At 59.6% G+C, this 57,671-nt stretch carries 48 protein-coding genes and 1 tRNA gene (2 of these 49 cut by a window edge); 26 read left to right on the forward strand and 23 right to left on the reverse strand.

Going from position 1 to position 57,671, the window contains the following annotated elements; translation table 11 throughout:
* From B5E60_RS02700 to B5E60_RS02730, 7 genes are all read left to right on the forward strand, one after another.
* Positions 1 to 1,406: the 3' portion of a polysaccharide lyase 6 family protein gene (locus B5E60_RS02700; RefSeq protein WP_162611586.1), read on the forward strand. The gene continues 4 nt to the left of window position 1, outside the view; 1,406 of the gene's 1,410 nt are visible here — the last part of the coding sequence; the start codon falls outside the window, past its left edge; it ends in the stop codon at positions 1,404 to 1,406.
* A gap of 17 nt (positions 1,407 to 1,423) precedes the next feature.
* Positions 1,424 to 3,682 carry a chondroitinase-B domain-containing protein gene (locus B5E60_RS02705; RefSeq protein ID WP_239403185.1) on the forward strand — a complete coding sequence of 753 codons (2,259 nt, stop codon included), beginning with the start codon at positions 1,424 to 1,426 and terminating at the stop codon, positions 3,680 to 3,682.
* 4 nt (positions 3,683 to 3,686) lie between these two features.
* A complete protein-coding gene (locus tag B5E60_RS02710) occupies positions 3,687 to 5,894 on the forward strand; it encodes a heparinase II/III domain-containing protein (RefSeq protein WP_087309357.1) in 2,208 nt (735 codons plus the stop codon).
* A 36-nt stretch (positions 5,895 to 5,930) separates the two neighbouring features.
* The gene (locus B5E60_RS02715) at positions 5,931 to 6,275 is read left to right on the forward strand and encodes a cupin domain-containing protein (protein WP_087309358.1); all 345 of its coding nucleotides are present in this window, start codon (positions 5,931 to 5,933) and stop codon (positions 6,273 to 6,275) included.
* 19 nt (positions 6,276 to 6,294) lie between these two features.
* The gene (locus B5E60_RS02720; protein ID WP_087309359.1) at positions 6,295 to 7,746 is read left to right on the forward strand and encodes an MFS transporter; all 1,452 of its coding nucleotides are present in this window, start codon (positions 6,295 to 6,297) and stop codon (positions 7,744 to 7,746) included.
* Positions 7,747 to 7,847: 101 nt separating this feature from the next.
* Entirely contained in the window at positions 7,848 to 8,600 is a 753-nt protein-coding gene (locus B5E60_RS02725; protein WP_087309360.1) for an SDR family NAD(P)-dependent oxidoreductase, read from the forward strand.
* 80 nt (positions 8,601 to 8,680) lie between these two features.
* On the forward strand, positions 8,681 to 9,859 hold the full coding sequence (locus B5E60_RS02730) for an alginate lyase family protein (protein WP_204246434.1): 1,179 nt from the start codon (positions 8,681 to 8,683) through the stop codon (positions 9,857 to 9,859).
* Positions 9,860 to 9,935: 76 nt separating this feature from the next.
* Here B5E60_RS02730 and B5E60_RS02735 read toward each other — a convergent pair whose 3' ends face one another.
* Together B5E60_RS02735 and B5E60_RS02740 are read right to left on the reverse strand one after the other, a co-directional pair.
* Positions 9,936 to 11,357 (reverse strand): sialate O-acetylesterase, encoded by a 1,422-nt coding sequence (locus B5E60_RS02735; RefSeq protein ID WP_087309362.1) that lies wholly within the window; start codon positions 11,355 to 11,357, stop codon positions 9,936 to 9,938.
* A 5-nt stretch (positions 11,358 to 11,362) separates the two neighbouring features.
* Positions 11,363 to 12,355 carry an alpha/beta hydrolase gene (locus B5E60_RS02740; protein WP_087309363.1) on the reverse strand — a complete coding sequence of 331 codons (993 nt, stop codon included), beginning with the start codon at positions 12,353 to 12,355 and terminating at the stop codon, positions 11,363 to 11,365.
* A 110-nt stretch (positions 12,356 to 12,465) separates the two neighbouring features.
* On the opposite strand from B5E60_RS02740, the gene B5E60_RS02745 reads away from it, so the two are divergent.
* Entirely contained in the window at positions 12,466 to 13,398 is a 933-nt protein-coding gene (locus B5E60_RS02745) for a hypothetical protein (protein WP_087309364.1), read from the forward strand.
* A 58-nt stretch (positions 13,399 to 13,456) separates the two neighbouring features.
* Positions 13,457 to 14,191 (forward strand): FadR/GntR family transcriptional regulator, encoded by a 735-nt coding sequence (locus B5E60_RS02750; protein WP_087309365.1) that lies wholly within the window; start codon positions 13,457 to 13,459, stop codon positions 14,189 to 14,191.
* Positions 14,192 to 14,413: 222 nt separating this feature from the next.
* Here B5E60_RS02750 and B5E60_RS02755 read toward each other — a convergent pair whose 3' ends face one another.
* The 6 genes from B5E60_RS02755 to B5E60_RS02780 all read right to left on the reverse strand — a co-directional run bounded on the left by B5E60_RS02755 (position 14,414) and on the right by B5E60_RS02780 (position 21,128).
* The gene (locus B5E60_RS02755; protein WP_087309366.1) at positions 14,414 to 14,770 is read right to left on the reverse strand and encodes a MarR family winged helix-turn-helix transcriptional regulator; all 357 of its coding nucleotides are present in this window, start codon (positions 14,768 to 14,770) and stop codon (positions 14,414 to 14,416) included.
* The gene (locus B5E60_RS02760; RefSeq protein WP_087309367.1) at positions 14,763 to 14,957 is read right to left on the reverse strand and encodes a 4Fe-4S binding protein; all 195 of its coding nucleotides are present in this window, start codon (positions 14,955 to 14,957) and stop codon (positions 14,763 to 14,765) included. The genes B5E60_RS02755 and B5E60_RS02760 overlap by 8 nt, the downstream gene beginning before the upstream one ends.
* 5 nt (positions 14,958 to 14,962) lie before the next feature.
* Positions 14,963 to 15,433, reverse strand: a complete 471-nt coding sequence (gene trxA, locus B5E60_RS02765; protein WP_087309368.1) for a thioredoxin — start codon at positions 15,431 to 15,433, stop codon at positions 14,963 to 14,965.
* A 203-nt stretch (positions 15,434 to 15,636) separates the two neighbouring features.
* On the reverse strand, positions 15,637 to 17,001 hold the full coding sequence (locus B5E60_RS02770; protein WP_087309369.1) for a TolC family protein: 1,365 nt from the start codon (positions 16,999 to 17,001) through the stop codon (positions 15,637 to 15,639).
* Positions 16,998 to 20,039 carry an efflux RND transporter permease subunit gene (locus B5E60_RS02775; protein ID WP_087309370.1) on the reverse strand — a complete coding sequence of 1,014 codons (3,042 nt, stop codon included), beginning with the start codon at positions 20,037 to 20,039 and terminating at the stop codon, positions 16,998 to 17,000. The genes B5E60_RS02770 and B5E60_RS02775 overlap by 4 nt, the downstream gene beginning before the upstream one ends.
* A gap of 12 nt (positions 20,040 to 20,051) precedes the next feature.
* Entirely contained in the window at positions 20,052 to 21,128 is a 1,077-nt protein-coding gene (locus B5E60_RS02780; protein ID WP_087309371.1) for an efflux RND transporter periplasmic adaptor subunit, read from the reverse strand.
* Between the two features lie 250 nt (positions 21,129 to 21,378).
* Here B5E60_RS02780 and B5E60_RS02785 point away from each other — a divergent pair, with 250 nt between their 5' ends.
* Positions 21,379 to 24,477, forward strand: a complete 3,099-nt coding sequence (locus B5E60_RS02785; RefSeq protein ID WP_087309508.1) for a glycoside hydrolase family 2 TIM barrel-domain containing protein — start codon at positions 21,379 to 21,381, stop codon at positions 24,475 to 24,477.
* Between the two features lie 69 nt (positions 24,478 to 24,546).
* Positions 24,547 to 24,714, forward strand: a complete 168-nt coding sequence (locus B5E60_RS14010) for a hypothetical protein (RefSeq protein WP_164496856.1) — start codon at positions 24,547 to 24,549, stop codon at positions 24,712 to 24,714.
* A 158-nt stretch (positions 24,715 to 24,872) separates the two neighbouring features.
* Here the strand turns inward: B5E60_RS14010 and B5E60_RS02790 are convergent, their stop codons facing one another.
* Entirely contained in the window at positions 24,873 to 26,876 is a 2,004-nt protein-coding gene (locus B5E60_RS02790; protein WP_087309372.1) for a protein-disulfide reductase DsbD family protein, read from the reverse strand.
* A gap of 65 nt (positions 26,877 to 26,941) precedes the next feature.
* Here B5E60_RS02790 and B5E60_RS02795 point away from each other — a divergent pair, with 65 nt between their 5' ends.
* Entirely contained in the window at positions 26,942 to 27,838 is an 897-nt protein-coding gene (locus B5E60_RS02795) for a glycosyltransferase family 2 protein (protein WP_087309373.1), read from the forward strand.
* Here the strand turns inward: B5E60_RS02795 and B5E60_RS02800 are convergent.
* From B5E60_RS02800 to B5E60_RS02835, 8 genes are all read right to left on the reverse strand, one after another.
* Positions 27,835 to 28,809 carry a hypothetical protein gene (locus tag B5E60_RS02800; protein ID WP_143260633.1) on the reverse strand — a complete coding sequence of 325 codons (975 nt, stop codon included), beginning with the start codon at positions 28,807 to 28,809 and terminating at the stop codon, positions 27,835 to 27,837. The two genes, B5E60_RS02795 and B5E60_RS02800, sit on opposite strands and share 4 nt — an antisense overlap.
* A gap of 387 nt (positions 28,810 to 29,196) precedes the next feature.
* The gene (locus B5E60_RS02805) at positions 29,197 to 30,198 is read right to left on the reverse strand and encodes an adenosine kinase (protein ID WP_087309509.1); all 1,002 of its coding nucleotides are present in this window, start codon (positions 30,196 to 30,198) and stop codon (positions 29,197 to 29,199) included.
* Between the two features lie 67 nt (positions 30,199 to 30,265).
* Positions 30,266 to 31,246, reverse strand: a complete 981-nt coding sequence (gene pfkA / locus B5E60_RS02810) for a 6-phosphofructokinase (protein WP_087309375.1) — start codon at positions 31,244 to 31,246, stop codon at positions 30,266 to 30,268.
* Positions 31,247 to 31,386: 140 nt separating this feature from the next.
* Entirely contained in the window at positions 31,387 to 32,709 is a 1,323-nt protein-coding gene (locus B5E60_RS02815) for a PspC domain-containing protein (RefSeq protein WP_087309376.1), read from the reverse strand.
* 57 nt (positions 32,710 to 32,766) lie between these two features.
* Entirely contained in the window at positions 32,767 to 33,630 is an 864-nt protein-coding gene (locus B5E60_RS02820; RefSeq protein WP_087309377.1) for a GIN domain-containing protein, read from the reverse strand.
* A 24-nt stretch (positions 33,631 to 33,654) separates the two neighbouring features.
* Entirely contained in the window at positions 33,655 to 33,996 is a 342-nt protein-coding gene (locus B5E60_RS02825) for a PadR family transcriptional regulator (RefSeq protein ID WP_087309378.1), read from the reverse strand.
* A gap of 3 nt (positions 33,997 to 33,999) precedes the next feature.
* Positions 34,000 to 34,212: a PspC domain-containing protein gene (locus B5E60_RS02830; RefSeq protein ID WP_087309510.1), complete on the reverse strand. Its 213-nt coding sequence runs from the start codon at positions 34,210 to 34,212 to the stop codon at positions 34,000 to 34,002.
* A gap of 23 nt (positions 34,213 to 34,235) precedes the next feature.
* Positions 34,236 to 34,715: a PspC domain-containing protein gene (locus tag B5E60_RS02835; RefSeq protein ID WP_087309379.1), complete on the reverse strand. Its 480-nt coding sequence runs from the start codon at positions 34,713 to 34,715 to the stop codon at positions 34,236 to 34,238.
* Positions 34,716 to 34,926: 211 nt separating this feature from the next.
* Here B5E60_RS02835 and B5E60_RS02840 point away from each other — a divergent pair, with 211 nt between their 5' ends.
* The 4 genes from B5E60_RS02840 to B5E60_RS02855 are packed head-to-tail and all read left to right on the forward strand — an operon-like array spanning position 34,927 to position 37,408.
* Positions 34,927 to 35,445, forward strand: a complete 519-nt coding sequence (locus B5E60_RS02840; protein ID WP_087309380.1) for an RNA polymerase sigma factor — start codon at positions 34,927 to 34,929, stop codon at positions 35,443 to 35,445.
* Positions 35,420 to 35,863: a hypothetical protein gene (locus B5E60_RS02845; RefSeq protein ID WP_087309381.1), complete on the forward strand. Its 444-nt coding sequence runs from the start codon at positions 35,420 to 35,422 to the stop codon at positions 35,861 to 35,863. The genes B5E60_RS02840 and B5E60_RS02845 overlap by 26 nt, the downstream gene beginning before the upstream one ends.
* A 21-nt stretch (positions 35,864 to 35,884) precedes the next feature.
* Complete coding sequence (locus tag B5E60_RS02850; protein WP_143260635.1) at positions 35,885 to 36,889, forward strand: hypothetical protein; 1,005 nt, start codon at positions 35,885 to 35,887, stop codon at positions 36,887 to 36,889.
* A 12-nt stretch (positions 36,890 to 36,901) separates the two neighbouring features.
* On the forward strand, positions 36,902 to 37,408 hold the full coding sequence (locus B5E60_RS02855) for a DUF4252 domain-containing protein (protein ID WP_087309383.1): 507 nt from the start codon (positions 36,902 to 36,904) through the stop codon (positions 37,406 to 37,408).
* 169 nt (positions 37,409 to 37,577) lie between these two features.
* Here B5E60_RS02855 and B5E60_RS02860 read toward each other — a convergent pair whose 3' ends face one another.
* The 3 genes from B5E60_RS02860 to B5E60_RS02870 are packed head-to-tail and all read right to left on the reverse strand — an operon-like array spanning position 37,578 to position 41,039.
* Positions 37,578 to 38,321 (reverse strand): succinate dehydrogenase/fumarate reductase iron-sulfur subunit, encoded by a 744-nt coding sequence (locus B5E60_RS02860; RefSeq protein ID WP_087309384.1) that lies wholly within the window; start codon positions 38,319 to 38,321, stop codon positions 37,578 to 37,580.
* 36 nt (positions 38,322 to 38,357) lie between these two features.
* The gene (locus B5E60_RS02865) at positions 38,358 to 40,304 is read right to left on the reverse strand and encodes a fumarate reductase/succinate dehydrogenase flavoprotein subunit (RefSeq protein ID WP_087309385.1); all 1,947 of its coding nucleotides are present in this window, start codon (positions 40,302 to 40,304) and stop codon (positions 38,358 to 38,360) included.
* Positions 40,305 to 40,343: 39 nt separating this feature from the next.
* Positions 40,344 to 41,039, reverse strand: coding sequence for a succinate dehydrogenase cytochrome b subunit (locus B5E60_RS02870; RefSeq protein WP_087309386.1), 696 nt, complete (start codon positions 41,037 to 41,039; stop codon positions 40,344 to 40,346).
* 270 nt (positions 41,040 to 41,309) lie between these two features.
* On the opposite strand from B5E60_RS02870, the gene B5E60_RS02875 reads away from it, so the two are divergent.
* Positions 41,310 to 41,846, forward strand: coding sequence for a 5-formyltetrahydrofolate cyclo-ligase (locus tag B5E60_RS02875; RefSeq protein WP_087309387.1), 537 nt, complete (start codon positions 41,310 to 41,312; stop codon positions 41,844 to 41,846).
* Between the two features lie 97 nt (positions 41,847 to 41,943).
* Positions 41,944 to 42,738, forward strand: a complete 795-nt coding sequence (locus B5E60_RS02880) for a patatin-like phospholipase family protein (RefSeq protein ID WP_087309388.1) — start codon at positions 41,944 to 41,946, stop codon at positions 42,736 to 42,738.
* Between the two features lie 40 nt (positions 42,739 to 42,778).
* On the opposite strand, the gene B5E60_RS02885 is transcribed toward B5E60_RS02880, so the two are convergent.
* Together B5E60_RS02885 and B5E60_RS02890 are read right to left on the reverse strand one after the other, a co-directional pair.
* Positions 42,779 to 44,152, reverse strand: a complete 1,374-nt coding sequence (locus tag B5E60_RS02885) for a DUF5723 family protein (protein ID WP_087309389.1) — start codon at positions 44,150 to 44,152, stop codon at positions 42,779 to 42,781.
* A 13-nt stretch (positions 44,153 to 44,165) separates the two neighbouring features.
* Positions 44,166 to 45,119, reverse strand: coding sequence for a hypothetical protein (locus B5E60_RS02890; protein WP_143260636.1), 954 nt, complete (start codon positions 45,117 to 45,119; stop codon positions 44,166 to 44,168).
* A gap of 121 nt (positions 45,120 to 45,240) precedes the next feature.
* Here B5E60_RS02890 and uvrC point away from each other — a divergent pair, with 121 nt between their 5' ends.
* Both uvrC and B5E60_RS02900 read left to right on the forward strand, forming a co-directional pair.
* The gene (gene uvrC / locus B5E60_RS02895; protein WP_087309391.1) at positions 45,241 to 47,070 is read left to right on the forward strand and encodes an excinuclease ABC subunit UvrC; all 1,830 of its coding nucleotides are present in this window, start codon (positions 45,241 to 45,243) and stop codon (positions 47,068 to 47,070) included.
* 144 nt (positions 47,071 to 47,214) lie between these two features.
* Positions 47,215 to 47,301 (forward strand) — tRNA-Leu (locus B5E60_RS02900).
* Positions 47,302 to 47,575: 274 nt separating this feature from the next.
* Here B5E60_RS02900 and B5E60_RS02905 read toward each other — a convergent pair.
* Positions 47,576 to 48,142, reverse strand: coding sequence for an RNA polymerase sigma-70 factor (locus B5E60_RS02905; RefSeq protein ID WP_087309392.1), 567 nt, complete (start codon positions 48,140 to 48,142; stop codon positions 47,576 to 47,578).
* A gap of 179 nt (positions 48,143 to 48,321) precedes the next feature.
* Between B5E60_RS02905 and B5E60_RS02910 the strand changes: the two genes are divergently transcribed.
* From B5E60_RS02910 to B5E60_RS02935, 6 genes are all read left to right on the forward strand, one after another.
* A complete protein-coding gene (locus B5E60_RS02910; RefSeq protein ID WP_143260638.1) occupies positions 48,322 to 49,266 on the forward strand; it encodes a FecR family protein in 945 nt (314 codons plus the stop codon).
* 165 nt (positions 49,267 to 49,431) lie between these two features.
* On the forward strand, positions 49,432 to 52,809 hold the full coding sequence (locus B5E60_RS02915) for a TonB-dependent receptor (protein WP_087309394.1): 3,378 nt from the start codon (positions 49,432 to 49,434) through the stop codon (positions 52,807 to 52,809).
* Between the two features lie 12 nt (positions 52,810 to 52,821).
* A complete protein-coding gene (locus B5E60_RS02920; RefSeq protein ID WP_087309395.1) occupies positions 52,822 to 54,420 on the forward strand; it encodes a RagB/SusD family nutrient uptake outer membrane protein in 1,599 nt (532 codons plus the stop codon).
* A gap of 19 nt (positions 54,421 to 54,439) precedes the next feature.
* Positions 54,440 to 55,567: a glycoside hydrolase family 18 gene (locus B5E60_RS02925; RefSeq protein ID WP_087309396.1), complete on the forward strand. Its 1,128-nt coding sequence runs from the start codon at positions 54,440 to 54,442 to the stop codon at positions 55,565 to 55,567.
* Between the two features lie 5 nt (positions 55,568 to 55,572).
* Positions 55,573 to 56,757, forward strand: a complete 1,185-nt coding sequence (locus tag B5E60_RS02930) for a DUF1735 and LamG domain-containing protein (protein WP_087309397.1) — start codon at positions 55,573 to 55,575, stop codon at positions 56,755 to 56,757.
* 56 nt (positions 56,758 to 56,813) lie between these two features.
* Positions 56,814 to 57,671 carry the 5' portion of a BT_3987 domain-containing protein gene (locus tag B5E60_RS02935; RefSeq protein WP_239403205.1) on the forward strand. The gene runs 546 nt beyond the window's last position, so 858 of the gene's 1,404 nt are visible here — the first part of the coding sequence; it begins with the start codon at positions 56,814 to 56,816; the stop codon falls past the right edge of the window.

The following is a 57,671-nucleotide window of genomic DNA, read 5'->3' on the forward strand; positions in this document are numbered from 1 at the left end:
GTAAAACCATATTGTTGATGCTGCTGGCCATTCAGACGCTGGCCTGCTCGGGGGGCGAGGCCTCCGCGGTGGAGCCGTCGGCGGGCAGCGGAAACACCTCCCAGGGCAGCGGCTCCGACCAGGGGCAGAATTCCGATCCGACCCCGGACCCCGAGACGACGCTCTACGTCTCGTCGGCTGACGAACTGAAGGCCCTCGGGACGCTGAAGCCCGGTACGGTCGTTGTCTGGCGCAACGGCCTCTACAGCGACCAGATCGCCGAGTTGAAGAGTGCCGGTACGGCCGAACAGCCCGTCATCCTGCGGGCCGAGAAGGCCGGGGCGGTCTGCTTCACGGGTACGTCGCGGATCTCGGTCTCGGGAACCTGCGCCGAAGTGGAGGGCTTCTGGTGGCGCAACCCCGAACCCGTCTCAGGCAAGTCGGTCGTAACGCTGGCCAAGGGCTCCTCGCACTGCACGGTGCATGACTGCGCCATTACGGGCGACAATACGCGGGAGGATGCCGAAACCGACACGAAGTGGGTTTCGCTCTACGGCACGGACCACCGCGTTGAGGGATGCACCTTCCGCGACAAACGCAACATCGGCACGCTGATGGTTGTCTGGCTCGAGGAGGGCGTAACGCCCCGCCATGCGATCGTCGCGAACCACTTCGAGCGTCCCGTGACGCTCCGTGACGACAACGGCAAGGCGATCAACGGTCAGGAGACCATCCGCATCGGCACGAGCACCTTCTCGATGCAGGAGGCCGCCTGCACGGTCGAGGACAACTACTTCTACCGCTGCCACGGCGAGCAGGCCGAGATCGTCTCGAACAAGTCGTGCGGGAACACCTACCGCCGCAACCTCTTCGTCGAGTGCCAGGGTACGCTGACCATGCGCCACGGCAACAACTGCACGGTGACGGGCAACTACTTCGTCGGAAACGGCATGTCGGGTACGGGCGGTATCCGTCTGATCGGCGAGGGACACACCGTCGAGCGCAACTACCTCGAGGGGTTGGCCGGTACGGGCTACCGGTCGGCCATCTGTCTGGTGCGCGGGCAGGAGAATCCGGCTTTGAGCGGCTACTGGCAGGTCAAGAATGCCAGGGTGCGCTATAACATGGTCTACGCCTGCAAGTACGGACTGAATGTCAACTATGCGAGCAGTTCGAGCGATCAGGTGGTGCCCGTTGTCTCGACGGTGATCGAGGGCAACACCGTTTCGGCGACCTCGTCGGGCTACGCCGTGGATTGCGCCACGGAGCCCGCGGCCCCCGAGATCGAATGGAACGATAACAAACTCTACGGTCGTCAGCGTGGTGTTTCGCTGCCCTCGCTGACCTCGGCTCCGGCCAAACCCAACGTACAGCCCGCCATGGATGCCATCCGTGAGGCGGCCGGGTGCTCGTGGAAAACCGAATAACGGTAAGAAAGAAGATGATGAAATCGCTGAAATATCTGTTGCTGACGGTGGCCGTGCTGGCAGCCGCGACGCTCCCGGCGCGTGAATACCGCGTGGCTGCAGGCGATGTGGCCGCGACGCTGCGCGAGGCGAAGCCCGGCGACCGCATTGTGATCGAAGATGGCATATACAACGATCTGACGCTGAAATGGCTCGGCCGCGGCACCGAGAAAAAGCCTCTGTGCATCGAGGCTCAGACGCCCGGCGGGGTGGTCTTCACGGGCACCTCGACGTTGCGTCTGGCGGGAGAATGGGTCGAGGTGAGCGGCCTCTGCTTCCGGGACGGACACGCGCCGTCGGGTTCGGTCATCGAGTTCCGCAACGGCCGCGAGGTGGCCAACCACTGCCGCCTGACGGAGTGTGTCGTCGACGGCTACAACCCCGTGCGCCGCGACATGGCCTACAGTTATATCCTGCTCTACGGACGTCACAACCGCGTCGACCACTGCACGCTGACCGGCAAGCTCAACCTGGGTGTCACGCTGATCGTCATGCTCAACGAGGAGCGCAGCCAGCAGAACTTCCACCGCATCGACCACAACTGGTTCGGTCCGCGTCCGGTCTACGGTTCGAACGGCGCCGAGACGATCCGTGTCGGCACCTCGCAGCAGGCCTACTCGTCGTCCAATACGCTCATTGAGGAGAACCTCTTCGACCGCTGCAACGGCGAGGTCGAGGTGGTTTCGATCAAGTCGAGCGACAATACGATCCGCCGCAACGTCTTCTTCGAGTCGGAAGGGGTGCTGGCCCTGCGCCACGGCGACCGCAATACGGTCGAGGAGAACCTCTTCGTGGGCCACGGCAAACGCAATACGGGCGGTATCCGCGTGATCAACGCCGGCCACAAGGTGCGCCGCAATACGCTGGTGGGCATCGCCGGCGAGCGCTTCTTCTCGGCGCTGGCCCTGATGGACGCCGTGCCCAACTCGCTGCCCAACCGCTACTGTCAGGTCGAGGATGTCGAACTGACGGACAACACCTTCATCGACTGCTCGAACATCGAGTTCGGCACGGGCAAGGACCTTGAGCGGACGCTGGCCCCCGAGCGGGTGTTGTTCGCCCGCAATACGATCGTCAACCCGAAGGCCGACGCTCCGTTCATCGCCGTCGACCGCACCGACGGCTTCACCTTCCGCGACAACCGCGTCGCGCTGGCCCGTCCGTGTGAGATCAAGGGTTTCGAGAACGTTCAGCCGCAGCTTCCCGTACTGCCTGCGGAGACGGAGATGCGTGCCGGCAAGGGGGCCTCGTGGTACCGTCCCGAGGTGCAGGCACAGTCGCGCTCGGAGCGCGTCTATACGGTGCATGCCGGTGAGGACCTTCCGGCCGTGGTCGAGCAGGCCGAGGCGGGTTCGGTGGTCGAACTGGCCGATGCCGGCGGTGACTACGCCATCCAGCGTGCCATGGTGGTGCGCGTACCGCTGACGATCCGCGGCGTGAAGGGGAGCGAGCGTCCCGTCGTGCGCTTCAACGGAACGCGCGGTGACAACATGGTGACCATCGCCGATGGCGGTGAACTGCATATTGAGGGGATCGCCTTCTCGGGCCGCCTCGAGGAGGGCAAGGCGCTGGCCAAGGCCGGTATCTCGACGGCCCGCGACATGATCCGCCCCTACAACCTCCGGGTGGACGACTGCGCCTTCTACGACTTCGGCGAGAGCGGCTTCTTTGCCGTCAAGGGAACGCAGGCCACCTTTGCCGGACGGGTCGAGATCCGCAACTCGATCTTCCGCGACCTCTCGGGCGACGCCATCAACTACGCCGCCGAACGCGACGACAAGGGACGCTACAACGCCGACGACATGGTGATCGAGAACTGCTCGTTCTACCGCATCCTCGGGCTGCCGATCAACATCTACCGCGGCGGCAGCGACGAGTCGACGGCCGGTCCCTATGTGACGATCCGCCGCTGCAACTTCGAGGACTGCTGCAACAAGGAGCGCGGTTCGGTGATGCGGCTCGTCGGTCCGCAGGTGCTCGACATCGAGGGGTGCAACTTCTCGAACAGCGGCCGGGGCGGACGTTCGATCCGTCTGGACGAGGCCACCTGGGAGAAGGTCTCCATCTCGGCGTGCAATTTCTGGAATGCCGGCGCCATCCTCTCGATGACGGGCAAGGCCGTCAAGGGAGAGCTCTATGAACTGGAACCTGTCTATGTCGATGCCGCGCATTACGACTTTGCGCAGCGCGAGGATTCGTCGCTGGCACGGCTGGGCATAGGTGTTAAAAACGAATAACCGAATGAAGAGACTGCTTTTTATGACCTTCGGAGCGCTGCTGACGCTCGGTGCATGGGCCGGAGAACACCCCTCGCTGATGCTGACGGCACAAGGTGTGGCCGAGATGCGCGACGATCGCGGCAAGGTGCCTGCCTTCGACGCCTCGATGGCGCGTACGCTGGCCGGGGCGGATGCTGCCGTGGCCTCGCCGATCGAGGTGCCCCAACCGCGCGACGGCGGTGGCGGCTACACCCACGAACGCCACAAACTGAACTATTACGAGATGGTCGACTGCGGCATCGCCTGGCAGGTGACCGGCGAGGAGAAGTATGCCCGCCGCGTGGCCGACATGCTGAAGGCCTACGCCGACCTCTATCCGACGCTCGGATTCCACCCCGTCAAGCTCTCGAAGACGCCGGGCCGCCTCTTCTGGCAGACGCTCAACGAGAGCGTCTGGCTGGTCCACACCTCGATGGCCTACGACTGTGTCTACGATTACATGTCGGCCGACGCGCGGGCCTATGTTGAGCAGAACCTCTTCCGCCCGATGGCCGACTTCCTGATGAACGGCATGGAGGGCAACCGCGCCAACAACAAGGTCTTCAACAAGATGCACAACCACGCCACGTGGGCTACGTCGGCCGTCGGCATGATCGGCATGGCGATGGGTGACGAGGATCTGGTGCGCAAGGCCCTCTACGGTACGGATGAGACGGGCAGGCACGGCGGCTTTATCCAGCAGCTGGACTACCTCTTCTCGCCCGACGGCTACTTCACCGAGGGCGCCTACTACCAGCGTTACGCCATCTGGCCCTTCATGGTCTTCGCGCAGTGCATCGAGCACAACCGCCCCGATCTGAAGATCTTCCAGTATCGCGACGGCATTCTGCTCAAGGCCGTTTCGACGCTGTTGCAGCTGGCCTACGACGGCCGCTTCATGCGCTTCAACGACGCGCTGCTGAAGGGCTACGACGCCCAGGAGCTGGTCTATGCCGTCAACATCGCCTACAACGCCGACCCTTCGAACAAGACGCTGCTCGACGTGGCGGCGCGCTATCAGGACTGGGTGCTGCCGACCGATGCCGGATTCGCCGTGGCGCGTGACATCGCCCGGGGCGAGGCCCGGCCGCTGACCTTCCACAGCGCCCTCTTCCGCGACGGACGCAACGGCGACGAGGGGGGCATTGCGGTGATCCGCTCGACCGACCCCGCGCTCAACAGCGCCCTGACGCTCAAGGCTACCTCGCACGGTCTGAGCCACGGCCACTACGACAAGCTGACGATCGCCTACTACGACAACGACAACGAGGTGCTGTGCGACTACGGCGCCGCCCGCTGGCTCAACATCGAGGCCAAGTACAAGGGTCACTACACGCACGAAAACAAGTCGTTTGCCATGCAGACCGTGGCCCACAACACGCTGGTCGTCGACGAGCGTTCGCACTTCGACGGCAACTACGACGAGTCGATGAAGCACCACTCGGAGATCCTCTTCACGGACTTCTCGCGCAAGGACGTGCAGATCGTCTCGGCTCGGGAGACCAATGCCTATCCGGGCGTGGCCATGCAGCGCACGCTGGCCTACATCACCACGCCGTTCCTGCAGTATCCGCTCGTTCTCGACCTGCTGCAGGCCCGCAGCGACAAGGAGCACCGCTACGACTACCCGATGTGGTACGGCGGCCACATGGTGAGCGTGAACTTCCCCTACGAGAAGGCCCTCACGACGATGTCGGCCCTGGGCGAGGCAAACGGTTACCAGCACCTCTGGTGCCAGGCCCGCGGCCGCAACGAAAAGTCGGCCACGACGACCTTCACGTGGATCACCGGCGACCGTTTCTACTCGCTGTCGACGGCCACGACGCCCGCCAGCGAGATGGTCTTCGTCGAATCGGGAGCTTCGGATCCCGACTTCAACCTGCGCACCGAGAAGGGCTACATGATCCGCGAGAAGGGCAGGAAGAACCATACCTTCTTCTCGTCGCTGGAGACCCACGGCACGTACGATCTGCAGGTCGAGCAGTCGGCCAATCTGACCTCGTCGTGCGTCGGCGTGCGGCTGGTGGTCGATACGCCGGAGTACACGGTGGCCGTGGCCGAGTACAAGGACGGGCACAGCGTCACGCTCTGCGTGGCCAACCGCTCGTTTGATGCCGGGAAGCACCACACGGTCAAGAGCGCCGAGGGACGTTTCGAATGGACGGGTCCCTACGAGGTGAAGATGAAATGATTGAAACTGAAAAACCTCTAAAAAACAATTAAGGATATGAAAACACGCAGTGAAACATTCCAGCTCGAGAGCGAGCTTCCGTGGGAGACCCCGGGACCGGGTATCCGTCGTCAGATCATGGGTTATGACGGTCAGTTGATGATCGTGAAGGTCCATTTCGACAAGGGCGCCGTGGGCACGATGCACGCCCACTACCACAGCCAGGCTACCTACGTGGCCAGCGGCAAGTTCGAACTGACGATCGGTGATGAAAAGAAGGTGCTCGGAGCGGGCGACGGCTATTACGTGGCTCCGGACGAGATCCACGGATGCGTCTGCCTTGAGCCGGGTATTCTGATCGACACCTTCTCGCCCCACCGCGAGGATTTCCTCAAGAAGTAACCGCTTAACGACTGCCTGAATGAAAATCAATGGATTGCGGTGGATCGTCCTGGCGTTGATCGCCATCGTGACGATCATCAACTACCTCGACCGTGGCACGCTCAACTACATGTGGGTGGCCAATACGAAGGTGGTCTGCGTCGCGGGTGACTACACCTACGACGCTGCGGCCGATACCTATACGGTGCTTTCGGACGGCAAGTCGGTGACGCTGGCAGGTGACGAGGTGACCAAACTCACCGACGGAGCTATCGAATATGTCAAGCATGGCGGTATTGCCAAGGAGCTGGGGCTGATCGACGTCAACGCCTCGGCCGAAGAGCAGCAGCGGCAGGCCAAGAACATGCTGGCCGTCATCACGATGTTCTTCATGATCGCCTACGGCGTGAGCCAGCTCGTCTCGGGCAAGATCTACGACCGGATCGGTACGCGGCGGGGCTTTACCCTCTCGGCGCTGGTCTGGGGCGGTGCCGATGCGCTGGCCTCGATCTCGACGGGTCTCAAGTCGCTGACCTTCTTCCGCGTGATGCTCGGACTGGGCGAAGCCGGACCGTGGCCCGGAACCACCAAGTCCAATGCCGAGTGGTTCCCGCAGAAGGAGCGTGCCCTGGCTCAGGGTATCTTTGGCGCGGCCGCTTCGGTGGGATCGATCATCTCGCCGGTGTTGATCCCGATGCTGTTCCTGGCCTTCGGCTGGCGGGTGACCTTCGCCGTGGTGGGTTCGCTGGGCATCATCTGGGTGATCCCCTGGCTGATCATCAACAAGAAGGGACCCAAGGAGCACCCCTGGATCACCGACAAGGAGCGCGAATACATCATCACGGGTCAGCCCGAATGCCGCGTCTCGTGCGATACGGCCAAGTCGTGGGGACGGCTGCTCAGCGAGCGCAAGAACTACGCCGTCATTCTGGGCCGCTTCTTCCTGGATCCCATCTGGTGGATGTTCGTCACGTGGCTGCCGATCTACCTGATCGAGGTCTTCGGACTGGACATCAAGCAGATCGCCATGTCGGCCTGGGTGCCCTACGTGGGTGCCGCCATCGGCTCGGTAGCCGGCGGATGGTTCTCGGGACTGTTGATCAATCGTGGAAAAACCGTTAACTTTGCACGCAAAGCCGCGATGATCGTCGGATCGTGCTTCATCATTCCGGGCATGATTCTGGCCGCTGTCGCCTCGTCGGCAACGATGGCCGTCATCATGATGGCCTTCATCCTGGGCGGTTATCAGTTCGTGATGACCAACATCCAGACCCTTGCCAGCGACCTGCAGACCGGTAAGGCCGTCGGTTCGCTGGCCGGACTGGGCGGCGCTTCGGCCGTGCTCGGAACCATCATCTCGATCCTGTGCATCCCCTACCTGACGCAGAGCGGCGACTGGACGGCCTTCTTCATCCTCGGAGCGGCTCTCGTCCCGGCCTGCCTGCTGTGTGTCTTCCTCTTCGGCGGACGCATCGAGCAGCTGAACAAGTAATACCTCTCCCGGCCGGGCCGTCCTGCCGAAGGACGCCCGATCGGGTTGACCGAATAGAAAAGACGTAATACAAGTAAAACCTTTTTAAAACTTAAAAAGAGATGAAACTGAGTGGAAAAGTAGCCGTCGTAACGGGCGGCGCGCGCGACCTGGGTCGTGCAATTTCTGTGAAACTGGCTGCCGAAGGAGCCAAGGTTTGCCTGAACTATTTCGACAATCCGGACGATGCCCAGAAGACCCTTGAGATGATCAAGGCCGAGGGTGGCGAGGCCATTGCCGTACAGGGCGACATGACGAAGGCTTCCGACGTGAAGAACCTCTTCGCCAAGGCTGCCGAGGCTTACGGCGGCAAGGTGGATATCCTGGTCAACGTCGTAGGTGGTCTGGTGGGCCGCAAGCTCATCACCGAGCAGGATGAGAAGTGGTATGATTTCATCATGGATGTCAACATGCGTTCGGTATTCCTCTGCACCCGCGAGGTAGTTCCGATGATGCCTGCCGGCGGTTCGATCGTCAACTTCTCGTCGCAGGCTGCCCGTGACGGTGGTGGCCCGGGTGCTTCGGTTTACGCTACGGCCAAGGCTGCCGTTATGTGCCACACGCGTGCCATGGCCAAGGAGCTCGGCCCGCAGGGAATCCGTGTCAACGCCCTGGCTCCGGGTATGATCAACACCTCGTTCCACGACCGCTTCACGAAGCCCGAGGCTCGTGAGAACCTCCACCACACCGCTCCGCTGCGTCGTGAGGGTAATGCTTCGGAGGTTGCCGACCTGGTATGCTTCCTGGCTTGCGACGAGTCGAGCTACATCACCGGTACGAACATCGATATCAACGGTGGTGTCCTCTTCTCGTAGTCGACGCTGAAGTTTTTTCGAGTGGCGGACGGTTTCCCGAAAGGGTGCGTCCGCCCTTTTTTTACCCATGATCCATGATGATGAAACGCATCTTGTTGCTGATGGCGTCGTTGGCGGCGCTTGTGCCGGCCAGCGCGCAGTACTCGTTCAACGGTGAGTTGCTCGACCGCCTTGCGGAGGCTTACCGGAAGGGGGATCCCCGGGCCGTAAAGGCGGTCGAAGAGGTGGCAGCCGAGGCTGACAGCACGCTGCTCGGCATGGAGCCGCTGACGGTGACGGCCAAGAAGCAGCTGCCGCCCAGCGGTGACCGCCGCGACTACCTGTCGCTGTCGCCCTACTGGTGGCCCGACCCCTCGAAACCCGACGGCCTGCCCTATATCCGCCGCGACGGTGAACGCAACCCCGAGGTCTACGATTGTCCCGAGCGTGAGAACGGTGACCGGTTGGGGACTGTGACCCGCACGCTGGCGGTGCTCTACCGTGTGACGGGCGATGAGCGCTATGCGGAGAAGTGTGCCCAATTGCTGCGGACGTGGTTCCTCGACCCCAGGCTGGGCATGAACCCCAACATGACCTATGCCCAGCTGATCCGGGGCCGTCAGACGATTCGCGGAACGGGAATCATCGATTCGCGCCGCATGGCCTTTGCGCTGAATGCCGCCCAACTGATCGACTCGTCGCCGGCGTGGAGCGACTACGACCGCCGTGAACTGCGCGAGTGGGCGCGGACCTTCCTCTACTGGATGGAGCACAGCGTCAACGGACAGAAGGAGCTCCACGCGGCGAACAACCACGGCCTGTGGTACGATGCCATCCGGCTGATGACGGCCCGGGCTGCGGGACTTGACGACCGTGTTCGGGAGATTGCCTGTGAATCGGTCAAACCCCGGTTTGCCAAGCAGGTGGCCGAGGACGGTACGCTTCCCGAGGAGCTGGTGCGCACGCTTTCGCTGCACTATTCGACCTTCGTGTTGGAGGCCCTCTCGACGGCACGCAACGTGGCGCGTGCCGAAGGCGTCGAGTTGTGGGAGATGCCCGAGGCGCAGCGCGCGCTGGAGTATCTGATTCCCTACTACGAATCGCCCGAAAAGTGGCCCTGGCCGCAGATCAAACCCTTCGCACAGCGGCGCGGTGCGGCGCTGCTCTATGAGGCGGGGCTGGCGCTTGATCGCCCGGAGTGGGTCGAGACGGCCCGCTGCATCGGCTTTCATACGTCGAAAGCCGATTTCGAGGCGATGCTCCATTTCGAACTGCAGTAGGCTGTTGCCAGGCAGCCTGAAAAAAACGACAGGTCCTTTCGGGATCTGTCGTTTTTCGTATCGGCGTGTCAGAAACCTATTCGCGATCCGTGCGGAAGGGAATGACGGGAATTCCGTAGGTGTTGCAGAGGGTCGTGGGCGTGTAGTTGTGGAAGGCGTAGCGCACGGCGACCGGCTCCTTGACCTCCTTGGAGGTCACCTCGACGATGGGTTTCGAGATGACGACACGCCCCTCGGCGGGATGGAATACGCCGTCCTTGCCGGCCAGTTCGAATCCCGGAACCACTTCGTGCTGCGGGGTCATGCCGTAGCGGGCATTGTCGAAGGTGACCACGGCCTTGTCCTTTTCGAATTTCACCTCCTTGACCTGGACGGCCGACCAGCAGTTGGCCCGTACGCCGTAGCAGCGTACCAGCGCTTCGGCCGCCAGCCGCTGGCCCACTTCGCGTTTGCGGCGGGGGTGGATCGAGAGCTCCTCGCCCAGATCCGTCGTGGCGATCATCGCCGAGTTGGGAATCAGCTTCTGGGCATCACACTGTGCCTCCATCACCTGTACGCCGTCTGTCGCAGCGGCGTCGTTGTAGTAGTAGGGGGCAATCTGCACGTAGAGGAAGGGCATCAGGTTTTTCGTATCGCCCCATTCGGCGCGCCAGAAGCGGACCATCTCCTGCATGAGCCGTGCATAGCGGGCCGACTCCTTGCGGTTGGCCTCGCCCTGATACCAGGCAAAGCCGCGGGCCGTGTAGCCGGCCACCGGTGCGATCAGTCCGTTGTAGAGCAGCCCGCACTTGGCGCGCTGCTGGATTTTCGGGTCGGCGTTGATCTTCTCCACGTCGTAGCCCATGGCGGTGAGCGAGGCAGGGTCCATCCAGGCCTCGATTTTCGAACCGCCCCAGCTCGTCGAGACGATGCCCACCGGCACGTCGAGCGCCTCGGTGAGCGACTGTGCGAAGAAGTAGGCGGCGGCGCTCATCAGCACGGCCGTCGTGGGTGAGGGGATCTCCCAGCGGGCCCCCTTGAAGGTGCGTTGCGGCGTTGCGGCCTCCTTTTTCGGAAGGGTGATCATGCGGATGCGGTCGCGGTACTGCGTCGACTGGATGATCGTCTGCAGCGATCCCTCGACGGGCTGTCCCGTGTAGCCGCGCAGGGGCATGTACATGTTCGACTGTCCGGAACAGATCCACACCTCGCCGATCAGGACGTTCGACAGCGTCACTTTCGAGTCGGCATCGCTCACCGTGAGCGTCTGCGAGGCGTAGGATCCCTCGGGGGTGGCGATTTCAGCCTTCCAGCGCCCCTTTTCGACGGCCGCACGCACCGGGGTGTCGCTCCACGAGGCGGCGAGTGTCACCTCCTCGTGGTCGGATTCGCCCCAGAGGAGGACCTTCTGCTGCTGTTGCAGCACCATGTTGTCCCCGAAGATGGCAGGCAGGGTTACCTTGCCCTGGGCGCTCCAGGTCGTCGTTGCGGCAAGGAGCATGAGCAGTGTGCGCTTCATTGCGGTCAGAGGTTTTCAGCCAGGAAATCCACCGTCTTGAAGAAGACCTCCTCCATCTTGTCCGAGGCCTTGGCGCTCAGGTTGTGGTCGTAGTTCTCGAGCACCTCGAGGTCGACCTTTCCGCCGCGCTTCTCGAGGGCTGCGGCGAAGGCCTTGCTCTGTGCGCACTCGACCGTGATGTCGGCCGTGCCGCAGAAGAGCAGCGCTGCCGGAACGTTCTTCTTCGGTACGAGGTTCACGGGCGAGGCGGCGTGCAGCACCTTCGGGTCGCGGTCGCAGAAGTAGCCGATGCGCTGCGGATCCTTCGAACGCTGGCAGATGGCGGCCGTCTCCAGGTCGTAAATGCCCGAGTAGCCGACGAAGGCCTTCGCCCCCTGCGTGCGCATGGCGCCGACGGCAGCCAGATGGGCGCCGGCCGAATTGCCGACAAATCCGATCCGCGAAGGGTCGATGTTCAGCTCCTTGGCGTGGTCGCGCAGGTACTTGACGGCGGCCAGCACGTCGTCGATCGAAACCTCGACCGTGGCGCCGGGCTGCGGGGCCAGCGTATAGGCGATACGGACACCCGTTACGCCCTTCTGTTTGGCCATGTACTGCGACAGGGTGCGCAGGGCGCCGTTGTTGCCGCGGGCCCAGCCGCCGCCATGGCAGTAGATCACCACCGGAGTGGGCTGCTCGCTCACGGCCATGTCGACGGCCATCTTCAGCTCATAACCGTCGTGCGTGCGGTAGACGTACTCGCGCACCTCGACTCCTTTGTAGTCCTTCGATTGCAGCCGGTCGCGCTGGTAGGTATAGGGCTCAAGCAGCCCCTCGACCTTCGAGAGGTCGACCAGCTTGGCGTAACGGGCCTCGTTGATGAGCGAATAGCTGCCGTCCGTATTCTGTTTCAGTTTCATCGAATAGCGGTTCGTAACCTGGGCCGGCTGTTGTGCGGCCTGTTGCGCCGAGGCCGTGAATGTCACGGCCAGAAGTGCTGCAAAAAGGATTTTTTTCATGATTTTCAGGTCGGGTTAGGAAATTTTTACTACTTTTGTTTGACTTTGGAAATTGGTTAACCAAAATTTAAGTACGAACAAAGATAGCGATAAAAACAAGAAAAGCAAACATGAAACGACTGATTTTATTGATTTCGCTGCTTGCCGGACCGGTTTTCTCGGCCTGTTCGGGGAATGCGTCCGCACCGGTGACGCCACCCGAGGAGATGCCTTCGGATACGGACACGGATGATGAACCTCCATTTTATGGCGGCGAGCTTCGGGCCGACGGCAATTCGGCCGGGACCTATGACCTGATTCTGCGCAACGGCTTCAACTACGAAGCTCCCGATCAGTCGGGGGCCCATGCCGAGGCTCCGTTCCAGCACGTGCAGCAATCCTACTCCGAGGAGCTCGGCGAGTATGTCTTCGATTTCTATATCCATGTGGAGAACGACGACGACCGCGGCAAACCCAACGTGACGGACCGTCAGCGCAACGAGATCAAGACCGACGCCAAATCGCCCGAGTCGATGGTGGCGCAGAAGGGTGAAGAGATGATTTTCCGCTGGAAGTTTCGTCTTCCGGAGGGAATGCTGACGACGAAGAACTTCTGCCACGTACACCAGATCAAGGGGATTGACAATGCTCAGGAGACGGCCGACATCGATTATCCGCTGATTACCTTTACGCCCCGTACGCTCTCCAACGGCAGTCGGCAGCTGCAGGTGATCTACGTGGGTCCTTCGGCCGATAAGACCGGCAATATCTATCTGGCCAAGGTTCCGCTGTCGGATTTCCTGGGCCAGTGGGTCGAGGTCGAGGAGCGTGTGGTTTGCGACGTGGAGGGAAGCTACCAGCTGCTGGTCAAGCGCGTCTCCGACGGCAAGACGCTGATCTCGGTCTCGAAGCATACGCGCAACATGTGGCGCGAAGGTTCGACGGGCATTCGTCCCAAGTGGGGCATCTACCGCAGTATCGGTGCCAACGGGTCGCTGAAACCGGAGTTGCGGGACGAGATTGTTCAGTTTGCTGATTTTTCAGTAGAAAAGGTCGTTCGATAATTTTGGTTGAATTGGTTTTTTTTATGACCTTTGTACCGTCAACAGAAATTAACCCTGAATGAACTACTCGCCCAATATCAAACAAGTCGAAACCGTCCTGAAGTATATCAAGGAGCAACTCTATTCGGGACGTCTGCAACCCGGTGAGCGTCTTCCGGCCGAGCGCCGTCTGGCCGAAAAGCTTGGCGTAGGACGCGCTCACGTCCGGGCGGCCTTCCAGAAACTCGAATTTTACGGCATCGTCCAGACCTTCCCGCAGAGCGGTACGGTTGTTGCGCAGGAGAAGATGCAAATTCTCGAGCGTATGATTACCGATGCCCTTCAGATCGAACAGTACGACTTTGCGTCGCTGGTCTACGTGCGTATTCTGCTTGAGATCGAGGCCATCCGTCTGAGTGCCCGCAACCGCACGGTCGATGATCTGGTCGCCATGGAAGAGGCTCTCAAGGAGTGCGAGGAGAAGTTCTACACCGACGAACGCGTCTCGAAGGACTTCGCCTATCATCAGGCGCTGGTCCGCGGCGGACACAATCCGGTGATTGCTTCGCTGCTGTTGGTCATCACGCCCGATGTGCTGCGCTACTATCAGCGTTACCGGGTCTGCTCGGTCCCTTCCGAGGAGGTCTGCTTCGAGCATCGCGAGCTTTTGCGTTTCGTGCGCGAACAGAACGAGGAGGCGGCTGCCGAGATGCTGCGGCATCATTTCAAGTCGCTGCGCGAGTTTGCCTCGACGAACAACGATCCGAATCACTTCCTTGAAGAGCAATCCGTCACGTCGGTCGTCAACGAGTAGGGCTTATGCATAAAAAGAGGGACGTGCCTTTGTGGCTCGTCCCTCTTCTTTGTGTATGAGGCAACAGGGTCTGGCGGCCTCGACCGTCCTTGTCTCTGACCGGTCCTTTCCATTAGCCTCATCTTTGACCGACCCTTTCCGCCTGTCCCATCTCCGGCGGCCCTCTCTGTCAGCCTTGCTTTCATTGGCCCTCTTCGTCGGCGCCATCCGCCTTGCGGATCCTTATTCGCGGTTGAGCCACTCCTGCAGTGGAGCGGGGAGTTCGAGCGACTGGCAGTCGAGCGTTTCGAGCAGCCGGCGCCCCTGCGGCGTGACGGAGTAGAAGAACTGGCGTCGGTCCTTGCAGCACATTTCCCGGACTGCCAGCCCCTTCGATTCGACCGAGCGGAGCACCTTCGACATGTTCGACGGCGTCAACCCGAGCGCCTCGCCCAGTTCGCCGGGGCACATCTTTTCGCACCGCGAGAGGGAGCAGAGCGTCATTCCTTCGTTGAGCGAAATACCGTAATGCGCCTCGAAATCGGCTTCGAAGCGCATGACGGCCCGCTGCAGGTCGCGGATGCGGCAGAGCTTATCCATTTTGTGCGGCTTTGTGGATGGCCTGCATGCCGCAATGGCGCATGCACTTGCCGCATTCGATGCAACGTGTCGGGTCGATCACCGGAAGCGAGAATCCCTCCTGCGAGATGGCCTCGACCGGGCAGAGCCGGATCAGCGGACAGCGGTGGTTTTGCGGGCAGAGCTCCGCGTCGATCATCAGGGCCATGACTGTTACTGCTTGTTGTTGAGCATGATTTCGTTGATGGCCTTCTTGAGCGTGGCTTTGGGCAGGGCACCCTGGGCCATCTGCGGTTTGCCCTCCATGGGGATGAAGAGCAGCGTGGGGATCGAGCGGATGCCGAAGGCGGCAGCCAGTTCCTGCTCGGCATCGGTGTCGATCTTGTAGATGTAGATCTGGTCCTTGTACTCGGCGGCCAGCTCTTCGAGAACCGGCGCCAGAGCCTTGCAGGGTCCGCACCACGTGGCGTAGAAGTCCACCAGGGCCGGTTTGTCGCCCAGATATTTCCACTCCGTGGGGCTCTTTTCGTAGTCGACGACCTTCTTCAGAAAGTCGGCTTTCGTCAGTGCAATCGTATTCATCTCTTTCGTGTTTTGTGTGTTTTCCTTTTTCTTCGTGTTGTTCTGTGCGCAGCCCGTCGCGAAGAGCGAGAGGGCGGCAATTCCGAGCAGCAGTCGTTTCATGGCCTCTTTTTGGTTGGTTTCCTATCAATAACGATGCAAAGTTGTGAATTATTTTCCGATAAAACAAATTTCCAATGGAAAATATTTTGCTGGATTGGGAAAGGGCCTTTTGCGGGGATTGGAAAGCGGGATAAAAGGCGTGTGGAATGAGCCGGAAGCGAATGCCTTGCTGATGCCTGCCTGCCGGCTTACCCCCCCCCTGCCTATTCGAGATAGATCAGCACGTTGCCGCTGATCTGCTGGAGCGAGATCTCGCAGAGTTTCGTGTTGTACTGCGCCGTAAGGATACGCTCCTCGGCATCCAGCAGGCTCTTCTGCGCCTCGCGCATCTCGATGCCCGGCAGGTCGCCCAGCCGGTAGCGTTCCATGGCAATCTCGTAGTTTTCGCGGGCCGCCACAAGGTTGTCCTCCTCCAGATGGATCACCTCGAGATTGTTGCGGTAGGCCTGCCAGAAGTTCGAGAGGTTGGCCCGCAGCGAGAGTTCGAGCTGCTGGCGCGTCAGCTCGGCATTCTCGACGCTGATGCGGGCGTTGCGCTGTTCGCGGCGGCGGTTGCCGTCGAAGAGGGTGAAGCCCACCGAAACCCCGGCATTCAGCCCGAGTGTGCCGCGCGAACGGTTCGTGCCCGTGCCGTAGAGGTTGTAGGAGTATCCGTAGCCGGTCGAGAGGTTGACATAGGGGTAGTTCCGCGCCTGGAGGATCTTCAGGTCGAACTCCGCGATGGCGGTGTCGTGGCCGGCCATCAGCAGCGAAGCGTTGGCCGAGAGCGTGCGGTCGAGCAGTTCGTCCCAGTCGAGCGAGGCGTTGACCCGGATCACCGAGTCCTGCACGGCGATCCGGCGGTCGAGGTTCTCGTGGGCCAGCAACTCGTTGATGCGGATGCGCGAGGCGGTGACCACCTCCTGCTGCGACATGTACTGCGAACTGTCGGCGTTGAAGTCCACGCGGGCCTGCAGCAGGTCGAGCCGCGAGAAGTTGCCCACGCGGAAACGCTCCTCGGAGATGCGCAGCCGTTCGCGCGAGAGCTGCACCGCATTGCGGAAATTCCTGAGCCGCAACGTCTGCTGCAGGTAGTTGTAGTATTCGGCCGTGAGGTTGGCCATGAAGTCCTCGATGGTGATGCGGGTCTGCAGGGCTCCCATCTGCTGCAGCTCCCGAAGGCGGTCGTAGGTGGTCCGGATGCGGAAGCCGTCGAACAGCGTCCAGTTCACGGCCACACCCACGCTGGCCGTCTGGTCGTAGACGCTTGTTTCGGTGCTTTGCGAGCCGTCGCGCAGCGTCGTGCCGCGACGGTTGTCCCACGTGCCGGTGTAGCCCGCCTGGAGGTCCACCGTGGGCAGCATGCCGGCATTGGCGGCCGTGGCGTTGTTGTCGCTGATGCGTTCTTCGTTGCGGACGATGCGCACGTCGTAGTTGCGTTCGAGTCCGATCTCCAGGCAGCGGCGCAGCGTCAGCGGTTCGTTCTCGGGGAAGTCCCGCATCGGTTCGGGACTTGGGTTTGTCGGGGTCTGGGCCAGTGCTGCGGCCCCGAATCCCGCCAGGAGTATGGTCAGAAGGAGGTGTTTCATGCCTGTTGTTTTTTCGATTTGCGGGACCGGTCGGTCGAGACGTAGCTGTAGATGGCCGGGACGATGTAGAGTGTCAGCAGCGTCGAGACCACCATGCCGCCCACGACGGCCACACCCATGGCCACGCGTCCGGCGGCACCCTCGCCCGAAGCCACGGCCAGCGGCAGCATGCCCAGCACGGTCGAGGCGCTGGTCATCAGAATCGGGCGCAGACGCTGCTGGGCCGCCTCGGCGATGGCGTGCCGCTTGTCGATGCCGGCCTCCTGCTTCTGGTTGGCGAACTCGACGATCAGGATGCCGTTCTTGGCCACCAGACCGATCAGCATGATGATGCCGATCTGGCTGAAGATGTTCATCGTCTGGTCGGTGCTCCACATGAAGACCAGCGCGCCGGCGATGGCCAGCGGCACGGTGAGCATGATGACCAGCGGGTCCTTGAAACTCTCGAACTGCGCCGCCAGAATCAGATAGATCAGCGCGATGGCCAGGATGAAGGCGAACATCAGACTCGACGAACTCTCGCGGAACTCCTTCGAATCGCCGGCCAGCGCCGTGCGGAAGTCGTCGCCGAGCGTCTCTTCGGCGATGCGGTCCATCTCGTCGAGTCCCTGCCCGATGGTGCGGCCCTTGGCCAGACCGGCCGAGACGGTGGCCGAGAGGAAGCGGTTGTAGTGGTAGAGCTTCGGCGGGGCGACGTTCTCGACCAGCGAGATGAGGTTGTCCATCTGGATCATCTCGCCCTTGTCGCTGCGCACGTAGATCGACCGCAGGTCGGCGGGCTTGTTGCGATGCTGGCGGTTGATCTCGGCCAGAATCTCATACTGCTTGCCGTTCATGTAGAAGTAGCCGAGGCGCTGGCCGCTCAGTCCGTACTGGAGCGTCTGGGCGATGTTGCGCGTCGAGACCCCCAGCAGGTTGGCCTTGTCGCGGTTGACCTCGATGCGCACCTCGGGTTTGCTGAACTTCAGGTCGACGTCGGCCATCTGGAAGACGGGGCTCTCGTAGACCCGGCGCATGAACTCGGGCAGCACCTCCTCGAGGCGTTCGAGGCTCGTGGCCTGCAGCACGTACTGCACGGGCATGTTGCTGCGGCGTCCGCCGAAGGTGCTCTGCTGCTGGACGAACGAACGCGCCTTGGTCTTCGAGCGCACGGCGGCCGAGAGCTCCTCGGCAATCTCCATCTGCGAGCGTTTGCGGTCGGCGATATCGGTGAGCGAGACGCGGATGTTGCCCGATCCGCTCGAGACGCGGGCCATGACCGAGGCGGCCTCCGGAACCAGCGAATCGACCAGTTGGTTGATCTCCTCCGTATAGTCACGCAGGTACTCGTAGGTGGCGCCTTCGGAGCCGCGCGTGTTGATCGTGATCTGCGAACGGTCCTCCAGCGGGGCCATTTCGGCGGGGATGGCACTCCACAGCCAGCCGATCAGCCCGAGTGTCAGCGCGACGACGGGCAGCGCCAGCCAGCGGCGTCGCAGCAGCGAGGCCAGAGTCGAGGCGTAGAAGCGGTTTAACCACTCGAAGAAGGGCTCCGTGGCGTTGTAGAACCAGTTCTTGCGCTCCTGGCGCACCAACAGCTTGGTGGCCAGCATCGGGGTGATGGTCAGCGCCGCGAAGGTCGAGATCAAGACGGCGCCGGAGATCACCAGACTGAATTCGCGGAACAGACGTCCGGTGGTCCCCTCCATGAAGACGATCGGGAAGAAGACGGCAATCAGCGTGATGGAGGTCGAGAGGACGGCGAAGAAGATCTCCTTGGCCCCTTCGATGCCGGCGTCGCGGGGCGACATGCCGCGTTCGATGCGGATGTAGATGTTTTCGGTCATCACGATGGCGTCGTCGACGACCAGACCGACCGACAGCACGACGGCCAGCATCGAGAGGACGTTGATCGAGAAGCCGGCCACGTACATGATGAAGAACGTACCGATCAGCGAGACGGGGATCACGATGCAGGGGATGAGCGTCACGCGCCAGTTCCGCAGGAAGAGGAAGATGATGATGATCACCAGCACGAAGGCCTCGTAGACGGTCTGCTTCACCTCGTCGATCGAGGCGCGGATGAAGCGCGTGTTGTCGAAACCGTAGGAGGTGACCACGTCGTCGGGCAGATCCTTCTTCATCGTCTCCATGCGTTCGTAGACGGCGTCGGCGATCTCGATGTGGTTGGCGCCCGGCTGCGGGACGACCACCACGCCCACCATCGGGATGCCGTTCATCTTCATGTAGCTGCGCGTATCCTGCGGGCCGAGTTCGGCGCGTCCGACGTCGCTCAGGCGGATGATGCGGTCGCCGTCCTCGCGGATCACCAGGTCGTTGAACTCCTGCGAGGTGTGCATCAGCCCCAGCGTGCGGATGGTCAGTTCGGTGGTGTTGCCCTCGATGCTGCCCGAGGGGAGCTCGACATTCTCGCGGTCGAGGGCATCCTTGATGTCCGAGGGGGTTACGCCGTAGCCGGCCATCTTCGCCGGGTCGAGCCACAGCCGCATCGAGTAGCGCTTTTCACCCCAGATCTGCACGCCGCTCACGTCGCTGATCGTCTGCAGCTGCTCCTTGACCGTCAGGTCGGCGATTTCGCTCAGTTCGAGCAGCGAGCGCTTGTCGCTCTGGATCGTCACCATCAGAATCGGCGTGGCGTCGGCATCGGCCTTCGTGACCGTCGGCGGGTCGCAGTCGCGCGGCAGGTAGCGCTGCGCCCGCGAGACCTTGTCGCGCACGTCGTTGGCGGCGGTTTCGAGATCGACCGAGAGTTCGAATTCGACGGTGATGCGGCTCTGACCCTGCTGGCTGGTGCTCGACAGCGAGCGGATGCCCGGGATGCCGTTGATGTTCTGCTCGAGGGGTTCGGTGATCTGGTTCTCGATCACGTCGGCGTTGGCTCCCGGGTAGGAGCACTGCACCGAGATGATCGGGTTGTCGACGCTCGGGTATTCGCGCACGCCGAGGGCCTTGTATCCGATGAAGCCGAACAGAAGAATGATGATCGTCATCACGGATGCCAGCACGGGACGCCGGATGCTGAGTTCGGAGATGTTCATGCGGCGCGGGTTTTAGTCGATGCGATCGAGTTGGACGGGGAGGCCTTCGCGCAGCTGGAGCGTTCCGGAGGTGAGGAGCGTGTCGCCGACCTGAAGGCCGTTGATGATCTGAATCTGGGATTCGGTGCGCAGTCCGGTGGTCACCTCGACGGCGTGGGCCTTCCCGCCGCGGTAGAGGAAGACCTTGTCGATGCCCATTTCGGGGACGATGGCTTCGGTCGGTACGGCGATGGCGTCCGAAATCTCGTGCATGCGGATCTCCACCGTGGCGAAGCGTCCGGGAAGCAGCCGTCCCCGGGCATTCGGGTAGCGGGCCCGCACGGCCAGCGTGCGGGTTGTGACGTCGACCTGCGTTTCGGTGGCGTAGACCGTGGCCTCGAAGCGCTCCTGGCGGCCCTCGACGGTGAACGAGAGGCGCGTGCCGGGATGGATCTGGCTGGCGTAACGCTCCGGGACGTAGAAGTCGATCTTCAGCGGGGAGATCTTCGTCAGCTTGGCCACAACGACCGACGGCGAGGCGTAGGCCCCCTCGCTGACGTTGCGCAGACCGATGATGCCGTCGAACGGGGCGCACAACTCCGTGAGGGCGATATTGGACTTTACGATGTCGATATCGGCGTTGAGCGTGGCCAGTTCGGTACGGGCCTGCTCGTAGGCCTCCTGGCTCACGGCGTCGCGTTCGAGCAGGGCGCTCTGGCGATAGACGCGGTCTTCGGCCAGTTTGAGCTGGGCCTCGTAGCGTGAGAGCTGGGCCTGCAGAGGGCGGTCGTTGACCTTGGCCAGCAGCTGGCCCTTACGGACGGCGGCGCCCTCCTGGAAGTTGATGGCCACGATCTTGCCCGAGGTCTCGAACGAGAGGTCGACCTCCTCGTCGGGCAACAGGTTGCCCACGGTGGTGATCCCGTCGGTGAGGGACTGTGGGCGGATGATCAGACCGTTGACATTGAGCGTATTCCGTGAGCGGGGTGCGATCGGCTCACCGGCGCTCTCTTCGGCCGGGGAGCGTTTGCCGTAGTAGTTGTAGATGCCGAGAGCCGCACAGAATACCGCCAGGATAATGGCTGTAATGATCCATTTCTTCTTATTCATGGTCGAGAGTGAGCTTTGGGTTGGGTGATTGTTGACAAAGATACGTTTTTTGAACCGGAAAACCGAATAAAGTTTTCTGTTTTTTGCTGTTCCGGAGCAAGTTTCACGGGGTCGGAGGACGGAATTCCGATCTTTTTTTTATCTTTGTGGGGACGATCCGCACCGAAGCGGTGTTGCGGTCGCCGATTCCGATTCCTTACCCGAAAAACTGCTGCTGATGAAACTGCGAACCCTTCTTGTCGGTACACTGATGCTCGCCTGGGGGCTGTTGCCTGCCCGGGCCGGAGCCCGTATCGAAGCCTGGCGCGATGCCGAAACCAATGCCGTCAACCGCATGCCGATGCATGCCTCGTTCTTTGCCTACGAAAGCCGCGAGGCGGCCCTGGCGGGCGACCGCAAGGTCTCGGAACGCTACCTGTCGCTCAACGGCGTGTGGCGCTTCGCGTGGGTCGAGGACGCCGACCAGCGCCCGACGGACTTCTACCGCACGGACTACGACGACGGGCATTGGTCGACGATGCCCGTACCGGGGCTCTGGGAGGTGAACGGCTACGGTGATCCGCTCTACGTGAATATCGGCTACGCCTGGCGCGAACAGTTCAGGAACAATCCGCCGGAGGTTCCCGTCGAGAACAACCACGTGGGTTCATACCGCCGCGAAATCGTGATCCCCGAATCGTGGCGCGGCGAACAGATTATCGCCCACTTCGGTTCGGTGACGTCGAACCTCTCGCTGTGGGTCAACGGTTCGTTCGTCGGTTACAGCGAGGACAGCAAACTCGAGGCCGAGTTCGATATCACGCGCTACGTGAAGCCCGGCCGTAATCTGATAGCCTTTCAGGTCTTCCGCTGGTGCGACGGGAGCTATCTCGAGGATCAGGACTTCTGGCGGCTGAGCGGCGTGGGGCGCGACTGCTATCTCTACGCCCGCGACTGGAAGCACATCGAGGATGTCCGGCTCGGAGCCTCGCTCACGGATGATTTCACGCGCGGACGGCTCGACGTCGAGCTGCTCTTCCCGCGCGAGGCCCGGGGGTGTACGGCCGAGGTGCGGCTCGAGGTGCCGGGAGCGCCGGATGGGGCTCTGATCGGACGGGTCAAGGTCTCCGGCGAGAAGGAGCATTTGACACTCGACGCGGGGCAGGTGGAGGCCTGGACGGCCGAGACTCCGCGGCTCTACGACGTGACGGTCACCCTGACCGATCCGACGGGCCGGCTGCTGGAGGCAATTCCCCTGCGGACGGGTTTCCGCAACGTCGAGATCCGCGACGGACGGCTGCTCGTCAACGGACAGCCAATCCTCATCAAGGGGGTCAACCGCCACGAGATGGATCCCGACAACGGCTACTATGTGACCGAGGAGCGGATGCTGCAGGATATCCGGCTGATGAAGCAGGCCAACGTCAATGCCGTGCGGACGTGCCACTATCCCGACGACAGCCGCTGGTATGAACTCTGCGACGAGTACGGGCTCTACGTGGTGGCCGAGGCCAACATCGAGTCGCACGGCATGGGCTACGGCAACCGGACGCTGGCCCGCAATCCGCTCTACGCCGGGGCGCACCTCGAGCGCAATCAGCGCAACGTTGTGCGCAACATCAACCACCCTTCGGTGATCGTCTGGTCGCTGGGCAACGAGGCGGGTGACGGGGAGAATTTCACGGCCTGCTACAAATGGATCAAGTCGTTCGATCCGTCGCGCCCGGTTCAGTACGAACGGGCCGAAGGGGGAGACAACACCGATATCATGTGCCCGATGTACTGGGAATACGAACGGTGCGAGAAATACGCTTCGGAGAATCCGCGCAAGCCCCTCATCCAGTGCGAATACGCACACGCCATGGGGAACTCCGAGGGTGGTTTTGCCGACTATTGGGATCTGATCCGCCGCATCCCCTCCTACCAGGGCGGTTTCATCTGGGACTTTGTCGACCAGTCGCTGCGCGTGAAGCGCAACGGCCGTTGGATCTATGCCTACGGCGGTGACTTCAACCCCTACGACGCCAGCGACAACAACTTCTGCGACAACGGACTGATCTCGCCCGACCGGCGTCCGAATCCCCATTATGCGGAGGTTGCCTTCCAGCATCAGTCGATCTGGACACGGGCGGTGGATCTGCGGGCGGGACGGATTGCCGTCTATAACGAGTACTTCTTCCGCGACCTGTCGAACTATCGGTTGACGTGGACGTTGCTCGAGGAGGGTCGCCCTGTGCAGTCGGGGACGATCGAATCGCTCGATGTGGCTCCGCAGCAGACGCGCGAATATACGCTGCCGCTCGAACTCGACGGACTGGAGGGTGAGCTGCTGCTCAATGTGGCGTATGACCTCAAACGGTCGGAACCGGCTCTCGAGGCCGGAACGTGCCTGGCCCGTGCCCAACTGCCGGTCGTTGAGCACCGCTTCGAGCCGCTGACGATTGCCAACCGTCCGACGGATCGCCATTCGCAACCCTCGCTGACGCTCTCGGACGCCGACCGCAACTATGTGCGGATCTCGTCGGAGTGCTTCACGCTCGACATCCGCCGCAGCGACGGTCTGATCACCCGCTACGAGGTCGGCGGAACGCCGGTTCTGGCGCCGGGATGCGTGCTGCGTCCGAACTTCTGGCGCGCTCCGACCGACAACGACTTCGGGGCCGGCCTGCAGCAGAAGTATGCCGCCATCCGCCATCCGGAGCTGCGGCTCGAACGGCTCGACAGCCGGCTCCGTGACGGAATCGCTTGCGTGCGGGCCGAGTATGACTTTCCGGCCTATGCGGCGAAACTGACGGTCGAGTATGCCGTCAACAACGTCGGAGAGATTGTCGTCGAAGAGCAGGTGAAGGTGACGGGCAAGAGCGGGGACAAGTCGCTGCCGCGCCTCTTCCGCTTCGGCATGCTGATGACCCTTCCGGCTGATTTCGACCGCATCGACTATTACGGCCGCGGCCCGGGCGAGAACTACGCCGACCGCAAGACAGCCTCGTTCCTCGGTCTCTACCGCCAGACGGTCGACGAACAGCCCTATCCCTACATCCGGCCGCAGGAGACCGGCACGAAGAGCGACGTGCGCTGGTGGCAGCAGAGCCTGCCCGGCGGTTGGGGGCTGCGCATTACGTCGGATGCTGCCTTCTCGGCCTCGGCGCTTCGCTATTCGCCCGAGTCGCTGAGCGGCGGATGGGTGAAGGAGCAGCTCCACTTCCCGGAGATCAACGCCGACGGACGCGTCTGGCTCTGCATCGACGGCCGGCAGATGGGCCTTGGCTGTGTGGATTCGTGGGGTGCCCTGCCGCGCGAAAAGTACCGCATTCCCTACGCCGATCTCACGTTCCGCTTCAAGCTGTCGCCCGAGCGGCTGCTGCGTTGAATCCGTACGGACCGCAGCAATGCGGCCCGTAATTTGCTGCCATCCGATCGACACAAAACCAAATGCCTTATGAAAGAGAAGGAAAAATGTTCGCCCTGCGAGGCGAATTTCGAACGCAACATCCATCATCTGGTCAAGGAGGGTGAGGCTCCGACCTCGAAGGAGCGCCACGAAAAGCAGGAGGAGGTAAAGGCCGCCTTTGCTCAGGAAGAACGTCTCCACAAGCACGAAGAGTAACCGCTTCGGCCTGAACGTCTGACAGAAGAGCCCCGGATGCATCCGTGCATCCGGGGCTCTTTGTATGGTGTGATTCGTGTACGATCCCTGTGTACTTTTTTTTTTTTTCCCCCCCCCTCCCATCCTTGTGCGATTCGGGGCGGGATCACGCTTTTCGGTTACTGCCGATCGGCGTTGTGGTAGGCTTCGACGCCCGAGCGGAGGAACTGGACGAAGGCCGCCACATCGAGGTCATAACCGCGTGGCTCGACCAGCGGCTGTCCGTCGGCACCCTGCAGCACGTAGTAGGGCTGGGCGTTGACGCCGTAGGTCTTCAGCGCATAGTAGGAGTTGATCTTGCCGAGGCTCTTCAGTACTTTTCCGGCATCGGTGGTGATCCATTCGTCCTCGGGCAGCTCCTTTTTGTCGTCGGCATAGAGGGCGCAGATGACGTAGTCGTTGCGCAGGATGTCAAGCACCTGCGGGTCGGACCAGACGCGTGCCTCCATCTCGCGGCAGTTGACGCAGCCGTGCCCCGTAAAGTCGATGAAGATGGGTTTGCGGACCTTGGCGGCATAGGCTTCGGCCTCCTTCAGATCGAAGAAGCCTTCCAGCCCGTGGGGCAGGTGGAGGAAGTCGCTGTACTTGGGTTTGCCGATGCCGCTCTGCGAGGCGGCGGGAGCTGCGGCGGTGTTGGCGCCGAGGACGAAGTCCTGCGAGGTCAGCGGCGGCAGATAGCCCGAGAGACCCTTCAGTGGAGCGCCCCACATGCCGGGGATCAGGTAGACGACGAACGCGAAGACGATGATGGCCAGCGCCAGACGTCCGACTCCGAGATAGGGCACGTCGCTGTCGTGGGCGAACTTGATCTTGCCCAGCAGGTAGAGCCCCATCAGGGTGAAGACGACGATCCAGATGGCCAGATAGATCTCCCGGTCAAGGATTCCCCAGTGATAGGTCTGGTCGGCCACGGAGAGGAATTTCAGACCGAGGGCCACCTCGACGAATCCCAGAACGACCTTTACGGAGTTCAGCCAGCCGCCGCTTTTGGGCATCTTCTTCAGCACCGAGGGGAAGAGGGCGAAGAGGGTGAACGGAAGGGCGAAGGCCACCGAGAAGGCCAGCATGGTGAGGATCGGGGTCCAGAATTCACCTGAGGTCGACTTGATGAGCACCGAACCGACGATGGGGCCCGTGCAGGAGAACGAGACCAGCACAAGCGTCAGAGCGAGGAAGAAGATGCCGCTCAGCCCCTTGGTATCGGCCTTCGAGTCGGTCTTGTTGACCATCCACGAGGGCATGGTGATCTCGAATGCCCCGAAGAACGAGGCGGCGAAGATCATGAAGACGAGGAAGAAGATGATGTTCGGCAGCCAGTGCGTGGCAAGCCAGTTGAAGATGTCGGCCGTCACGGCATCGCCGCCGACGATGCGTGTGATGATGATAATGACAGCGATGGGGACGGTGTAGAGCAGCACGATGAATAGCCCGTACAACGCGGCGCGCAGACGGCCCATGGCGGCTCCGCCCTCGCCCTTGAGGAAGTACGAAACGGTCATCGGCACCATCGGGAAGACGCACGGCGTCAAGAGGGCGGCAAATCCCCAGAGGATGGCCTCGATGATCAGGGCCCAGATCGAGCCCTTTCCGGCGGCATCCTTCGTGGCGGGCGTTTCGGCGGCGGGAGCAACCTCGGCCTGATCCCCGGCGGCAGAAGCCACCTTGGCACCCTCCGGAACGGCGATCTGCAGCTCGAGGTCCTCGGGCGGCATGCAACTCGTATCGTCACAGATCATCCACTCGAGTTGGGCGGTGACCAGGGCCTGGGGGGCCGTCAGCGTCACCTTCTGGGCAAAGCGGACGGTTCCTTCGTAGGTTCCGATCTCCATGCCGTAGACGTCGTCGTGGTAGCGGTGCGGCGGGTCGAGGGGCTCGACCTCACCGTCGAGCACGGCTCCCTCACCGGGCGTGAAGGTGATGACCGTGGGATTGGGTCCGCCACCTTCGTAGGGGCCCAGATCGTACATGTGGTAGCCCGAAGGTACGGTGGCTTCGAGTACGATGCGGTAGGCGTTGCCTTCGAGGGGCTCGACCTTGCTTTGCCAGGAGACTCCCTGTGCGGACGCCATTGCGGCAATCAGTACCGCAAAAAGCGGCATGAGGTTGCGGATCAGTTTTTGCATGGACGTGTAGCTTGATATTTTCGCAAATATACACTTTTTTATGAATAATTTGCTACTTTCGCGACATGATTCGTATTTCGCTGGCCATACCTACGCACAACCGGGCCGAAGAACTCATTCGGGCCCTGGAGTCCGTCGTGCAGCAGGATCTTCCTGCGGAAGAGTGGGAGTGCGTGGTGGTGAGCAACAACTCCACGGATGATACCGAGGCGCGTTTCGCCCGTTTTGCGGCAGCCCGTCCGGACTGCAACCTGCGCCTTATCCGCGAAACGGGACCGGGCGTGTCGTATGCCCGCAACCGGGGTCTTCGCGAGGCACGCGCACCGTGGGTGGCCTTCATCGACGACGACGAGCGGATCAATCCGGGTTTTCTGCGGGCCTACGTCGAACTGTTCGAATCGCACCCCGAGGCGGTGGTGGCCGGCGGGCGGATCCTGGCCGAATACCCTTCGGGGCGCCCCGCATGGATGTCGCACTACGTCGAGATGCCCATCGCCAATCCGATGGATTTCGGCGACGAGGTGCGGGCGTTTCCCGTCGGGCGGGTTCCCGGGGGTGGCAACATGGCTTTTCGGCGGGAGGCACTGGCTCGTTACGGGGGATTCGACCCCTCGCTCGGGCGCGTCAACGGCGAGTTGATCGGCGGTGAGGAGAACGATCTCTTCGAACGGTTGCTGCAGGGGGGAGAGACGATCTGGTATGTTCCCGGCGCCGTGATGTGGCACATCATCCCGCCTCGCAAGTTGACGCCCGACTATTTCCGCCGTCTGAGCTACAACGTCGGGGTCAGCCAGCGGTTGCGGGCGCAGATTCACCACCGTGTGGCGAAGACGTTGCTGAGGGAGCTCTTCAAGTGGGGGGCGACGCTGCTGTTGTGCTGTACGATGGTGCCCCGCAAGTCGCTCTGGCTGCTGCGTCTGCGCTGGGGTATCTCGCGCGGGCTCTTTGCTCGGATCGGTTAGGCCGTCTCTTTTCGCGAAAAATAGCGGCACAATGTCGTGAAACACATGAATAGCGCCAGTGATGGGCGTTCTTCCTCGTTCTCGGATGAGTTGTGTATAATATTCGAAAAGCGATCAAAGTCCTTACCGTCCAGAAGATAGGTCGATCCCAATATCTGGTAGGTCTCAAAGTCATCTCTCTGTTCTTCGCTGCTTGGCCGTATTGTGTTTATTTCGAACAGATTGACATTCAACTGCGTGATGCAGCAGAATTCCGGCTTTCCACCTCTGCCAAGATCGCGATAAAAACCGATGGGTTTGGTATATTCGATAAGGTCTTTTGTAAGATTCGTCTCTTCTTTCAACTCTCTTTCGGCGGCCGTGATCAGTGTTTGTCTGAAGTCTGTATTTGGATGGAAGTCTTTGAAATCGACAGATCCGGAGGCAGAGGGCATCAGCCGATCCGTTGATGTAAGGGCTTTGTCGTTTTGATGCAGAATGATGACATAACCGTCCGCCGTGATGGCCAGGGTGGATATTCCGATGTGATCGCTCATGACGGATTTTTCGAACGGCCGTATGGCGTATGTACTTATGTTGGCAGGAGGAGTTATGCCCCATCCGCTTTGATGGGAGAGTTTCTTGGTATAAATCATGTTGGTGAGATAGGAGTTGTAGTAGCAACCTTTGCAAACCCTGACAAACCATTGATTGTTGCTTTCCTTGAACTCAGAGGCCATGCATAATTTTTTCTCGTTGTAGAAACTGCCTCTCCTGTTTTTCATTTCATGCCACTTCTCATTGAGAAAGGGTTGTAGAATATCCCGATAATTCTTGATGTAGCTCCATACCCGTTTTTCTTTGTCCGAGCATGGGATCGTTCGAATGGGTGTGTTGCTCTGTAGTAGGCAATCTATGGTTTCGCTATATTTTATTGCGGTGTTTGGAAATGCCGGACCTTCCGAATAGATGGCGTTTAATTCTTCAGCCATCTGCGGACGATTTTGTTTGAGCCGATTATGGGCATTGTAATATGTTGTCCGTTTTGTGTAGAAGTGGAAGTCCCTGATGAAGCTGAGTATTTGCCAAATCAGAGTAGAGAAAATGAGAAAGAGTAATAGGGCAATATTGTCGACGTGAATCAGGTTCCTGTAATCAAAAACTGAATACAGTAGAATGAAAAAATCGATGAGTATGGTGAAAATATTGATGTATCCGATTCGTTGGCCGTAGAGGATGAAATCGAATCGGTTCCTGAACTGGATTTTGAGAGAACTCCATATTTTCTCCATTGCGCGAAAGATTGAAAATGACAATAAATCCCGTCATATCGAGATTTATTGTCATTTTGGTAGCGGGTTATGAATGATGCGTACGGGTCAGAAGAGGTATTTTTCGTGCTTGACCTTGTTGACCAGCTGGTAGATCTCCTCCCAGGCCTCTTCGCCGAAGGTCGTGCCCACGACTTCGATTACCTTGCCGGCCGTGATGGCACCGATCGTGCCGCACTGTCGGAGCGAAAGCCCGTCGCAGAGTCCCGCGAGGAATCCGGCGGCATAGAAGTCGCCGGCACCCGTCGTGTCGACCCGCTTGGCCGCGGCCATGATGCCCACGTGGACCACCTCGTCGCCCTGTTTGATCATCGCCCCTTTGGTGCCGATCTTCACGACGGCCAGTTCGCACATCTCCGAGATCTGCTGCAGGGCATTGAGCGGTTCGGCCTCGCAGGTGAAGGTCTTGGCCTCCTCCTCGTTGGCGAAGACGATATCGACGTGTTCGTGGACCAGCGTGCGGAGGAACTCGAGGTTCTCGGCCACGATGTTGAAGCTGGCCAGGTCGATGGCCACCTTCAGCCCGCACTCCTTGGCCGTGCGGGCGGCCTTGAGGATCAGGTCGTGGTTCTGGACCAGGTAGCCCTCGACATAGAGGCAGTCGTAGCCGTCGAAGATCGTCGGTTCGATCTCTTCGGCCGAGAGCTCCAGTGCCGCACCCAAATGGGTGATCATCGTCCGCTCACCGTCGGCCGAGATCAGCGACACGCATTTGCCCGAACGCTCCTGTCCACGGAAGATGATTGGTTCGATGCCCAGATTCTCCAGCGCCTGCACGAAGAAGTCGCCCGTGGTGTCGGGGCCCACCTTGCCGATGAACCCCACGCTGCAACCCAGTTGGGCCATGGCGCGGATGGTGTTTCCGGCCGAGCCTCCGAGCGAAAGCGAGTAGGGAAGTCCGGCGACCGATTTCGAGATTTCGGTCTGCAGACGGGTGTCCACCAGACTCATCGAGCCTTTGGCCAGTTTGAACCGTCCCAGTACGGAGTCGGTTTTCAGGTTGACCAGCATGTCCGTGAGGGCATTGCCGATTCCGATGACGCGCTTGATGCGTCGGTGTTCGGGTCTCTCGTTGAAGTTCATGGGTTTGAGTTGCGGGGCCGCACGCCGGCCCGGATTAGATCGAAAGAATTTTTACCAGATCCAGATCGCTGCGATCGATCCCCTTGTTGTGCTTGATGGCCTTGGCGAAGGGAACGTAGACGATCTTGCCGTTCATCGTACCGATCATCACGTTGCGCTGACCGTCGAGGATGGCCTCGATGGCGGCTTCGCCCATACGCGAGGCGAGGATGCGGTCGACGGCCGTCGGCGAACCTCCGCGTTGGATGTGGCCCAGGATCGTGACGCGGGCGTCGTACTGCGGGAACTCCTTCTTGACACGTTCGGCCAGGGCCGTGGCGCCACCCGTCTTGGGGTTTTCGGCGACGATGACGATGGCCGAGTTTTTGCTTTTGCGGAATCCGTGGTTGATGAGTTCGGCCAGCTGGTCGACCTCGGTCTCCATTTCGGGGATGATGGCTGCTTCTGAACCGGTGGCGATGGCGCTGTTCAGGGCCAGATAGCCGGCCGTGTGGCCCATGACCTCGACGAAGAAGAGGCGTTCGTGGCTCGAAGCCGTATCGCGCAGTTTGTCGACGGCCTGCATGATGGTGTTCAGGGCCGTGTCATAGCCGATGGTCGAGTCGGTGCCGCCCAGATCGTTGTCGATCGTGCCGGGGAGACCGACGATCGGGACGTTGTACTCTTCGGCGAAGATGGTGGCACCGGTCAGCGAGCCGTCGCCGCCGATCACCACCAGCGTGTCGATTCCTGCGGCCACCATGTTGTCGTAGGCCATCTTGCGGCCTTCGGCGGTCATGAACTCCTTGCAGCGGGCCGTCTTGAGGATCGTTCCGCCCATCTGGATGATGTTGCTGACACTCTGCGATTTGAACTCAACGATTTCGTTGAAGACCAAACCCTTGTATCCGCGCATGATACCCTTTACGGCAAAGCCGTTGTAGATGGCGCTGCGCGTCACGGCCCGAATTGCGGCATTCATGCCGGGGGCATCGCCTCCGGAGGTCAGAATGCCGATACATTTGTTACCTCCCATACTCTCACTTGTTTGTAAAACAAAACCGGTCAAAGGTAGTTATTTTTTCAGTATTTTTCAAAGATGCAGCCAAAATTGAAGGGAGAAAAGCGACCCGTCGGGGCGGCTCTTCTCCCTTGTGTGGCGGATTGTGTGGCAGATTATCTCGTCTCGGATGCCGGGAGTTTCTTTCGTGTCGAGTCGGCCGCCGGGCCCTCCTCCGTTTCGCCGGTCTGTTGGCCGGCACGGATCAGAACCTCCTGGCCGTCGGCGTTGACCTTCAGTTCGCCCTCGTTCTTGTTGACCGTAATGTCGATCGACTGCGAGGGCACGGCGATGTGCAGCAGCTGGCGTCCCTCCTCGATGACGCTCTCCTCGTCGTAATCCTCGAGCAGTTGTTCGAGCGTCGTGGTGTCGCCGTTGATGATCAGCGGGCTGCGGAAGATCTGTTCGACGGCGGCTTTTTTCTGGCGGATCTTGTCGCTGGCGTTTTCGCGGATGGCGATCACCGAGCAGGCGATGATCGAGACGATCCACGCCAGGAAGATGATCAGCACGCTCTTTGCGCTGGGTTTGCGCGAGGCGATCAGGCACATCAGCACGTAGATCATCAGGGTGACCGGAATCAGGACGATGAAGATTCCCAGAATCGGAACCCAGAGCGAGAAGTCGGCCAGTTTGCCCAGCTGCAGCAGCTCCGGGCCTCCGATCAGCAGGGCGAAGAGCCCGATGACCAGGGCGCAGGCTCCCATGATGAGTCCGAAGACGAGGATTCCGGCGAAGATCTTCAGCAGGATCAGCACGATCTTGCCGAACATCGAGACGGCTTCGGCGACGATCGGTTTGGCTTTGGCATCGGGATCGTTGTTGGCCGAAGCGGCGGTGACCTCGCTGATGGACTGGGCGGTGATCCGTTCGCCGTTCATTTCGAGTTTCTGGCGGGCGGTGCGGGCGGCCGGGACGGCAAACCACATGATGAAGTAGCAGATCAGGAAGATGCCGAAGAGGTTGCCGAACAGCGGACCGAACCAGTAGAGGAACGGAATGCCGCCCAGACAGCTCAGCAGCATCGGCAGGAAGAGGGTCAGTCGTACCCAGACCGGATCGATGTCGAAATATTTGCCGATGCCGGCGCAGACACCTCCGAGTTTGGCATTGGCCGTATCGCGGTAGAGGCGGCGCGGGATGCGCGGGGTCTCGTACTGCAGGTCGCGGTCCGAACTCTCGTCGGAGATGTCCTCGGCCGAGCCCATCTGGGCGATGATGTCCAGGATGAGCGGTTTTTCGACCACACGGGTGTTGTCCTGCGCCGAGAGGATCAGTTCGGCGATGCGGGCCTCGATGTCGGCGACGATCTCCGCGCCGTCGGGTGTATCCTGATAGCTCTTCTTGAGACTTTCGAGGTAGGCGTCCAGGGCCTCATAGGCATCGACGTCCATGGTGAAGGCCACGCCCGAGATGCTGCATTTCTTGACTTCTTTCATGACTTTGGCTTGTGTGCGGATGGGTTGTTAGCGGATATTTTTACGGATGCCGGTCCCTTATTTTCTGCGGATGTTGCCGCCGCTCGATTCCGAGGTTTCGACCTGGCAGTCGCCCGTGTAGCGGATTCCGGCGCCGCTCGAGGCCGAGGCTTTGAGGCTCTCGGTGCAGTTCACCAAGGTCTTCGAACCGCTCGAGGCCGTGACGTCGGCCCGCTGTGCGGACAGTTCCGAGGCGTTGACCTTGCCGGCCGAACTGCTTCCGCTCTCGAAGTACTCCGTGAGGCCCTTGAGCGTGATTCCGGCGGCACTCGAGGCGTCGGCCGTGCACGACTTCGATTGGATATCGGCGCGGACACTGGCGGCACTCGATGCCTCGATGTTGCACGTGGCGGCCTTGACCGTCAGATCGATGTCAGCGGCGCTCGAAGCGTCGATGCTGCACGAGCCGGCCTTGACCGAGGTCTCGATTTTGGCGGCGCTCGAGGCCTTGACCAGCAGATCCGCCCCCTTCAGTTCGACCTCCTTGCCCCGGATTTTGGCGGCGCTCGAGGCTCTCAGGGAGCGGAACGTGCGTCCCTGAACGGGAATCGTCACCGTGACGTGGGAGTTGTTGATCGATTTGATCTGTCGGTCGATCGTCACCTGCAGTTCGCCATCTTCGGGCTCCACGACGACCCAGGCCATCAGGTTCTCGTCGGCATCGATGCGGATCTTGTTGCCCTGCTCCGTGAGGACGACCTTCACGGCGCGCGAGGTGTTGATGGCGTTGAATTCGGGGATCGGGATCTCCTTCGTGACGATGTTTCCGCTGGCCTTGATGATGCAATTGTCCGACAGGGACTTGGCGAAGCAGACCAGGCCGGCGAGACAGGCGGCAGCCACTACGGCAAGGATCGGGATTATCCAAAGAAATTTCTTCATGATTGTCCGTTTTTATCGAGTGGGTTATTCGTTGTTGTCGATACCGTGGCGGATCCGTCGGATCTGTTCGACGAGTTCGTTCCACGCCTGGTCGAGCGTGCGGAGATACTCCTCGCCCTTGGGTGTGAGCGAATAGTATTTGCGGGGAGGGCCCTGCGGCGACTCTTCCCAGCGATAGGTGAGCAGTCCGGCATTTTTCTGCCGGGTGAGGATCGGGTAGAGCGTACCCTCGACGACGATCATCTCGGCCTGTTTGAGTTCGGCGATGATCTTCGGAGCATACGAATCCCCGCGGGAGAGGATGGCGAGGATGCAGTACTCCAGGATTCCCTTGCGCATTTGCGCCTTGACGTTGTCTTCAGCCATGGTTCAGAGCGTTTGACGGTTGGGCTCCAGGGGCACGATCAGCCAGAGGATGATGTAGACCCAGAGCGAGAGTCCCGCGAAGAGGATCAGCAGCAACAGGGCCAGGCGGACGTTGAAGACCTTCAGGCCGAAGTAGTCGGCCAGGCCTCCGCAAATGCCGGCGATGATGCGTTCGTTGCGGGATCGGTACAGGTGGCGTTTTTGATTTGCGGTCATCATGTTTTCGGTTTTTCGGGTAATTAGCGGAGCGGCTCTTCGGGAATGACGATCCAGAGGATGATGTAGGCCCAGATCGAGAGTCCGCCGAAGAGAACCAGCAGCAGTGTCAACAGCCGGATCATCGTCGCATCGGCATCGAAAAAGTCGGCCAGGCCGCCGCAGATGCCGGCAATCGAACGGTTGCTGCGCGAGCGGTAGAGGTGTCTCACGGCAGCTTTGCCGGTGTCGCCGGTCGGGGTGCGTGGCTCGCCGAAGTCGGCCGGTGAACCCATCTGGGCCATCGTGGCGCGAACCACCTCGAGCGAGATGACGCGCATGGGCGATGAGACCCGTTCGCGGAAGATTTCCGCCACACGGCTCTCGATGTCGGCCATCGTTTCGGTGTCCTCTTCGGGCAGCCGGCTGCGGATGTCGGCGAAGTAACGGTCCAAAACTCGGTAAGCATCCTCGTCGAGGGTGAAGGCCATGGAGCCGATGTTTACGTGGATGGTCTCTTTCATGATCGATACGGCTTTTGCCGGATGATTTTGCAGGTTTTACTATTTTGGTATTGCAAATATAAAACATATTTTAGTATTGTGCAATACAAAGTACTTGTTTTTTTGAATTTTTCTGCTTAAGGGGTTGTTCGGGTCCTGTTTTGATGGAAAAATAGCGATATTTGGACTTCCGATGTTGCGTTTTGCCCGTCGAGTTCGTCTAACAGGTATCATGAAGGAATCCGAATTCATCCGTTTGGTCATGCCGCTCCGCGACCGTATGTTCCGCTATGCGCAGAGTCTGGTGCTCTCGTCGGCCGAGGCGGAGGATGTGGTCCACGATCTGCTGGAGCGGATGTGGCGCGACCGCGAGCGGATGGAGCTGCCGCAGCACGTCGGGGCTTTCGTGATGACGGCCGTTCGCAACCGCTGCTGTGATCTGTTGCGCCGGCGTCAGGCCGACGTACGGCGGTTGGCGCAGGTGAAGGCCTCTTCGGAGTGGGTGACGGAGTCCGTCGCGCAGCGTTGGGAGGCTCGCGAGGTGGTGCGGCGGGCCATGGCCTCGCTGCCCGAGCGGCAGCGCGAGGTGATCCACCTGAAGGAGATCGAGGGTTTCCCGACGTGTGAGATTGCCGAGGTGATCGGCTGCGACGAGGCGCAGGTGCGGGTGATTCTCTCGCGGGGGCGGGCGGCCCTTCGTGGAATTCTGCAAAAACTGATGAACGATGAACGAACGACAAACACGCATTGAGCAACTGGCCGGTCGCTGGACCGAGGCCCGGACCTCGGAGGCCGAGGAGCGCGAACTGCGCGAATGGCTCCGTGAGGAGGGGAGTGCCGCATCGCAGCGCGATCTTTCGCTGCTGTTCGAGGGCTTCGAGGCATTGGCCGCGGAGCGAATGCCCGAGTCGGCGGCGTCGCGCCTTCCGGCACCGGGAGGGTCACGCAGGCGTCGGATGGCGGTCCGCTGGACGATCGCGGCTGCCGCTGTGGTGGCGCTGGGTGTCATCCTCGGGGCGGGCGTGCTGCGCAAACCCTACTGCTACATCGACGGCCGGCCGGTCTACGACCGGGAGGAGGCCCTGCAGACGACGGCCTATTTCGACGCCTTCGCGGCACTCGATGCCCCGGACCGGCTGCTCGACGTGTGGATGGACGATCAGAAGTGAAACCCGTAATCAAACCTGGATATGAATATGCGATATAAGCTCCTTCCGGCTGCGGTTCTCGTATGGACCGTGGCTTCGATCGGCCCGGTTGCGGGCCGGACATTCGACGATTCGACCCGGCGTCCGGTTGCCCGACAGATGATGGCGTCGGACAGGACGAAACGTCCGGCGACCGATTCCGCAGTTGCCGCCTGGCGATCGGATGACTGCCAAACGGTCGTACGGATGACGGCGACGGCTGATTCGCTGTCGGTCGACCGTCGCGACAGCCTTGCACGCTTCGATCCGGTCGAAACGCAGCTTGCCGTGTTGCGGTCTTCGTCCGACGAGGGGGAGGTGGTGCTCGAGGTGGCCGGCTTCGGCATCACGCTTTCGGGCTCCTCGGACGAGTGGCTGCGTCCTGCCGATCCCGATAAACCGCGGTCACGGGTCTCTCCGACGCTGCTCTCCGGCTCGGAGTACGGCTTCATCATCCCGACGGGCCTCGGCTACGGCGCCTACCCTGCGGGCAAGGCGGGCTTCTTCGATCTGCGCAGCGGCAAATCGTTCCACCTCTCCTCGACCCTCATCGGATTGAACGTCGAGATGGGGCGCCGGCGGCTCTTCCGCTTCTCGACCGGTCTGCGCTATACGATCGACAACTACCGCCTGTCGGACACTTCGGTCACGCTCGGAAACGAGGCCGGAACGGTCGTCCCCGTTGCGCTCGACGAGCCGGCCGACAAATCGAAACTCCGCGTCACGTCGCTGGGGATTCCGCTGACCTTTTCGTGCCGCGCCGCGCGGAATCTGTCGGTGGCCCTGACCGGTTACTTCGACTTTACGATGGGAGCCAATGCCATCTACAAGCGCCCCAAGGTGAAAAATTCGCTGGCGGGGGTGAATACCTTCCGTTTCGGCGTAGGGGCGGCCATTGCCTATCACACCGTCGGTGTTTACGTGCGCTACAGCGTGACTCCGCTCTTTGAGTCGCATGTCGGTCCGGAGCTCTGTCCGCTGTCGATCGGTTTTTGCATAGACATGTAAGGAGCGGGTGTCATGAAACGGATTCTGTTGTTGCTGTTGATCGTTCTGCCCCTTCTGTGCGGGGCACAGAACGTATCGTGGCGCTTCTTCGATCGTTACGCGAAGAGCCCGGGATTTTCCAGCGTACAGCTGGAGCGCAAAATGATGCGCATGATGAGCCGTCAGGCCGCCGAACGGGGTGACGAGAAGCTGGCTCAGCTGCTCAAAGGTATCGAATCCATCTGCATCGTGGCGCTGGACGGGGGCGACGGTGGTCAGTTTGTTGCGGATGCCGAGGCCCTGGTCAACCATGCAAGCTACCGTTTTCAGCCGGTCATGTCGGAGAGCCGCGACGGGCAGGTGACCCGTTTTTACCTGCGGAGTGCCGTGCCGCCCGGCTATTCGGAGTTGGTGATGCTGACCTCAGGGCCGCGCGAGACGGTGGCGGTGAATATCTACGGCCGCTTCGATCTGAAGCAGGTTTCGCGTCTGTCGACCATCCGCCCGAAACGCCCGTCCGACTCTCCGGAGGGCCGATAGCCGCGCGCGGGGGCGGTCAGCGGTGCCGACACCTCCTTTTTAAAGGATAGTTGGGAGAAAAATTGTCTATACGAGTTGCGTTTACGCAGATCGCCCGCCGCTTGTGGTATATAAAAAATCCCCGGAACGTAGAGTCCGGGGATTTTTCGTGAGACGCAGATCGCGCTCCTTAGTCCTTGAACTTGGCCGAGAGGAACTCGCGGTTCAGGCGGGCGATATGCGTAATGGAGATCTGCTTCGGGCACTCGGCCTGGCAGGCACCGGTGTTGGTGCAGTTGCCGAATCCCAGCTCGTCCATCTTGGCGACCATCGCCTTGGCACGGCGGGCAGCCTCAACACGACCCTGCGGCAGCTTGGCCAGCGACGAGACGCGGGCTGCGACGAACAGCATGGCCGAACCGTTCTTGCAGGTGGCGGCGCAGGCTCCGCAACCGATGCAGGCGGCGGCATCCATTGCCTCGTCGGCATCCTCCTTCGGGATCAGGATGGCGTTGGCGTCGGGCACCGAGTTCGTGCGTACGGAGATGAAACCTCCGGCCTGCAGAATCTGGTCATAGGCCGAGCGATTGACCACCAGGTCCTTGATCACGGGGAAGGCGGCCGAACGCCACGGCTCGACGGTGATCGTGGCTCCGTCCTTGAACTTGCGCATGTAGATCTGGCAGGTCGTGGCGCCCTGGCTGGGGCCGTGAGCCTGGCCGTCGATGTGCAGCGAGCACATGCCGCAGATACCCTCGCGGCAGTCGTGGTCGAAAGCCACGGGCTCCTTGCCCTGGTGTACGAGGTCGTTGTTCAGGATGTCGAGCATCTCGAGGAACGAGGTGTCTTCCGAGATGTTGGACACCTTGTAGGTTTCGAACGCTCCTTTGGATTTAGCGTCCTTTTGACGCCATATCTTTAAAGTAAAATTCATTGTTTTTCGATCTTAAAGTTCAACGTCAAAATGAGCTTAGTCCTTGTAGTTGCGCTGTGCGGGGTGTACGAACTCGAAGTTCAGCGGCTCCTTGGTCATCTCCGGAACCTGGTCCATGCCCTTGTACTCCCAGACGGCGGCAAAAGTGAAGTGTTCGTCATCACGCTTGGCTTCGCCCTCTTCGGTCTGGTGCTCGACGCGGAAGTGACCGCCGCAGGACTCCTCACGCTGCAGGGCGTCGCGGGCCATCAGTTCGCCCAGTTCGAGGAAGTCGGCCAGACGCAGCGCCTTCTCCAACTCGACGTTGAAGTCGTTCTCGCGACCTACGACGCGGACATCCTTCCAGAACTCCTTGCGCAGGGCCTGAATCTCGGTGATGGCCTTCTCGAGCGACTCCTTCGTACGGGCCATGCCGACGTTCTCCCACATGATGTGGCCGAGACGCTTGTGGATGTCGTCCACCGACTGTTTCCCGTTGATCGAGAGCAGTTTGGCGATCTTTTCACGCACGCCCTTCTCGGCCTCGTCAAAGGCCTTGGTGTTGGTGTTGACCTTCGGGGCCTGGATCTTGTGCGAGAGGTAGTCGCCGATGGTGTAGGGCAGCACGAAGTAACCGTCGGCCAGACCCTGCATCAGGGCCGATGCACCCAGACGGTTGGCGCCGTGATCCGAGAAGTTGGCCTCGCCGATGGCGTACAGACCCGGGATCGTGGTCATCAGGTTGTAGTCGACCCAGATACCGCCCATCGTATAGTGTACGGCGGGGAAGATCTGCATCGGCTGCTCGTAGGGGTTCACGTCGGTGATCTCCTCGTACATGTCGAAGAGGTTGCCGTAACGCTGCTTGATGCGGTCCTTGCCCAGACGCTCGATGGCGGTCTTGAAGTCAAGGAAGACGGCCAGACCGGTCTCGTTCACACCGTAACCGGCATCGCAGCGCTCCTTGGCGGCACGCGAGGCCACGTCACGCGGCACGAGGTTACCGAAGGCCGGGTAGCGGCGCTCCAGATAGTAGTCGCGATCCTCTTCGGCGATATCCGACGGCTTCTTCTTGCCGGCGCGCAGGGCCTTGACATCCTCGAGTTTCTTCGGAACCCAGATACGACCGTCGTTGCGCAGCGACTCGGACATCAGCGTCAGTTTCGACTGCTGGTCGCCGTGAACGGGGATACACGTCGGGTGGATCTGCGTGAAGCAGGGGTTTGCGAAGCCGGCGCCCTTGCGGTAGCACTGGAAGGCGGCCGAACCGTTCGAGGCCATGGCGTTGGTCGAGAGGAAGAAGACGTTTCCGTAGCCGCCCGTTGCGAGTACGACGGCGTGTGCTCCGTGGCGCTCGATCTCACCCGTTATGAGGTTGCGGGCGATGATACCGCGGGCCTCACCGTCCTCGATGACGATGTCGAGCATCTCGTGACGCGGGTAGCTCTTCACCGAGCCGGCGGCGATCTCCTTGTTCAGGGCGGCGTAGGCACCCAGCAGGAGCTGCTGACCGGTCTGGCCGCGGGCGTAGAAGGTACGCGAAACCTGGGCGCCGCCGAACGAACGGTTGGCCAGCAGACCGCCGTATTCGCGGGCAAAGGGGACACCCTGGGCGACACACTGGTCGATGATCAGGTTCGAGACCTCGGCCAGACGGTAGACGTTGGCCTCACGGGCGCGGTAGTCGCCGCCCTTGATCGTATCGTAGAAGAGACGGTATACCGAGTCGTTGTCGTTCTGGTAGTTCTTGGCCGCGTTGATACCGCCCTGAGCGGCAATCGAGTGGGCGCGGCGGGGCGAATCCTGAATGCAGAACACCTTGACGTTGTAGCCGAGTTCGCCGAGCGAAGCGGCTGCGGAGGCACCGCCCAGACCGGTTCCGACGACGATGATGTCGAGTTTGCGCTTGTTGGCGGGGCTTACGACCTTGATAGCTGCCTTGTGGTTGCTCCATTTTTCGGCGAGCGGTCCGGCAGGGATTTTAGCATCTAATTTTAAAGCCATATCGTTTGTATGTTTATTGTTCTACAATAGCAGGATTGATCAGCAGGCGCCCGACATGCAGGGGCAGAGGAAGTAGACGAGTACCACGATGGCGAAGCCCAGGAAGACGATCGTCGCAACGATGTTGGCGATGCACTTCAGACGGGGATACCACGTGTCGTTGGCCCAGCCCACGCTCTGGAACATCGACCATACGCCGTGGGTGAGGTGGAACCACAGGGCGACGAACCATACGAGGTAGATCACCACGTAGTACCACTGCGAGAAGGTGTAGCGGATCAGCGCGGCGCCGTCCGTAGGGCTGTAACCCAGCGAGTTGGTGTGCTGCCCCATGATCTCGACGAGCTGCATCTTCGACCAGAAGTTGAACAGGTGGAGCAGCAGGCCGACCAGGATGATGACACCCAGTACGAGCATGTTCTTCGAAGCCCAGTCGACGCCCGGCTCCTTCACGGTGACGGCGTAGCGCTGCTTGCCGCGGGCCTTGTAGTTGCGCAGGGTGAGGATGATGGCGTAGATGAAGTGGATCAGCACGCCGAGGGCCAGGACGACGGTTCCGGCCAGGGCGTACCAGTTGGCACCGAGGAACTCGCAGACCGCATTGTAAGCCTCCGGCGAGATGATTGCCGTGACGTTCATCGACATGTGGAAGAGGATGAAGAGCACGAGGAAGCACCCCGTCACGCTCATTACTAACTTCTTGCCAAGCGAGGAATTAGATAGAAAACAGCTCATAATGTTTTGAAATTTGTTATTTTTGTTAAAGATTTGTGTCCCGTCGTGTTGTGTGGCCGCTTTTCTGACAGTGGTGTCGTTTATGGGTTCGGGTCGGGTTTCGGCCCGGGTTTCCCGGCAAAGATGACGCCAGAACGTTCGGAATCCGGAGTTCGGAGCGAAGTTCCGGGCGAGGAGTCTCGGCGCGGGATTGTTCGCCGCAAAGATAGCCATTGTTTGCGGAATAACAATAGAAACGGGCAGGAATTTTATCGACACAAGGAGGGTTTTATGACTAAAAATGAACTGCGCAGGGCGATGCGCGCACTGAACAGGGGATTGGACGCTGCCGAGCGGGCCGCGGCATCGGCACGGATTGTCGAACGCATGGAGTCGCTGCCCGAATTTGCGCGGGCGCAGACCGTGGGGCTCTTCTGTTCGATGCGTGACGAGCCCGACATGCGGGAGGCCCTCAGCCGGTGGTGCGGCGTCAAGCGGCTGGTGGTGCCGCGGGTCGAGGGGACGACGATGCGTTTTTTCGAGTACGATCCGCAGACGCTCTTTCCCGGCGCCTTCGGCATTCTCGAACCGGGGCCGTCGGCCATCGTGTGCCCTCCCGAGGAGATCGACCTGCTGCTCGTCCCCGGTGTGGCCTTTACGGCCGGGGGGCTCCGTTGTGGACGCGGACGAGGCTATTACGACCAGTATCTGTCGCTGGCGGGGTTCCGGGCCGTAAAGATCGGCATCTGCTTTGCCCACCAGCTGGTCGACGCCCTGCCTGCCGAGCCGCACGACATCCGCATGGACCGGGTTGTGACGGATCGTTGAGGCGAGAGGCGGAAGGGAGTAAGAACACTTTGCCGGAGTGTGTGCAATTAATTTCGCCGGGAACGGGTTTTTCCCGGCCGCGAATGATACGAAAACCATGAAAAAGAGACGTGTGGCCCTGGCGCTTGCCGGAGGTGGTGCGAGGGGTGTGGCGCATATCGGCGCCATCGAAGAGCTGGAGAGTCAGGGATATGAGATTGCGGCGGTGGCCGGGACCTCGATGGGGGCCTTGGTCGGCGGCATGTATGCTGCGGGACACCTCGACGCCTTCAAGAAGTGGATGTGTTCGTTGGACAAGTACCGGGTCTTCGGACTGGTCGATTTTACGCTCAGTGCCGAGGGACTGGTCAAGGGCGAGCGGGTGATTCATGCCATGCAGGAGCTGGTCCCCGACGTGCAGATCGAGCAGATGCCGGTTCCGTTTGCGGCCGTGGCGGCCGATCTGCTCACGGGCCGCGAGGTGGTGCTCGACCGCGGCGGTCTTTACGACGCCATCCGGGCTTCGATCTCCATTCCGTCGGTCTTTCGTCCGGTCCACCGCGACGGCATGGTGCTGGTCGACGGCGGAACGGTCAACCCGCTTCCGCTGAACCGGGTCCGGCGCGAGGAGGGCGATCTGCTCGTGGCCGTGGACGTAAGCGCCCCGTTCGGGGCCGATCCGATTCACCGGGCCAATGCTTCGTTCAATTATTATAAGGTGCTGATTGCCTCGTCGCAGATCATGCAGCAGCACATCACGCAGCTGATGTGCCGGCTTTACCGGCCCGACGTGCTGGCCCAGATGCCGGCCGACAGTTACGGTATGTTTGAATTCTACCGGGCGAAGGAGCTGGTCGCCGCCGGACGGAAGATGATTCGCGAGGTGCTGGCCCGGATCGGTGAAGGGGAATAGGCGCAGGGCCGGATCTGTCGGATAAGGGGAGGCTCGCAACCTATTTGCGGTCGCCTTCGCAGACGTAGGCGGCGATGCGGTGGCTGCGCTTGCCGAGCGGAATGCCGATGCCGAGGGTCAGGTTGGCCGAGCTCTGGCGCACGGGAACCCATTGCGGCGTGTGCTTGGTGATGAGCAGGTCGGTAGCCAAGAAGAAGTTGATCCACCCCGGGCAGAGGTTCAGACCCAGTCCAACGGCTCCGCCCCGGTTGTTGAGTACCGAGTAGCTGCCCGTGAGGGTAAACCAGCGCACCGGATGGAAGTTGACCGATCCGGTGAGGTTGTGCATCGTTTTGTACTCCCAGAAGCGCATCGAGTAGAAGAGTCCGAAGCCAACCCAGTGGTTCCAGAGTTCGTATTCGACGCCGGCGTTGATCGATGCCCGGAGCATCTTCGAGTTTGCAGAGCTCTCCACCTGGTTGAATTCCTGCATTTCGAGATCGAAATCCGGGGCCTGATCCGTCCCGTCATCGGGAACCGTGACGCCGACGAACTCGGCCTGCTGGGTCGAGACGCCCGAGACCGTGCTGTTCTTGTTCCATTTGATGAATCCCAGGTCGATGACCGCCAGCGAGGCTTGCAGTCCGGGCAGGATGTCGTACGTGGCGCCCAGATCGACGGCAAAGCCGTAGCCGGCCGGTTTGCGGGGTTTGAAGTTGAGGTCGCTCATTTCGAAGGTGCCGGTTTCGGGATTCGGCGTGACGGTGGTGCCGTCGGCCGTGACGTTGACCGTGCCGCGCGTGGTTACGGCCCAGCGGTCCTGCTGGAGCGAGATGTCGAACTGGTCGTAGTTGACCTGGGCCCGGGCGGCTCCGGCCAGTAACTTGCCGCGGACGCCGATGTAGAGCTTGTCGTTCAGCAGCGGGAACGAATAGTTGACGGCGGCTTCGAGATAGGCTTCGGTGGCCAGCCCGAAGTTGGAGATGCTGCCTTCACGTCCCTGTTTGAGGAATTCGAAGAGCGATTTGGGCAGGTTCATGTCCTCGTTGATGCGCAGCGACATGTCGAACGACCAGAAGTTCTTGTGGTTGCGGGTGAACTTGCCGATTCCGAAGAGGTTGATCCGCGTGTCGAGGCCCATGAGGTTGTTCTTGCGGAGGGTTCCGAGAGCCTCGGCCGACGATACGGAGTTGTCGAGCAGCGTGACGAGTTTTCCGTTGCGGGGGTAGAGGATGTTGTCCAGGGCGATGTTGCCGGACATGTTGACATTCATGCCGCCGATGACGGGTAGGTTGATGTAGCCGCGTAAGGGGGCGAAGGCCGGGTTGAACTGCGAACGGAAGGTCGAACCCTCCATGAAATAGGCCGTGGGGTTCTGGGCGGCAAGCGCCGTGGTGAGGAGCAGCGATGCCAGAAGAAGGTATGTTTTTTTCATGACGGGATGCTGTTTAGAGGTCGAACTTCAGGGCGCCGCGTTTGATCAGATACAGGTTGATCTGCATCTGGGTCTGCTGCTCCGAGGTGTTGTCGAAGCCTTTGCCGGGGTAGTATTTTCGGATGACGATGGGAATATCGACCCGGGCATTCTGGACGATCGTCCGCAGGTCGTTGGCCAGAAGCCGCGTCTCGGGCAGTGCGTTCTCGGGTGAGTTGGCCAGCACCGTCGTCGAGAACGAAACCTGCGTGTTGAGGAAACTGGGGGCGATCTCCAGCGTCAGGGGCAGGCGGTTGTCGATCTCGCCGGCCAGGTGGAGCGTATTCTTCGGATCGGGGGTTTCGGCCGGATCGAGGTTGTCGCAGAGCATGTTCACCACCTCGTCGCTCAGGTCGATGTGCCCGATTTCGTAGGAGAGGTCGTCCATGTTGACATCGAGGTTTGTCAGATAGTCGCCGGCCAGGCTTTTGACCTCCTGGCTCAGTGCGTCGCGCAGGACGGCATTCGAGGTGAAGGCCTCGACGAAGGCCTCCTTGAACTCCGTCTGGGAGACGCCCGGAAGGACTCCGGCAAAATCGTCATAGTAGTTCTGCTGCAGCAGCGTGGCTACGGCGTCGAGTTTCTCGGGGTTGGTGCCCATTTCGTCGAGCAGATCCGGGAGCAGGCGGTCGTTGACGTAGGTCAGGTCGTTGAGCAGACGCTGGACGTCCGCATAGGCTCCGTTTTCATCCGTATCGGGCAGTTGGGTCGGAAGCCACGTGTCGGCTTCGTTGAAGATCTGGTCGATACGCACCTGGTCGTTGCTGTTGATGTCTGCCAGGGAGACGTACACTTTGGCCAGCGGAGCTTCGAAACGCGAGGTTTCGTCACCGATGGCGATGTTGTCGGTGTTGATGTTTGCGAGGTCGTAGTCGTTGTCGATGCAAGCTGTCGCAAAGACCCCGCACAAGAGTAAGAGTTTCCTCATATTTATCGAGTTGATGGATGATCGAGTCGCAAAGATAAATAAATCGGATAAAATGAACAATGTGTCGGCCGTTTTTGTCTGGTTTCATTTTCGTGGGATATTTGTTACATTTGCAGTCGGTATGAGCGAAACGGTCAAAAACTCGCTGAAGGAGCAGGTAGCCCTGCTCCCGCTGTCGCCGGGGGTCTATCAGTTTGTGGACCGCACGGGGACGATCATCTATGTGGGCAAGGCCAAGAGCCTGCGCAAGCGGGTCTCGTCGTATTTCGTCAATTCGAAGGAGCACAGCGCCAAGGTGCGGGTGCTGGTGCGTCAGATCGTCGAGATCCGCCACATCGTCGTCGGCAGCGAAACCGACGCCCTGCTGCTGGAGAATTCGCTCATCAAGACCCTCCAGCCGCGCTACAACATTCTGTTGAAGGACGACAAGACCTATCCGTGGATTGTCGTGCGGCGCGAACCCTTCCCGCGGGTGCAGTCCACGCGGCAGCTCGTGCGCGACGGTTCGCAGTATTTCGGCCCCTACGGCTCGGTGATGATGCAGCACAGCGTGCTGGAGTTCATTCGCGAGGTGGTCCCGCTGCGGACCTGCAAGCTGAACCTCTCGCCCGAACAGATTGCCCGCGGCCGCTATTCGGTCTGCCTGCAGTACCACATCGGCAACTGCAAGGGACCCTGCATCGGGACTCAGAGCGAGGAGGAGTACGACCGTCTGGTGGAGATGGTGGTCTCGGTGCTGAAGGGCGACCTGCGCCCCGTGCGCAAGTACCTCGAGGGGGAGATGACGCGGGCGGCCGGCGAGCTGAAGTTCGAACAGGCGCAGCGCTACAAGCAGCGTCTCGACGCGCTGGATCACTACGCCGGCAAGTCGGTGATCGTCAGTGCGCGGATTGTCGACGTGGATGTCTTCTCGCTGCTGCCGGACGACGATGTGGCGTGGTGCAACTTCGTGCGGATCCGCCACGGTTCGGTGGTGGGCGTGCAGACCGTCAAGCTCTCGACGGGCGTCGAGGGCGACGAACGCGACATGCTGACACTCGGCATTCAGTACATGGTTGAGAATGTGGCCGGCGGGGAGTTGGCCCGGGAGGTGATCGTGCCGTTTCTGCCCTCGACGACGCTGCTGTTCGACGGGGTGACCTTCACCGTGCCGAAACGCGGAGAAAAGCTCGACCTGCTGGAATTTTCGCGCAAGAGCGCCCGCATCTACCGCGCCGAGCAGCTCAAGAACCTCGAGATCCGCAATCCGGAACGGCATACCGAACGACTGATGAATGCCCTGCAGAAGGAGCTGCGGCTCGATCGTCCGCCGCGTCACATCGAGTGCTTCGACAACTCGAATCTTCAGGGTTCGCATCCCGTGGCGTCGTGTGTGGTCTTCCGCGACGGAAAGCCCTCGCGCAAGGAGTACCGCCACTTCAACATCAAGACGGTGGAGGGTCCGGACGACTACGCCTCGATGCGCGAGGTGGTCTACCGGCGGTACAGCCGGCTGCAGGTCGAAGGGGGCGAGATGCCCGACCTGATCATCGCCGATGGCGGCAAGGGGCAGATGGGGGTGATTCACGAGGTGCTGGAGGCCCTGCAGCTCGACATCCCGATCGCCGGCCTGGCCAAGGATGACCGGCACCGTACGGCGGAACTCTATTGCGGTTATCCGCCGCTGCTGGTCGGGCTGCGTCCCACCTCGCCGCTGTTTCACTTTCTGACGAGTATCCAGGACGAGGTGCACCGCTTCGCCATCACGTTCCACCGCCAGAAGCGGAGCAAGGCCTTTATCCACAGCGAACTGGAGCAGATCGAGGGGGTGGGGGCGAAGACCATCGAGACGCTGCTGCGCCACTTCCGCACGGTGGAGAAGGTCCGTGCGGCCAATCCCGAGGAGTTGTCGGCACTGATCGGTCCGGCGCGGGCCCGGCGTGTGCGGGACTATTTCGAGAACGGGAAGTGATCCCCGATGTCGGCCTTTCGGCGGCGTTCCATCGGCAGCGGCTGTGAAAACGGGCCTGCGGGAAAATAATTGGCGGAAAATTCTTGGAAGCGAGGAATTTTTTCTATCTTTGTCCACCCGATTCGCCGCAGGAAGCGGTAATCAGCCCGGATGGCGGAATCGGTAGACGCGTTGGTCTCAAACACCAATGACAGCAATGTCGTGCCGGTTCGACCCCGGCTCCGGGTACCAGGAAAATCGCTTAATCTGTTGATACATACGGATTAAGCGATTTTTATCTTTCGGATTTTCCCCACATTTTTTTACCCCTCCCCACACACATGTGTTGTGAAAGGTTATATTATCGAGCTAACAAGTAATATTCTGCAGCAGTTTGAATCCTGGCCGGTCGATTCTGGTACTATTCGACATGCAAGCCTGCGAAGAGCGGCAACAGGAACAACGGCACAGTAGGAAAAGACAGAAAAAGCGAGGCGGTAAATGATGCCGCTTGTTGGACGAATGGCTATTGTCCGAAGAAAAACAACAGACACAGGGGCAGATAGTCTTTTAGGGCGTGTCGCAGAATTTGCAGGGCGGACTGTATCTCCGATGTGACCCTCCGCACTGAAATATCGTACCGCTCAGCAATCTCTGCATAGGTCAGATGTTCGATGCGGCTTGCGAGAAATATTTCGCGTGTACGCGCCGGCATTTTGTCCAGTTCCGTCCTGAAAATATCCAGAATCTCATTGCCGAGCAGTTTGTCGAACAGATCGTTCGAAGACAACGACTTGATCGAAGACTGTACGAGTTGTATGTCGGTGGGCGAAAGTTGCCGGTGGCTGTTTAACTGCCGCAAGTATAAGAAGCAACGGTTACGTACGCACATGTAGGCATACCCGCGCATATTGGTTTCGTCCGCCAACTCCCCTCTTCGCTGCCAAATGCGGACAAAACAGTCCATAACGATATCCTGCGCCGCATCCATATCCCGCACGTAGGAGAACGCGATGTCGATGAGACGTGTGTTGTTTTCGGAAAAGAATTTTCCGAAATCCTCGGGATTGAATATAGAGCCGTTGCGCTGCAAATCGAAATTTTATGCAAAGATAGTTTTTTTTGGACACATGCATTGCATTTGAATTTTTAAATAAATTTTGTAAATTATTAAATAAATTTATTTGATGCGAAAAGCGTTTTTTCGCTGTAAGACTTCCCTGTTTATGTGTTTTGTAATAAAAATGTAATAAACATATTAAATAAAACGGAGTGGAAACGGAAATTTTGCATAAATACCTGAGCGGGATGACGACACCGGAAGAGGAGACTCAAATTGCGGAGTGGCTCTCTGCCGACCCGAATAACCAGAAAGAGATGGATACGGCCCGGTTCTTGTTCGACTCGGTCAAACTTTACGGAGACAAGATGCAGCCCACTCAGCGGCGATCGCTCGTAAGGTGGCGGACAATCGGTCGCTGGGCCACGCAAATCGCTGCGGCAGTCATGATTGCCATAGGGGCCGGATTCTTCGCAAACAGATATTCGATCGGCGAATTATCCGATAAGCACCACTCCATTTACGTACCTGCGGGACAACGTATGGAACTTACGCTGGCCGACGGAACACGTATATGGATGAACTCCGAGTCCCGACTCGAATATCCGATTATGTTTGCACAGGATGTCCGGCGCGTGAAATTGATCGGAGAAGCCATGTTCGAAGTCGCGCACGATGAGTCTCATCCGTTTATTGTGGAGACTTTCGCTTCGGATGTCCGGGTGCTCGGTACAAAATTCAACGTCGATGCGAACGAAGCGCACCATCGGTTCTCGATAACCTTGATGGAGGGTTCGGTGCGGATTTCGAACCGGCTGGACCCAAGCCAGGCGAATATCGTCATGAGACCGAATGAAAAGGTCGATCTCATCGGAAACTATTTATACACGTCCAAGCTCGACGATTACGATTCTCCATGCTGGTTGAACGGACAGCTCGACATTACGGGGCTGTCGTTCGCCGAACTGATGGAGAAGATGGAACAGGCATTTGCCGTCCGGGTAGTCATCAAACGCAGCTCTTTGCCTTCGACCGCCGGCATCGGCGGCAAGATCCGCATAAATGCTGGGGTCGGCAATGCATTCAGGTGGCTGCACTCCTTGTTGAACTTCGATTACGAGATAGATGAAGCGGAGAATACGATAACGATCAAATAATCCGAATGTAAACCTAATCCATACTGCCTATGATGAATCCAGAAACGTAAAATTCCGGATATCCGACAAAAAAGCCTGCGAAGTGGAAGTTCGCAGGCCCGGTAAAAAGATCGGATGTCTTTAGCTAATCACACGAATCTAATTACCAAATTTTTTCACAAAAGTATGAATAAAACAGCGTTCTCCCAAAAAATAGGAAAACTGTTTGAATTAGCATTCATCCTGCTTTTAAGTCTGAGCGTTACCGTTGTAAGAGCGCAGGATAGTGGTATCACGCTTAAAATGCAGGACGCCACCGTGGCTCAAGTGATGAAAGCGATTGAAAATCAGTCGCATTATGTGTTCCTTTATAAGAACTTGGACACCTCCCGGAAGGTGAGCGTCGATATCCGAGATAAGCGCATTGACGAGGTGCTGGATATCGTATTCAAAGATCTAAATATTTCCTACAAGATCGACAATCTTCAAATTCTGCTGTCACAGAAAAAGTTCGATAACAAGGCTCCCGCAACGATTTCGGGATTCGTAACCGATGTTTCGCAGCAGCCTGTCATCGGCGCGAGCATCATCGTAAAAGGTACGACGATCGGTACGACCACCGATGTCGACGGCAGCTACAAATTGCAGCTGCCCCGATCGGCCGAACCGCTGATTCTGATCGTCAATTATCTCGGTTACACCCCTGTCGAGGTAGCCGTGAACAACCGCACTTCCATCGATATCACGCTGAAAGAGGATACGGTCAATGTCGACGCCATTGTTGTGACGGCTCTCGGCATCAAGCGTTCGGAAAAGGCGCTGTCTTACAACGTGCAGTCGGTCGACTCCGAGTCGATCCTCGCAAACAAGGATGTCAACTTCATCAACTCGCTCTCGGGAAAGGTGGCCGGTCTGACGATCAACGCTTCGGCCGGCGGTGTGGGCAGTGCCTCGAAAGTGGTCATGCGCGGCCAGAAGTCGATTACCCAGTCGTCGAATGCGCTCTACGTCATCGACGGCGTACCCATGTATACGACCGCGCGCGACGGCAGCACGGAGTTCGGCTCGCAGGGTACGACTGATCCCATCGCCGACATCAACCCCGAGGACATCGAGTCGATGTCGGTGCTGAACGGTGCGGCCGCTGCGGCTCTCTACGGTTCGGATGCCGCCAACGGTGCGATCGTCGTGACGACCAAGCGCGGCAAGGCGGGACATACGTCCATCACCGTATCGAGCAATACCGAAGTGTCGTCGCCATTCATCCTGCCCGAGTTCCAGAACCGCTATGGAACGGGCAACATCTATTTGAGCGAAGGTTCGATCGTACAGAGTTGGGGGCATCTGCTCAATGCGGCCAACAAATATGGCTACGACCCGCGCAAGGATTATTTCCAGACCGGCGTGACCGGCACGGAAAGCGTTTCGGTCTCGACTGGCACGGAGAAAAATCAGACCTACTTTTCCGCAGCAACGATCAATTCGCGCGGCGTGATTCCCAACAACACCTACGACCGATACAACTTCACGTTCCGCAATACGACATCGTTTCTCAATGACAGACTCAAATTGGACGCCGGTGCCAGTTACATCATTCAGAAAGACCGCAACATGACCAATCAGGGTTTGTACAATAACCCGCTGGTCGGTGCCTACCTCTTTCCGCGCGGCAACGACTGGGCCGATATCGAGATGTACGAGCGCTACGATGCTGCCCGTCGTCTGCATACGCAGTACTGGCCTGTGGGCGATGCCGGATTGGCGATGCAGAATCCCTATTGGATCAACTACCGCAATCTGCGAGAGAATCGCAAGGACCGTTACATGCTCAATGCGTCGCTCTCCTACGACATTCTCGACTGGCTCAACGTATCCGGCCGCATCCGCATCGACAACAGCAGCACGGCCTATACCGAGAAGTTCTATGCCTCGACCATCACGCAGCTGACCGAAGGTTCGAAGAACGGCCTTTACGGCATTACAAAGACCGAAGACCGTCAGGTCTACGGCGATGTGTTGGTGAACATCAACAAGTCTTTCGGCGACGACTGGTCGCTGCAGGCCAACGTCGGTGCTTCGATTTCGGATATGCGCTACGATGCCATGAAGAACCGCGGCCCGATTCCCGACGGCGAAGTCACCGACGAAAAGCCCATGCTGGCCAACGTCTTCAATATACAGAACCTGAGCAACACCTCCAAGACCGAACGGTTACAGGACGGCTGGCGTGAACAGACGCAATCGGTCTTCGCTTCGGCCGAAATCGGGTATAAAAACACCTACTTTCTGACCTTGACCGGCCGCAACGACTGGCCTTCGCAGCTGGCGGGCCCCCACTCGACCAAGACCTCGTTCTTCTATCCGTCGGTGGGTCTGTCGGTGGTGTTGTCGCAGATCATCCCGAACATGCCCGAGAATCTGTCGTACGTCAAGATCCGCGGCTCGTACGCTTCGGTCGGTGTTGCTTTCGAGCGCTACCTGGCCAATCCGCAGTTCACCTGGAGCAAAAGCGGTCTGAACTGGAGCTCGCAGACTCGCTTCCCGGTCTACAACCTCAAACCCGAGCGAACGAAGTCGTTCGAGATTGGTCTTACGATGCGCTTCCTGCGTCACTTCAACCTCGACGTTTCCTACTACGATACGAAAACGTCGGACCAGACATTCGAACCTACGATTTCGACCGGTTCGGGATCCTCGTCGCTGACCATTCAGTCAGGCGACGTGCGCAACCGCGGTGTCGAGCTGGCTTTGGGCTATAACAATACGTGGGGCAAGTTCTCGTGGGATACCAACTACACGCTCTCGGTCAACCGCAACAAGATCCTCTCGCTGGCCAACGATGTGGTCAACCCCGAAACCGGCGAACACTTTTCGGTCGACCAACTTGACATGGGTGGTCTGGGCGATGCCCGCTTCATCCTGCGCAAGGGCGGTACGCTGGGCGATTTCTATTCGCGCGTCGATCTGAAACGCGACAGCAACGGCGATATTTACACCAGCGAAAAGGGCGAGATCGCTACCGAACCGATCGCCGACGTGAACAGCTACATCAAACTCGGCAGCGTGCTGCCCGACGCGAATATGGCATGGCGCAACGACTTCCGCTGGGGCAACTTCGACTTCGGATTCATGGTGTCGGCCCGTCTGGGCGGCGTGGTATTTTCGCGTACGCAGGCCATGCTGGACTACTACGGCGTATCCGAGGCTACGGCTGCAGCCCGTGACCGGGGCGGCGTGATGATCAACGGCGACGATCTGGTCAATGCCAACAAGTGGTATACGGCAGTTGGTGGCGGCAACTCCGTGCCGCAGTACTACACCTATTCGGCCACGAACGTCCGTCTGCAGGAGGCCTCGATCGGCTACACCATCCCGAAAAAGAAGCTGGGCGACGTCTGCGAAATCACCCTCTCGCTCGTGGGGCGCAACCTGTGGATGATCTACAACAAGGCACCGTTCGATCCTGAATCAATCGCGACCACCGGAAACTACTATCAGGGTATCGACTACTTCATGATGCCCTCGATGCGTAGCTTCGGCTTCAACCTCCGACTCAAATTCTAATCAGCGACGACCATGAAAACCAACATATTGAAAATTGCCGTAGCGATAATCGTGCTCGCAGGAACTGCTTGCACGGAAAACTACCTCGACATCAACACCCATCCTTACGAGCCTTCGGAGGAGGACATGCAGACCGACGGCTATATTCTCGGTTCGACTCTCACGTCGCTGGCCGGCACGGTCGTTTCGACCGACGTCAACACGGCGCAATTCACCGACGTGCTGCTGGGCGGTACGGTCGGAGGCTACTACGCTCCTACCAAGCAAAGCTGGGCGAACACCATCGCCAACTACAACCCGACGGACGATTGGACCAACGTCTTCTTGCGCAGCAAGGAGATCATTCCGACGCTCTATTCGAACCTGCGCCAGCTGAAGGAGGTGACCGACGACCCGATCGTGCTGGCCATCGCCGACGTGATAAAGGTCATGGCCATGCACCGCGTGACGGATACCTATGGTCCGATTCCCTACTCGAAGATCGGTGAAAACGGTCAGATTCAGGTGCCCTACGATTCGCAGAAGGAGATCTACGATGCCTTTTTCGAAGAGCTCGACCATGCGATCGAGGTGCTGACCGCGCACCGCAACGAGGCCATTTCGCCCAAGGCCGATTACATCTACGGCGGCAATCCCGAGCGGTGGTGCCGACTGGCCAACTCGCTCAAGCTGCGTCTGGCCATGCGCATTGTCTACGCTGATCCCGACAAAGCGCGTCGTATGGCCGAAGAGGCTGTGAAGAGCGAAGTGGGTGTTATCCTTTCGAATGCCGACAATGCGCAGCTGACCTCGTTCGGTGCGGACGGCAACCCGATCTGGGTGGCTGTCAACTACAACAATGATGGCAGCACTACGGGTGGCGATACGCATGTGGCGGCCGATATCACCGCCTACATGGCCGGTTATGCAGATCCGCGATGCGCGAAATACTTCATTGCGTCGGAGTGGGAGGGACAGCCCTATGTCGGGATTCGCCGCGGTATTGTTATCCCGCCGACGAGCGTCGGATTCAAATATTCCGGAGTCAACGTCGGTATCGCATCTCCCATCGTATGGATGAATGCCGCCGAAGTGGCTTTCCTCAAAGCAGAAGCAAAAGCTGTCTTCGGATTCGATATGGGTTCTTCAACTGCCGAGGAACTATATAACGAAGGTGTCCGATTGTCATTTGAGCAGTGGGGCGTATCGGGCGTCGATGACTATTTGGCCGATTCCGAGCGCGTACCTCAAGTCTATGTTGATCCGGCAGGCACGAACTCCTATGCAGAGACACTTTCGTCCGTCACCGTAGCTTGGAATGACGCGGCTTCCGTCGACGAAAAACAGGAGCGTATCATCATTCAGAAATGGATCGCCAACTGGGGACTCGGCAACGAGGCGTGGGCAGATTACCGCCGCACGGGGTATCCGCACCTGATTCCCGCTACGGACGACGGCAACAAGAGTCTCGGTGTCGTTGATTCGCAATTGGGGGCGCGTCGTATGCCCTATCCGAGCGACGAATATACCACCAACAACGAAAACGTCCTTTATGCCGTCTCGGAGCTGCTCAAAGGCGCTGACAATATGGCAACCCGTCTGTGGTGGGACTGCAACCCGTCAATCCGATAATCGTAAACCTTAAAACATCATGAAATCGAATATCATCAAATTTTTCTTTCCGGTCGTAATGCTTTTTGCATTCGTGGCGTGCGACGAATGGACTGAGACCGAGAGTCTTGATATTCACCGTCCAATGCTGGAGGAGCAGAATCCCGAACTCTATGCGCAGTACATGCAGGCGCTGCGCGATTACAAGGCTCGCGACCACAAGATTGTTTTCGTATCCGTCGACAATCCGTCGACGGCTCCCAGCCAGCGGAGCGAACACATCAAGACATTGCCTGACAGTGTGGACTATATCGTATTGAAAAATCCGGCCGACGTACATCCTACGCTCGTGGCGGAAATGTCGCTGGTACGTGAAAAGGGTACGCGCGTCCTCTATACGATCGATTACGATGCGCTGGAGGCTCGTTGGGCACAAATCCTCGAAGAGGAGGAGAATAACCAACCCGAGGAGTCCGAGACACCCGAAACACCCGATGAAAGCGATGGTGATGAAGGCGAAGAACCCCAGCCTGACCCGGCAGTAGTTCAGGAGCAGCGTTTTCTCGATTTCTGCCGTGAGCAGACTGCCCTGCAACTCTCCTATTGCGACCGCTACGGATTCGACGGCGTCATTGTCGCATGTACCGGCAAGAACTATTCCGGCATGGCGGACGACGTGCAGGCGCGCTACATAGCCCGTCAGGCGGCATTCTTCGGAACGGTCGGCGCCTGGTATGGAACGCACGCCGGCAAGTCGCTCTCTTTCTGCGGCAAGCCGCAGTATCTGGCCGACAAGAGCATCCTTGCGCAGTGCGACTACATCATCCTTCCGGCTATCGACGTCCAGTCTGTGAGCGAGCTGTCGCTGGTACTCGTCCAAGCCTCGGTAGCCGAAGTGCCTGCCGACCGTTTCGTCATCCAAGTTTCGACGGTTTCGGCGACCGATCCTACGGATGAGACCGGATATTTCCTCGGTTTGGACGAGGACGGAAAGTCGCGTCTGCGTGCCGTCAAGGCCGCGGCACAGTGGACGCTTGCTGCATCCGACGGCACGAAAGCCGGGTTATTCATTGCCGATGCCCAGAACGATTATTTCAATATCTCGATGGTATACCGGAATATCCGGGAGGCGATCTCGATCATGAACCCTGCACCTAAAAACCGATAAGAATCATGAAACGCATATTACTCCTCATTGCAGTTTTCGTCGCAGCGACTTTTACCGGCTGCAAGAACGAAGATCCGAGCGAACACCATTTCGATAACAAACTCTATATTTCTTCGACCGACTTCTCGGATGAGATGCGGATCAAGAGCGGGATCAAACAGTATACGCGCCAAATCTTCACGAGTATCGCGACTCCGGAGACGCACGACATTCGCGTAACATTCGCTGTTGACTTCTCCCTGGTGGACTATTATCGCAAGGCTTACTACGAACCGGAGGCTATTGCGCTCAGCGAAGCGCATTACCGGATCGAGCCACTCGCTACCGAAATCACGGCGGGCAGCGTGGCTGGCACGCCCGTGACTGTCGAATTTTTCGATACGGACCAGCTTGATCGCGAAAAGGTCTATGTGCTGCCTGTGACGATTGCTTCGGCCGAAGGCATCGAGGTGCTGGAGAGCGCCCGTACGATGTTTTATGTATTCAAGGGCGGAGCTTTGATCGATGTGGTAGCCAATATCTCCCGGAACAGTTTCGAGGTGAAATGGGTCACCGATGTGAGTCAAATCCCCGTCATCACTGTCGAGGCTCTGATTCGCGTATCCGATTTCGGAGCCGTAGGCAACAAGAGCGAGAAAATCAGTACGCTGTTCGGTGTCGAAGAGCAGTTCCTGATACGTATTGGCGACTCGGGATTCCCCGAAAACCAGGTGCAGCTGGTCTACAATAAGTACAAGTTCCCCTCGTCGGGCGATCCCGCGCTCGGCCTGCCCACCAAACAGTGGGTGCACGTAGCCGTTGTATGGGATGGCACGACCGGCGAGCGCATCATCTATCATGACGGCAAACAGATCTCCTATTCAAAGGTCTCTGCGCGCGGTACAATCGACCTCTCGACTGCGATTACCCGCCCCTGCTACATAGGCAAGTCCTTCAACGACCAGCGCTGGCTGGAGGGTGAGATCGCCGAGTTGCGCGTCTGGAACGTGCAGCGTACGGCTCAGGAGCTTATCGACAACCGATATACGATCGATCCCGAAAGCGAGGAGGTCAAAGGCAAACTCTATGCCTACTGGAAATTCGACGAGGGAGAGGGCAACACCATCCACGACCGTTCGGGCAACGGAAACGATGCCGTGGCGGCTTCGGAAGTGACGTGGGTGTCGGTATCGCTGCCCGAAAGCAAATAGTCAATCAATCACCGAACAAGATTATGAAAACGATAAAAGAATTGAAAGTGTCCCTGGTGTGCTTGGCAGGCCTGTTTGGTGCGGCATGCACCGAGGATATCGAGGCCGGCAAGGCGATCGACGAATCGCCTTATAGCGCCGTCACCCGTATCGATGGCATGCTGCTCGATGCCGCAACCAATCGTAGTGAGAAAGTCGTTGAGTTGCGCGATGCGATCAGCGAGACCGGAATCTACTTTTCAATGACCAAATTGCCAGCTTCGGGCGTAGACGTGAAGATCGAACTCGACGCCGATTACGTCGACAGCTACAATAAGAAGCACGGTACGGATTTCATCCTTTTCCCGGTCGAGAACGTTACGATTGCCCGCAACGGTGAACTGCTGCTCGCGCCCGACGAGATTCGCTCGGAAGAGGTTGCGATCTCCCTTGCGGCAAGCGACGAACTGGAGGGCGGTGCCACCTATCTGCTGCCGCTGAAAGCCGTGAGCATGACCGACGGCATCAACTGCGAGGCTGCAGGCCGCATGGTCTATTTGGTGCGCAACCTCCGCAATCTAACCTCGGACTTCATAGCCGACGATCCCTATGAGGGGTTGTACACCAATCCCGACAAGTCTCAGAAGACGATACTCTACATCGAGACCAACGACTGCAATCCGCTCAATGCGCTGGAATTCCGGAGCGGCAAAACGCTCAATATCGACTATCTGGTGCTTTTCGCCTTCAACATCAACTATGACAAGATCAATAACCGGATCTATATTTACAGCAACGCCAGCAACGAGTGGCTGCTTCGCAACAACGATGCCGTTCTGCAGCGTCTGCGCAAACACGGCATCAAGGTGATCGCCGGTATTCTGGGCAACCACGATGAAGCCGGCATCGCACAGCTTTCCGATCTGGGTGCCCGT

The sequence above is a fragment of the Alistipes sp. An116 genome (assembly GCF_002161005.1).
GTDB lineage: Bacteria > Bacteroidota > Bacteroidia > Bacteroidales > Rikenellaceae > Alistipes > Alistipes megaguti.

Coding starts and splice junctions, on each gene's coding strand:
- B5E60_RS02705 (WP_239403185.1), top strand. CDS start 1,424: ATGAAATCGCTGAAATATCTGTTGCTGACGGTGGCCGTGCTGGCAGCC.
- B5E60_RS02710 (WP_087309357.1), top strand. CDS start 3,687: ATGAAGAGACTGCTTTTTATGACCTTCGGAGCGCTGCTGACGCTCGGT.
- B5E60_RS02715 (WP_087309358.1), top strand. CDS start 5,931: ATGAAAACACGCAGTGAAACATTCCAGCTCGAGAGCGAGCTTCCGTGG.
- B5E60_RS02720 (WP_087309359.1), top strand. CDS start 6,295: ATGAAAATCAATGGATTGCGGTGGATCGTCCTGGCGTTGATCGCCATC.
- B5E60_RS02725 (WP_087309360.1), top strand. CDS start 7,848: ATGAAACTGAGTGGAAAAGTAGCCGTCGTAACGGGCGGCGCGCGCGAC.
- B5E60_RS02730 (WP_204246434.1), top strand. CDS start 8,681: ATGAAACGCATCTTGTTGCTGATGGCGTCGTTGGCGGCGCTTGTGCCG.
- B5E60_RS02735 (WP_087309362.1), bottom strand. CDS start 11,357: ATGAAGCGCACACTGCTCATGCTCCTTGCCGCAACGACGACCTGGAGC.
- B5E60_RS02740 (WP_087309363.1), bottom strand. CDS start 12,355: ATGAAAAAAATCCTTTTTGCAGCACTTCTGGCCGTGACATTCACGGCC.
- B5E60_RS02745 (WP_087309364.1), top strand. CDS start 12,466: ATGAAACGACTGATTTTATTGATTTCGCTGCTTGCCGGACCGGTTTTC.
- B5E60_RS02750 (WP_087309365.1), top strand. CDS start 13,457: ATGAACTACTCGCCCAATATCAAACAAGTCGAAACCGTCCTGAAGTAT.
- B5E60_RS02755 (WP_087309366.1), bottom strand. CDS start 14,770: ATGGATAAGCTCTGCCGCATCCGCGACCTGCAGCGGGCCGTCATGCGC.
- B5E60_RS02760 (WP_087309367.1), bottom strand. CDS start 14,957: ATGGCCCTGATGATCGACGCGGAGCTCTGCCCGCAAAACCACCGCTGT.
- trxA (WP_087309368.1), bottom strand. CDS start 15,433: ATGAAACGACTGCTGCTCGGAATTGCCGCCCTCTCGCTCTTCGCGACG.
- B5E60_RS02770 (WP_087309369.1), bottom strand. CDS start 17,001: ATGAAACACCTCCTTCTGACCATACTCCTGGCGGGATTCGGGGCCGCA.
- B5E60_RS02775 (WP_087309370.1), bottom strand. CDS start 20,039: ATGAACATCTCCGAACTCAGCATCCGGCGTCCCGTGCTGGCATCCGTG.
- B5E60_RS02780 (WP_087309371.1), bottom strand. CDS start 21,128: ATGAATAAGAAGAAATGGATCATTACAGCCATTATCCTGGCGGTATTC.
- B5E60_RS02785 (WP_087309508.1), top strand. CDS start 21,379: ATGCTCGCCTGGGGGCTGTTGCCTGCCCGGGCCGGAGCCCGTATCGAA.
- B5E60_RS14010 (WP_164496856.1), top strand. CDS start 24,547: ATGAAAGAGAAGGAAAAATGTTCGCCCTGCGAGGCGAATTTCGAACGC.
- B5E60_RS02790 (WP_087309372.1), bottom strand. CDS start 26,876: ATGCAAAAACTGATCCGCAACCTCATGCCGCTTTTTGCGGTACTGATT.
- B5E60_RS02795 (WP_087309373.1), top strand. CDS start 26,942: ATGATTCGTATTTCGCTGGCCATACCTACGCACAACCGGGCCGAAGAA.
- B5E60_RS02800 (WP_143260633.1), bottom strand. CDS start 28,809: ATGGCTGAAGAATTAAACGCCATCTATTCGGAAGGTCCGGCATTTCCA.
- pfkA (WP_087309375.1), bottom strand. CDS start 31,246: ATGGGAGGTAACAAATGTATCGGCATTCTGACCTCCGGAGGCGATGCC.
- B5E60_RS02815 (WP_087309376.1), bottom strand. CDS start 32,709: ATGAAAGAAGTCAAGAAATGCAGCATCTCGGGCGTGGCCTTCACCATG.
- B5E60_RS02820 (WP_087309377.1), bottom strand. CDS start 33,630: ATGAAGAAATTTCTTTGGATAATCCCGATCCTTGCCGTAGTGGCTGCC.
- B5E60_RS02825 (WP_087309378.1), bottom strand. CDS start 33,996: ATGGCTGAAGACAACGTCAAGGCGCAAATGCGCAAGGGAATCCTGGAG.
- B5E60_RS02830 (WP_087309510.1), bottom strand. CDS start 34,212: ATGACCGCAAATCAAAAACGCCACCTGTACCGATCCCGCAACGAACGC.
- B5E60_RS02835 (WP_087309379.1), bottom strand. CDS start 34,715: ATGAAAGAGACCATCCACGTAAACATCGGCTCCATGGCCTTCACCCTC.
- B5E60_RS02840 (WP_087309380.1), top strand. CDS start 34,927: ATGAAGGAATCCGAATTCATCCGTTTGGTCATGCCGCTCCGCGACCGT.
- B5E60_RS02845 (WP_087309381.1), top strand. CDS start 35,420: ATGAACGAACGACAAACACGCATTGAGCAACTGGCCGGTCGCTGGACC.
- B5E60_RS02850 (WP_143260635.1), top strand. CDS start 35,885: ATGAATATGCGATATAAGCTCCTTCCGGCTGCGGTTCTCGTATGGACC.
- B5E60_RS02855 (WP_087309383.1), top strand. CDS start 36,902: ATGAAACGGATTCTGTTGTTGCTGTTGATCGTTCTGCCCCTTCTGTGC.
- B5E60_RS02860 (WP_087309384.1), bottom strand. CDS start 38,321: ATGAATTTTACTTTAAAGATATGGCGTCAAAAGGACGCTAAATCCAAA.
- B5E60_RS02865 (WP_087309385.1), bottom strand. CDS start 40,304: ATGGCTTTAAAATTAGATGCTAAAATCCCTGCCGGACCGCTCGCCGAA.
- B5E60_RS02870 (WP_087309386.1), bottom strand. CDS start 41,039: ATGAGCTGTTTTCTATCTAATTCCTCGCTTGGCAAGAAGTTAGTAATG.
- B5E60_RS02875 (WP_087309387.1), top strand. CDS start 41,310: ATGACTAAAAATGAACTGCGCAGGGCGATGCGCGCACTGAACAGGGGA.
- B5E60_RS02880 (WP_087309388.1), top strand. CDS start 41,944: ATGAAAAAGAGACGTGTGGCCCTGGCGCTTGCCGGAGGTGGTGCGAGG.
- B5E60_RS02885 (WP_087309389.1), bottom strand. CDS start 44,152: ATGAAAAAAACATACCTTCTTCTGGCATCGCTGCTCCTCACCACGGCG.
- B5E60_RS02890 (WP_143260636.1), bottom strand. CDS start 45,119: ATGAGGAAACTCTTACTCTTGTGCGGGGTCTTTGCGACAGCTTGCATC.
- uvrC (WP_087309391.1), top strand. CDS start 45,241: ATGAGCGAAACGGTCAAAAACTCGCTGAAGGAGCAGGTAGCCCTGCTC.
- B5E60_RS02915 (WP_087309394.1), top strand. CDS start 49,432: ATGAATAAAACAGCGTTCTCCCAAAAAATAGGAAAACTGTTTGAATTA.
- B5E60_RS02920 (WP_087309395.1), top strand. CDS start 52,822: ATGAAAACCAACATATTGAAAATTGCCGTAGCGATAATCGTGCTCGCA.
- B5E60_RS02925 (WP_087309396.1), top strand. CDS start 54,440: ATGAAATCGAATATCATCAAATTTTTCTTTCCGGTCGTAATGCTTTTT.
- B5E60_RS02930 (WP_087309397.1), top strand. CDS start 55,573: ATGAAACGCATATTACTCCTCATTGCAGTTTTCGTCGCAGCGACTTTT.